General features: G+C 66.8%; 60 protein-coding genes (2 of these 60 running past the window's edge). 22 read left to right on the forward strand and 38 right to left on the reverse strand.

Going from position 1 to position 56067, the window contains the following annotated elements; translation table 11 throughout:
* From FHR72_RS16390 to FHR72_RS16440, 11 genes are all read right to left on the reverse strand, one after another.
* A protein-coding gene (locus FHR72_RS16390) for an MCE family protein (RefSeq protein WP_183469875.1) crosses the window boundary here: on the reverse strand, positions 1-259 show its beginning. It extends 1091 nt beyond the left edge of the window; 259 of the gene's 1350 nt are visible here — the first part of the coding sequence; its start codon is at positions 257-259; its stop codon lies off the left edge, out of view.
* A complete protein-coding gene (locus FHR72_RS16395) occupies positions 256-1755 on the reverse strand; it encodes an MCE family protein (protein ID WP_183469877.1) in 1500 nt (499 codons plus the stop codon). Before FHR72_RS16395 ends, FHR72_RS16390 begins: the two co-directional genes overlap by 4 nt.
* Positions 1739-2842, reverse strand: coding sequence for an MCE family protein (locus FHR72_RS16400; protein WP_183469879.1), 1104 nt, complete (start codon positions 2840-2842; stop codon positions 1739-1741). The genes FHR72_RS16395 and FHR72_RS16400 overlap by 17 nt, the downstream gene beginning before the upstream one ends.
* A complete protein-coding gene (locus tag FHR72_RS16405) occupies positions 2842-3867 on the reverse strand; it encodes an MCE family protein (RefSeq protein ID WP_183469881.1) in 1026 nt (341 codons plus the stop codon). The genes FHR72_RS16400 and FHR72_RS16405 overlap by 1 nt, the downstream gene beginning before the upstream one ends.
* Entirely contained in the window at positions 3864-5045 is a 1182-nt protein-coding gene (locus FHR72_RS16410; protein ID WP_260156076.1) for an MCE family protein, read from the reverse strand. Before FHR72_RS16410 ends, FHR72_RS16405 begins: the two co-directional genes overlap by 4 nt.
* A gap of 111 nt (positions 5046-5156) precedes the next feature.
* Positions 5157-6014: an MlaE family ABC transporter permease gene (locus FHR72_RS16415; protein ID WP_183469883.1), complete on the reverse strand. Its 858-nt coding sequence runs from the start codon at positions 6012-6014 to the stop codon at positions 5157-5159.
* A gap of 7 nt (positions 6015-6021) precedes the next feature.
* Positions 6022-6831: an MlaE family ABC transporter permease gene (locus FHR72_RS16420; protein WP_183469885.1), complete on the reverse strand. Its 810-nt coding sequence runs from the start codon at positions 6829-6831 to the stop codon at positions 6022-6024.
* Complete coding sequence (locus tag FHR72_RS16425) at positions 6821-7984, reverse strand: thiolase C-terminal domain-containing protein (RefSeq protein ID WP_183469887.1); 1164 nt, start codon at positions 7982-7984, stop codon at positions 6821-6823. Before FHR72_RS16425 ends, FHR72_RS16420 begins: the two co-directional genes overlap by 11 nt.
* Positions 7981-9156, reverse strand: coding sequence for a Zn-ribbon domain-containing OB-fold protein (locus FHR72_RS16430; RefSeq protein WP_183469889.1), 1176 nt, complete (start codon positions 9154-9156; stop codon positions 7981-7983). Before FHR72_RS16430 ends, FHR72_RS16425 begins: the two co-directional genes overlap by 4 nt.
* A 30-nt stretch (positions 9157-9186) precedes the next feature.
* On the reverse strand, positions 9187-10395 hold the full coding sequence (locus FHR72_RS16435) for a CaiB/BaiF CoA transferase family protein (protein WP_183469891.1): 1209 nt from the start codon (positions 10393-10395) through the stop codon (positions 9187-9189).
* Positions 10396-10429: 34 nt separating this feature from the next.
* Positions 10430-11944, reverse strand: a complete 1515-nt coding sequence (locus FHR72_RS16440) for an aldehyde dehydrogenase family protein (RefSeq protein ID WP_183469894.1) — start codon at positions 11942-11944, stop codon at positions 10430-10432.
* Positions 11945-12237: 293 nt separating this feature from the next.
* Between FHR72_RS16440 and FHR72_RS16445 the strand changes: the two genes are divergently transcribed.
* From FHR72_RS16445 to FHR72_RS16465, 5 genes are all read left to right on the forward strand, one after another.
* On the forward strand, positions 12238-12939 hold the full coding sequence (locus tag FHR72_RS16445; protein WP_183469896.1) for an SDR family NAD(P)-dependent oxidoreductase: 702 nt from the start codon (positions 12238-12240) through the stop codon (positions 12937-12939).
* Between the two features lie 35 nt (positions 12940-12974).
* Entirely contained in the window at positions 12975-13835 is an 861-nt protein-coding gene (locus FHR72_RS16450; RefSeq protein ID WP_183469898.1) for a mycofactocin-coupled SDR family oxidoreductase, read from the forward strand.
* A 10-nt stretch (positions 13836-13845) separates the two neighbouring features.
* A complete protein-coding gene (locus tag FHR72_RS16455) occupies positions 13846-14040 on the forward strand; it encodes a ferredoxin (protein ID WP_183469899.1) in 195 nt (64 codons plus the stop codon).
* Positions 14041-14079: 39 nt separating this feature from the next.
* Complete coding sequence (locus FHR72_RS16460) at positions 14080-15450, forward strand: cytochrome P450 (protein WP_183469901.1); 1371 nt, start codon at positions 14080-14082, stop codon at positions 15448-15450.
* A 71-nt stretch (positions 15451-15521) separates the two neighbouring features.
* The gene (locus tag FHR72_RS16465; protein WP_183469903.1) at positions 15522-15974 is read left to right on the forward strand and encodes a hypothetical protein; all 453 of its coding nucleotides are present in this window, start codon (positions 15522-15524) and stop codon (positions 15972-15974) included.
* A gap of 96 nt (positions 15975-16070) precedes the next feature.
* Here the strand turns inward: FHR72_RS16465 and FHR72_RS16470 are convergent, their stop codons facing one another.
* Genes FHR72_RS16470 through FHR72_RS16495 form a run of 6 tightly spaced genes read right to left on the reverse strand, consistent with a single transcriptional unit; the run spans position 16071 to position 22587 of the window.
* Positions 16071-17285, reverse strand: coding sequence for a DUF1214 domain-containing protein (locus tag FHR72_RS16470; RefSeq protein WP_183469905.1), 1215 nt, complete (start codon positions 17283-17285; stop codon positions 16071-16073).
* A 2-nt stretch (positions 17286-17287) separates the two neighbouring features.
* Positions 17288-18067 (reverse strand): sugar phosphate isomerase/epimerase family protein, encoded by a 780-nt coding sequence (locus FHR72_RS16475; RefSeq protein WP_183469907.1) that lies wholly within the window; start codon positions 18065-18067, stop codon positions 17288-17290.
* 1 nt (position 18068) lies between these two features.
* Entirely contained in the window at positions 18069-19238 is a 1170-nt protein-coding gene (locus FHR72_RS16480; RefSeq protein WP_183470243.1) for a sulfotransferase family protein, read from the reverse strand.
* The gene (locus FHR72_RS16485; RefSeq protein WP_183469909.1) at positions 19235-20362 is read right to left on the reverse strand and encodes an LLM class flavin-dependent oxidoreductase; all 1128 of its coding nucleotides are present in this window, start codon (positions 20360-20362) and stop codon (positions 19235-19237) included. Before FHR72_RS16485 ends, FHR72_RS16480 begins: the two co-directional genes overlap by 4 nt.
* A gap of 29 nt (positions 20363-20391) precedes the next feature.
* On the reverse strand, positions 20392-21579 hold the full coding sequence (locus FHR72_RS16490) for an acyl-CoA dehydrogenase family protein (RefSeq protein WP_183469911.1): 1188 nt from the start codon (positions 21577-21579) through the stop codon (positions 20392-20394).
* On the reverse strand, positions 21580-22587 hold the full coding sequence (locus FHR72_RS16495; protein WP_183469913.1) for an acyl-CoA dehydrogenase family protein: 1008 nt from the start codon (positions 22585-22587) through the stop codon (positions 21580-21582).
* A 259-nt stretch (positions 22588-22846) separates the two neighbouring features.
* Between FHR72_RS16495 and FHR72_RS16500 the strand changes: the two genes are divergently transcribed.
* The 4 genes from FHR72_RS16500 to FHR72_RS16515 are packed head-to-tail and all read left to right on the forward strand — an operon-like array spanning position 22847 to position 26420.
* A complete protein-coding gene (locus tag FHR72_RS16500; RefSeq protein ID WP_183469915.1) occupies positions 22847-23959 on the forward strand; it encodes an amidohydrolase family protein in 1113 nt (370 codons plus the stop codon).
* A 19-nt stretch (positions 23960-23978) separates the two neighbouring features.
* Positions 23979-25121: an amidohydrolase family protein gene (locus FHR72_RS16505; protein WP_183469917.1), complete on the forward strand. Its 1143-nt coding sequence runs from the start codon at positions 23979-23981 to the stop codon at positions 25119-25121.
* A gap of 3 nt (positions 25122-25124) precedes the next feature.
* Complete coding sequence (locus FHR72_RS16510) at positions 25125-25514, forward strand: Rieske (2Fe-2S) protein (protein WP_183469919.1); 390 nt, start codon at positions 25125-25127, stop codon at positions 25512-25514.
* A gap of 24 nt (positions 25515-25538) precedes the next feature.
* Positions 25539-26420, forward strand: coding sequence for an alpha/beta fold hydrolase (locus tag FHR72_RS16515; RefSeq protein ID WP_183469921.1), 882 nt, complete (start codon positions 25539-25541; stop codon positions 26418-26420).
* An 8-nt stretch (positions 26421-26428) separates the two neighbouring features.
* Here the strand turns inward: FHR72_RS16515 and FHR72_RS16520 are convergent, their stop codons facing one another.
* Positions 26429-26905 (reverse strand): hypothetical protein, encoded by a 477-nt coding sequence (locus FHR72_RS16520; RefSeq protein ID WP_183469923.1) that lies wholly within the window; start codon positions 26903-26905, stop codon positions 26429-26431.
* Positions 26906-26925: 20 nt separating this feature from the next.
* Here FHR72_RS16520 and FHR72_RS16525 point away from each other — a divergent pair, with 20 nt between their 5' ends.
* From FHR72_RS16525 to FHR72_RS16570, 10 genes are all read left to right on the forward strand, one after another.
* Positions 26926-28218 carry an NADH-ubiquinone oxidoreductase-F iron-sulfur binding region domain-containing protein gene (locus tag FHR72_RS16525; protein WP_183469925.1) on the forward strand — a complete coding sequence of 431 codons (1293 nt, stop codon included), beginning with the start codon at positions 26926-26928 and terminating at the stop codon, positions 28216-28218.
* Positions 28219-28226: 8 nt separating this feature from the next.
* Positions 28227-28520, forward strand: a complete 294-nt coding sequence (locus FHR72_RS16530; protein ID WP_183470245.1) for a ferredoxin — start codon at positions 28227-28229, stop codon at positions 28518-28520.
* Positions 28521-28580: 60 nt separating this feature from the next.
* Positions 28581-30227, forward strand: a complete 1647-nt coding sequence (locus FHR72_RS16535; protein ID WP_183469927.1) for a thiolase C-terminal domain-containing protein — start codon at positions 28581-28583, stop codon at positions 30225-30227.
* A gap of 4 nt (positions 30228-30231) precedes the next feature.
* Positions 30232-31107: an alpha/beta hydrolase gene (locus tag FHR72_RS16540; protein ID WP_183469929.1), complete on the forward strand. Its 876-nt coding sequence runs from the start codon at positions 30232-30234 to the stop codon at positions 31105-31107.
* Positions 31107-31925, forward strand: a complete 819-nt coding sequence (locus FHR72_RS16545; protein ID WP_183469931.1) for an NAD(P)-dependent oxidoreductase — start codon at positions 31107-31109, stop codon at positions 31923-31925. The genes FHR72_RS16540 and FHR72_RS16545 overlap by 1 nt, the downstream gene beginning before the upstream one ends.
* Positions 31926-31965: 40 nt before the next feature.
* Positions 31966-32754 carry an NAD(P)-dependent oxidoreductase gene (locus FHR72_RS16550; protein WP_183470247.1) on the forward strand — a complete coding sequence of 263 codons (789 nt, stop codon included), beginning with the start codon at positions 31966-31968 and terminating at the stop codon, positions 32752-32754.
* A gap of 124 nt (positions 32755-32878) precedes the next feature.
* The gene (locus FHR72_RS16555) at positions 32879-34081 is read left to right on the forward strand and encodes a cytochrome P450 (protein WP_183469944.1); all 1203 of its coding nucleotides are present in this window, start codon (positions 32879-32881) and stop codon (positions 34079-34081) included.
* A 63-nt stretch (positions 34082-34144) separates the two neighbouring features.
* Positions 34145-34345, forward strand: coding sequence for a ferredoxin (locus tag FHR72_RS16560; RefSeq protein WP_183469946.1), 201 nt, complete (start codon positions 34145-34147; stop codon positions 34343-34345).
* Positions 34342-35547, forward strand: coding sequence for a cytochrome P450 (locus tag FHR72_RS16565; protein WP_183469947.1), 1206 nt, complete (start codon positions 34342-34344; stop codon positions 35545-35547). Before FHR72_RS16560 ends, FHR72_RS16565 begins: the two co-directional genes overlap by 4 nt.
* Positions 35548-36324 (forward strand): alpha/beta fold hydrolase, encoded by a 777-nt coding sequence (locus FHR72_RS16570; RefSeq protein ID WP_183469950.1) that lies wholly within the window; start codon positions 35548-35550, stop codon positions 36322-36324.
* Positions 36325-36495: 171 nt separating this feature from the next.
* On the opposite strand, the gene FHR72_RS16575 is transcribed toward FHR72_RS16570, so the two are convergent.
* From FHR72_RS16575 to FHR72_RS16635, 13 genes are all read right to left on the reverse strand, one after another.
* Positions 36496-36780, reverse strand: a complete 285-nt coding sequence (locus tag FHR72_RS16575; RefSeq protein WP_183469952.1) for a DUF1330 domain-containing protein — start codon at positions 36778-36780, stop codon at positions 36496-36498.
* Between the two features lie 19 nt (positions 36781-36799).
* Entirely contained in the window at positions 36800-36991 is a 192-nt protein-coding gene (locus tag FHR72_RS16580) for a ferredoxin (protein ID WP_183469954.1), read from the reverse strand.
* On the reverse strand, positions 36988-38265 hold the full coding sequence (locus FHR72_RS16585) for a cytochrome P450 (protein WP_183469956.1): 1278 nt from the start codon (positions 38263-38265) through the stop codon (positions 36988-36990). The genes FHR72_RS16580 and FHR72_RS16585 overlap by 4 nt, the downstream gene beginning before the upstream one ends.
* A 98-nt stretch (positions 38266-38363) precedes the next feature.
* A complete protein-coding gene (locus FHR72_RS16590; RefSeq protein ID WP_183469958.1) occupies positions 38364-38909 on the reverse strand; it encodes a carboxymuconolactone decarboxylase family protein in 546 nt (181 codons plus the stop codon).
* Between the two features lie 3 nt (positions 38910-38912).
* Entirely contained in the window at positions 38913-39758 is an 846-nt protein-coding gene (locus FHR72_RS16595; RefSeq protein ID WP_183469960.1) for a TauD/TfdA dioxygenase family protein, read from the reverse strand.
* Between the two features lie 13 nt (positions 39759-39771).
* Positions 39772-40107, reverse strand: a complete 336-nt coding sequence (locus tag FHR72_RS16600; RefSeq protein ID WP_183469962.1) for a hypothetical protein — start codon at positions 40105-40107, stop codon at positions 39772-39774.
* Between the two features lie 5 nt (positions 40108-40112).
* Positions 40113-41384, reverse strand: a complete 1272-nt coding sequence (locus FHR72_RS16605; RefSeq protein ID WP_183469964.1) for an aromatic ring-hydroxylating oxygenase subunit alpha — start codon at positions 41382-41384, stop codon at positions 40113-40115.
* 60 nt (positions 41385-41444) lie between these two features.
* A complete protein-coding gene (locus FHR72_RS16610) occupies positions 41445-42188 on the reverse strand; it encodes an SDR family NAD(P)-dependent oxidoreductase (protein ID WP_183469966.1) in 744 nt (247 codons plus the stop codon).
* Positions 42189-42227: 39 nt separating this feature from the next.
* On the reverse strand, positions 42228-43262 hold the full coding sequence (locus tag FHR72_RS16615; RefSeq protein ID WP_183469968.1) for a ferredoxin--NADP reductase: 1035 nt from the start codon (positions 43260-43262) through the stop codon (positions 42228-42230).
* 146 nt (positions 43263-43408) lie between these two features.
* Positions 43409-43861 (reverse strand): MarR family winged helix-turn-helix transcriptional regulator, encoded by a 453-nt coding sequence (locus tag FHR72_RS16620; RefSeq protein WP_183470249.1) that lies wholly within the window; start codon positions 43859-43861, stop codon positions 43409-43411.
* 33 nt (positions 43862-43894) lie between these two features.
* Positions 43895-45157 (reverse strand): metal-dependent hydrolase family protein, encoded by a 1263-nt coding sequence (locus tag FHR72_RS16625; protein ID WP_183469970.1) that lies wholly within the window; start codon positions 45155-45157, stop codon positions 43895-43897.
* On the reverse strand, positions 45154-45510 hold the full coding sequence (locus tag FHR72_RS16630; RefSeq protein WP_183469972.1) for a hypothetical protein: 357 nt from the start codon (positions 45508-45510) through the stop codon (positions 45154-45156). Before FHR72_RS16630 ends, FHR72_RS16625 begins: the two co-directional genes overlap by 4 nt.
* Before the next feature lie 2 nt (positions 45511-45512).
* Complete coding sequence (locus tag FHR72_RS16635; RefSeq protein WP_183469973.1) at positions 45513-46787, reverse strand: aromatic ring-hydroxylating oxygenase subunit alpha; 1275 nt, start codon at positions 46785-46787, stop codon at positions 45513-45515.
* Positions 46788-46981: 194 nt separating this feature from the next.
* On the opposite strand from FHR72_RS16635, the gene FHR72_RS16640 reads away from it, so the two are divergent.
* Positions 46982-48424: an aldehyde dehydrogenase gene (locus FHR72_RS16640; RefSeq protein WP_183469976.1), complete on the forward strand. Its 1443-nt coding sequence runs from the start codon at positions 46982-46984 to the stop codon at positions 48422-48424.
* On the opposite strand, the gene FHR72_RS16645 is transcribed toward FHR72_RS16640, so the two are convergent.
* Genes FHR72_RS16645 through FHR72_RS16660 form a run of 4 tightly spaced genes read right to left on the reverse strand, consistent with a single transcriptional unit; the run spans position 48421 to position 51576 of the window.
* Positions 48421-48942 carry a carboxymuconolactone decarboxylase family protein gene (locus FHR72_RS16645; protein WP_183469978.1) on the reverse strand — a complete coding sequence of 174 codons (522 nt, stop codon included), beginning with the start codon at positions 48940-48942 and terminating at the stop codon, positions 48421-48423. The two genes, FHR72_RS16640 and FHR72_RS16645, sit on opposite strands and share 4 nt — an antisense overlap.
* Positions 48939-49775: a mycofactocin-coupled SDR family oxidoreductase gene (locus FHR72_RS16650; RefSeq protein ID WP_183469980.1), complete on the reverse strand. Its 837-nt coding sequence runs from the start codon at positions 49773-49775 to the stop codon at positions 48939-48941. The genes FHR72_RS16645 and FHR72_RS16650 overlap by 4 nt, the downstream gene beginning before the upstream one ends.
* Before the next feature lie 34 nt (positions 49776-49809).
* Positions 49810-51012, reverse strand: a complete 1203-nt coding sequence (locus FHR72_RS16655) for a cytochrome P450 (RefSeq protein ID WP_183469982.1) — start codon at positions 51010-51012, stop codon at positions 49810-49812.
* A 39-nt stretch (positions 51013-51051) separates the two neighbouring features.
* Positions 51052-51576 (reverse strand): hypothetical protein, encoded by a 525-nt coding sequence (locus FHR72_RS16660; protein ID WP_183469983.1) that lies wholly within the window; start codon positions 51574-51576, stop codon positions 51052-51054.
* A 161-nt stretch (positions 51577-51737) separates the two neighbouring features.
* On the opposite strand from FHR72_RS16660, the gene FHR72_RS16665 reads away from it, so the two are divergent.
* The gene (locus tag FHR72_RS16665) at positions 51738-52340 is read left to right on the forward strand and encodes a TetR/AcrR family transcriptional regulator (RefSeq protein ID WP_183469985.1); all 603 of its coding nucleotides are present in this window, start codon (positions 51738-51740) and stop codon (positions 52338-52340) included.
* A gap of 14 nt (positions 52341-52354) precedes the next feature.
* Here FHR72_RS16665 and FHR72_RS16670 read toward each other — a convergent pair whose 3' ends face one another.
* From FHR72_RS16670 to FHR72_RS16680, 3 genes are all read right to left on the reverse strand, one after another.
* A complete protein-coding gene (locus tag FHR72_RS16670) occupies positions 52355-52816 on the reverse strand; it encodes a hypothetical protein (protein WP_183469987.1) in 462 nt (153 codons plus the stop codon).
* On the reverse strand, positions 52813-54192 hold the full coding sequence (locus tag FHR72_RS16675; protein ID WP_183469989.1) for an aromatic ring-hydroxylating oxygenase subunit alpha: 1380 nt from the start codon (positions 54190-54192) through the stop codon (positions 52813-52815). Before FHR72_RS16675 ends, FHR72_RS16670 begins: the two co-directional genes overlap by 4 nt.
* Positions 54193-54439: 247 nt before the next feature.
* The gene (locus FHR72_RS16680) at positions 54440-55045 is read right to left on the reverse strand and encodes a TetR/AcrR family transcriptional regulator (protein ID WP_183469991.1); all 606 of its coding nucleotides are present in this window, start codon (positions 55043-55045) and stop codon (positions 54440-54442) included.
* A gap of 125 nt (positions 55046-55170) precedes the next feature.
* Between FHR72_RS16680 and FHR72_RS16685 the strand changes: the two genes are divergently transcribed.
* Positions 55171-56067 carry the 5' portion of a spirocyclase AveC family protein gene (locus FHR72_RS16685; protein ID WP_183469993.1) on the forward strand. It continues 282 nt past the right edge of the window, so only the first 897 of its 1179 coding nucleotides appear in the window; it begins with the start codon at positions 55171-55173; the stop codon falls past the right edge of the window.

Below are 56067 nucleotides of genomic sequence, written 5' to 3' on the forward strand. Positions count from 1 at the left end.
CGGAAATCTCGACGTCGGCGTGCCAGTTCTGCACCGTCATCTTGCCGACACTGCCGACGACGACGTCGTCGATCATGACCGGCGAGTTCGATTCCAGCGTCGCCACGTTGGGGACCTGGACGTGATAGGTCACGGCGTCGGACCCTCTGCCCTCGGCGCCGGGCAGGGGCAGGGAGTTGACACCCTGGAACGCACAGCCCGACAGCGACACCGCCAGGCTGGCGCCGAGGACGGTCAACGACTTCGCACCGCGGATCATGATGGCGGCATCCCTTCTGCCGGGAGCAGAGGCCCACTGGGAGCCGCGGGCGGCGCCGGTGCGGCCGACGGCGGGAGCAGCAGGCCGTCCACGGTCTGCGGCTGTGGCTGAGCCGGAATGTTGGACAGGATGTTCGGCGGGCCGGGAATCGGCGCACCGGGGTACAGCGCCGGTGACGGCGTGGCCGGCGCATCCGAGTCGGGCTGATAGATCCCCGGAGGGCCGGGAGGGGCACCCCACCCGGGCGGCGGCGGGATGTCGCCGGCGCCGGTGTACGCCGACACCGTCGGAGGGATCTCGGCCGGATCTCCCGGGCCGGCGCCGCCGGGCGCGAGCTTCGGATCGGTGTAGATGATCCTGCTCGGGTTCACCGCCGGACGCAGGTAGGCGTTGATCGGGAACGGCAGGTTGCCGAAGTTGACCAGACGCAGTGCGGGCCCGAGGTATTGCGCACACAGCTTCGCGGTCTCGGGGGCGGTGGTGTTCGCGACACCTCCGATGAGGCCGCAGACGAACCACACCGGGTTGGAGAAGTTCGACACCGAGAACGCACCCGTCACGGATCCGCCGTTGGGGTAGTAGATGTTCTCGAAGTTGGCGATCGCGTTCGGCGTGATGTGCAGAACGTTCTCCAGTGCGGTCCGGTTGTCCACCAGGACCTGCATGACCTGGCCCAGGCTGCGGACCTGCTCGGTGGTCTGGTCCCGGCTGCCCACCACGAACCGCTGCACCTCGCCGATCGCGAACGACAGATCCGACAGCGCCGCATCCAGATCGGACCGGTTGTCGTTGATGACACTCGTCAGGCTGGCCAGACGGTTCTGGAACAGCACGATCTGGTCTTTGCTGTCGCGCAGCGCGCTGACGAACACCTGCAGGTTCTTGATGATGTCGACGATGTTGCCGCTGCCCTCGGCGAAAATCCTTGCGGCGCCCGACAATTGGCGGAGCGTTTCACGCAGCTTGTCTCCGTTGCCCTCCATGGCGTTCGCCGCACTGTCGACGAAGCGCGAGATCGAGGTCCCCGAGACCCCGGCCTGCGGCCCGAGCTCCTCGGAGAGCCGCGTCAGCTGCTCCTTGACCTCGTCCCATTCGACGGGCACCGCGGTCCGGTCGTCGGGGATCACGCCGCCGTCGTCCATCGTCGCGCCGCCGCCGTCGCGGTAGGCCGGCGTCAGCTGGACGTACCGGGCGGCGACCAGGTTCTGGGCCACGATCACGGCTTTCGCGTCGGCCGGGACCGGGACCCCCCGATCCACCTTGAGCGTCATCTTGGCCAAGGTGCCCTCGGGCTCGATCTTGTCGATCGTCCCGACCTTGACCCCGGACACCCGCACCTCGTCGCCGGGATAGATGGCGGTCGCGGTCGGGAAGTACGCCGTAATCGTCTTGGGTCCGAAGAACACCTGCCGGACGAGGAACGCCGCGCCGGCGATGAGCAGGATGGCCAGCAGGATCGCGGTGCCGGCCACCAATCGCTTACGGGTTGCCATCATTGGGGAGGTCTCCAGGCTGCGGAATGCTGTTGACGGGGAACGGAAGCTCCGCCCGCGGGCCGGCGTTGTCGGGCGGCTGGCCCTGCTCGACGCCGCGGCGGAACCCGAAGGCGTATTCGAGGAACGGCTGCAACAGCTGGGCGGGTTGGATGTTCGGGATCAGGGCGTTGTAATACGCGCCGTTGGAGACGATCTCGCCCTGGGTCAGGTAGTACTTCGCCGCGCCGGGCAACATCTTGGCGAGGTTGTCGCGGTTGCGCTCCAGCATGCGGGTCACGTTGTTCAGCCGCTCCAGCGCCGGCGCCAGCTCAGCCTCGTTGTCGGCGACGACGGCGGAGAGCTGCTTGGAGACGGCGGAGATGTTGGCCAGCAGGCTGGTGATCGTGTACCGGCGGTCGTTGAGCACGGCCAGCAGGTCGTTGGCGTTGAGGATCAGCGCGTTCACCTGGCTGCTGCGCTCGGAGAAGATGCCGGTGACGTCGCCGGCCGTGCGCAGCAGCTCCGAGAGGCTCTCGTTGCGGCTGTTGAGCGACTGCGAAAGCCGCGACAGGCCATCGAAAGTCGGGCCGAGCTGCGGTGCGATCTGGTCGAGGGTCTGCGAGAGCGTGTCCAGTGACTGGTTCAGCTGGTCGGTGTCGGTGTCGCGGGTGTTCGCGGTCAGCTCACTGACGGCATCGGTCAGCGAGTACGGCGACGAGGTGCGCGTGACCGGGATCGGACGACTGCGGTCCAGGGCCCCGTCCCCGTTGGACTCCAGAGCCAGCACGCGTTCGCCGAGCAGGGTCCCGGTGCGGATGTGGGCCGCGGTGTCCGAACCCAGCCCGTACTTGCCGTCGATGGTGAACCCGACGAGCGCGTCGCCGTTGTCGAGCTTGATCGACGACACCGAACCGACCTTGATGCCCGACACGGTCACGTCGTTGCCGACGGTCAGTCCCCCGGCCTCGGTGAACAACGCCTGGTAGCGCACTGACGTCGCCCAGGACAGCAGCCGCTCAGGCTGGAGTCCGACGGCGATCACCAAGATGATCAGGACCACGCCGAGGAAGCCGGCCCTGGCGAGTTGAGCTCCGCGGTATTTGAGCATTACTCGTCCACGCACCTTCCCGTTTCTTGCTTGATCCAGGGGAAGACGACCGTGCGTCCTTCGAGATCGCTCGCACGGAACGTGATTCCGCAGATGTAGTACGGGAACCAGGCGCCGTAGGAACCGACCCGGGCGAGCTTGCGGTAGATCTCGGGCAGCCGCTGGATCGTCGCGTCGAGTCGGTCGAGGTCGTTGTCCACCAGGGGCGCGAGCCGGTTCAGCTCGTCGACCGTGTTGGCCAGCGGTGCCCGGCCGCGGCTGAGCAGATCGGCGATGGACGCGGTGCCGTTGTCGAGCGCTTCGATCGCGGTCCCGATCGGATCACGGTCGGAAGCGAGCCCTTCGACGAGCTGATCCAATTTGTCGATGGCGCCGGAGAATTCGTCCCCGTCCTTGGACAGGGTGTCGAGCACGACCCGCAGGTCCTCGATCAGCTGCTCGATAACCTGGTTGTTGTCGGCCAACGAGTTCGCGAACGACGACGTCTTCGAGAACAGGGAGTCCAGGGTGCCGCCCTGCCCCTGCAGGATCTGAATCAGAGACGACGTCAACGCGTTGACGTCCTCGGGATTGAGGCCCTGGATCACCGGCCGCAGTCCGCCGAGGAGGACGTCGAGGTCCAGCGCCGGCTGCGTCCGGGTCTCGGGGATCTGACCACCCGCCGGGACGATCTGTGTGGAGTCCGGGGTATCGACCAGCTCGAGGTAGCGGTCGCCGACCAGGTTCAGGTAGCGCACGGCTGCCTGGGTTCCCGTGGTGAGCACGGTCTTGCGGTCGGCGTCGAACGTGACCAGCACGCTTCTGTCGTCCTGCAGCGTCACGTCTTTGACGGTGCCCACCCGGATGCCGGCGACGCGGACGGTGTCCCCGGACTTCAGGCGCGAGGCGTCCTTGAACACCGCCGAATACTCGTTCGCGGCACCGGTTCTGGTGTCGCTGAAGACCAGGAAGAGGAACGCGGTCAGCAGCGACATCACCAGACCGAAGATGAGGAACTTGATCAGTGTTCCGGTCGAGCGCGTCATCCGGGCATTCCAATCTGCGCGGTGTTGCGGGGCGGCCCGTCGAGCGGACCGAACAGCCAGTTCTTCAGGCCCTCGGAGTTCAGCAGGATGCCGGAGTTCCCGTACTGGGCCGGGTTCGACCCGACGTCACCGACGATCAACGGCGGCACGAACTCCGCCGGCATCTCGGGCAGACCGAGCTCCTGGCAGTAGTCCCGACCACCGCTGGAGGCGGCCACCTTGGGCAGGTCCCTCGGGTAGCGGTACCGCTCGACGCCCAGCGTCAGACCGGCCGACACGAAGATGCCTGAGAACTGAGGCGGTGACTTCGCGAACGGCACGAGTCCGCCGATGCCGCACCACAGCGACTTGCGGTACTGGTAGAGCAGGTCGGTCGTCGGGACGAGCACGTCGACGGCACTGGTCAGCGCCTGCCGGTTACCGCCGACCACCTCGTTGCCCAGATCGGCGAGACCGATGGAGCTGATCAGGAACTGATCCAGGTTGTCCTGCTCATCGACGATCGAGTTGCTCAACGTCGTCATGTTCTGGAACGTCCCCATCAGGTCGGGGCTGGCGTCGGCGTACGCGTTCAGCGTGGGCACCGCCGTCTCGATGTCCCGGGCCAGGTTCGGCAGGCTGGGCTCCAGCTTGGCCAGCAGCGCATTGAAGTCTGACAGCGTCTGACCGAACTTCTCCCCGCGGCCACTGAAGGCCTGCGCGAGCGCGCCGAGCGTCTCGTTCAGCTTGGTGGGGTCGACCTTGTCGAGCACCTGCACCAGCTGCTGGAAGACGGTGTTGACCTCGGTCGTGACGTGCTCACCGGCCAGTACCTGCCCCCGCTGCAGTTCGCCCTGCGGGGTCTTCGGGGCTTCCAGATTCACGAACTTCGCGCCGAACACCGTCGACGAGGCGATGTCGACGTTCACGTTCTGCGGGATCAGGTGCATCTGGGAGGGATCCATGTCCAGCAGCAGAGCTGCCGTGCCGTCGGAGCGGTAGTCGATCGACTTCACGGTGCCCACCTGCACGCCGCGCATCTTGACCTTGGCGTCGGGGTTCATGACCAGACCGGCACGGTCCGAGATGACCGTCACGGGAACCGTTTCGGTGAACTTGCCGGCGAACAGGCCGAGGGAGACGGCGAGTATCAGGACCAGCGCGATGACCAGGCCGAGCCCGGCCAGGGGACGCGCCATGTTCGCGACGCCGAAGTGCCGCCCCGAGGACGCCGCCAGGGGCGCCGCCTTGCTGGTGGTCTCGGACCGGTGCATCGGTCCTGGACCGAGGTTCTTGCTCAACTCGTCCCCCTAGCCCGACAGGTTGAAGTTGCCGTTGGAACCGTAGATCGACAGCGACACAAGCAGTGTCACCGACACCACGACGACCAGCGAGGTGCGCACGGCGTTGCCCACCGCCGCACCGACACCGGAGGGTCCGCCGGAGGCGAAATAGCCGAAATACGTGTGGACGAGCAGGATCGCGATCGCCATCAGCACCGCCTGCAGGAAAGACCACAACAGGTCGATCGGGTTGAGGAAGGTGTCGAAGTAGTGGTCGTAGAGGCCACCGGACTGCCCGAATATCACCACCGTGGTGAACTGCGAGGCCAGGAACGACAGGATCACCGCGATCGAGTACAGCGGTGCGATGGCGACCATACCGGCCACGATGCGTGTGGAGACCAGATATTCGACGGGCCGGATACCCATCGATTCCAACGCGTCGATCTCCTCGTTGATACGCATCGCGCCCAGCTGTGCGGTCACCCCGGCGCCGAACGTGGCGGCCAGGCCGATGCCGGCCACCACCGGCGCGGCGATGCGCACGTTGATGAACGCCGCGAGGAAGCCGGTCAGCGCCTCGATACCGATGTCGCCCAGCGAGCTGTAACCCTGGATGGCCAGGGTCCCGCCGGCGGCCAGCGTGAGGAACCCGACGATCACCACGGTGCCGCCGATCATCGCCAACGTCCCGGCACCCATGGAGATCTCGGCGATGAGCCGGATGATCTCCTTGCGGAAGTGCACCGCGGCATGCGGGACGCCGCCGAGGGCGCGGCCGTAGAACAGGACGTGGTCGCCGAGCCGGCTCAGAAGTGAGACCGGGCGGCCCAGGTGGTCGACCAGCCGCGGGAACCGCGACCGAATTACCGCTGAAGTACCCATGATCCGCCTAGCCCGTCGTCATCCGGATACCGATGGCGGTGACCACGACGTTGATGACGAACAGCGCCATGAACGCGTAGACCACCGTCTCGTTGACCGCGTTGCCGACGGCTTTGGCGCCTCCGCCGGTGATCGTCAGGCCCCGGTAGCAGGCGACCAGGCCGGCGATCAAGCCGAACAGCGCGGCCTTGATGCAGGAGATGATCACCTCGGGAACCCCGGTGAGCAGCGTGATCCCCGCGGCGAACGCGCCGGGGTTCACGTCTTGGACGAAGATCGAGAAGAAGTAACCGCCCAGGATGCCGATGATCACCACCAGGCTGTTGAGCAGCAGGGCCACCAGCCCGGCCGCCAGCATGCGCGGCGTGACCAGGCGCTGGATCGGGTTGATACCCAGCACCTCCATGGCGTCGATCTCTTCGCGGATGGTCCGCGACCCGAGGTCGGCGCACATCGCCGTGGCCCCGGCCCCGGCCACGATGAGCACCGTCACCAGCGGCCCGACCTGGGTCACCGCACCGAAGGCCGCACCGGCCCCCGACAGGTCCGCCGCGCCGAGTTCGCGCAGCAGGATGTTCAGCGTGAACGACACCAACACCGTGAACGGGATGGCCACCAGCAGCGTCGGCGCCATCGACACCTTGGCCACGAACCAGCACTGCTCCAGGAACTCCCGCCACTGGAACGGCCTGCGGAAGACGTAGCGCACCGCGTCCATCGACATCGAGAAGAAGCCTCCGACGGCCTGCATGGCCCCGGACACACCGTTGGGCAACGCAATTCCCGTCGTCCACCGCTCAGGTCCCTTAACTGCCATCGGGTGCCTCCAGGATGGTCACGGCTGACACGGCGGTCGGCCCTCCGATGTTGTGCGCCAACCCTATTCGCGCACCGTCGACTTGGTTGACAGCCTCGCCGCGCAGCTGCGCGAAAAGCTCGACACACTGGGCGACACCGGTCGCACCGGGTGGGTGGCCCTTGGCCTTGAGACCGCCGCTGGGGTTGACCGGCAGTGCTCCACCGACACTCGTCACCTCGGCCTCCAGAAGCTTGTAGCCGCCCATCCTCTCGGCGAAGCCCAGGTCTTCATAGCTCATCAGCTCGATGCCGGTGAGGAAATCGTGGACCTCGGCGACATCCACGTCTTCGGGCCCCATGCCCGCCATCGCGAAGGCCTGTTTGGCAGCCCTGGTCGTCGCGGGGAACGTGGTCAGGTCCTCCTTGTGCTGATGCATCACCGAGTCGAGACCCAGCCCCACACCGCGGATCCACACCGGCCGGTCGGTGAACCGGTCGACGACGTCCTCGGCGGCGATGACGAGCGCTGCGGCACCGTCACTCTGCGGCGCGCAGTCGTACAACCGGAACGGGGTCACCACCGTTGGTGCGTTCAGGGCCTGCTCCATCGTGATCTCAAAACGCAGCCGCGCTTTCGGGTTGTTCACTCCGTGGCGGTGGTTCTTGACCGCCACCATGGCTAAGTGTTCTTCAGTTGCCGGAGATTCGTGGAGATATCGACGAACATGTAAAGCAAATCCTGCCGGGGCGACCAGACCGAGCGGGTAATCCCAGGCCATGTCGCGTGCCATGGCCTCCCATTCCCACAGCATGTCGGCCGATGTGGTGTCCCGGAGCTTGTCGGCACCCATCACCAGAGCGACGTCGACGGCACCTGAGGCAATACCGAACAGCGCGTTGCGAATTGCGTCATGTCCGGTCGCGCACGAGTTCTCGACGCGTGTCACGGGAACCTGCGGCAGGCCCAGCGAGTCCGCCAGGATGCCCGACGGGAAGCCGTCGGCGGTCCCCATGGCGCCGATCCACGCAGCCTGCAGGTCGCTCTTGGACAGCCCCTTGTCGACGCTGTCCGCACAGGCCGAGAACGCCATGGGCAGCAGGTCTTTGATGCCGAGCGCGAAATGTTCGGCAAAGGGCGTCATTCCGGCGCCGACGATGGCGACGCGTCTCACGCCGCCACCTGGTCGGGCTCGAACGCATAGCCGTAATCGGGCACCCCGGAACGGACCGCGACCCGGCGCAGCGCCAGCCGGCCGCGATGACCGATGTCGACCGTTCCCGGCGTCGCGCCGGTGACCTTGACCAGCGCGCGAACCCCCACTCCGTCGAGCTCCACGATCACCAGCGAGTACGGCGTCCGCAGGCCCGGGACCGGGATGTGTACGGTCGTCTCGGTGTAGACCGTGCCGGTGCGGGGCAACGGAACCAGCTCGTAGTCGGTGGCGAGCGCACCGTCGTCTCCGACGCGGTAGCGGGGCGGGAAGTCGAGCTCGCCCGAATCGGTGAACTGTCCGGCCTCCCAGCGAACCTTGGCCTCGAAGGCCCGCTCGTAGGCCGCCAGCGAGATCGGAATCGCCGCATCCGAGGCAGGGGCGCCCTCGGGCATCGGGCGCGGTCGCGGCTCGCGGCGATGGGTGTGGGCGGTGCCGCCGCTGATGCTGATCCCGGACAGGATCGCCTGTTCGACGGCCACCAACGGGCCGGTCTTGCCCTGCTCTGCCAAGCCTGCCAGCGCGAACAGGCTTGCGCTGGCCCCGGTGGTCGGCAACGGCGGAGGATCCCCCAGACACAGGTCGGACGCTCGCGGATGGTCCACACCGGCGACGGCGACCGGGGTGTCCAGCCACGCCGCGGCCAGTGAGGCGATCAGCCCGCGTTCGTGCAGCAGCCGGGGGTCGCCGTAGTCGTGGACGTCGCCGGTCGCATTGCGGGTGCGCACCGGCAGACTGCGGGCCACCCGGGCGGCGGTGCGCACCTGCAGACCCCGTTCGGCGGTCAGGATGGCGGCCGCGCCTGCCGGGGCCAGGTCGGCGCCGATGATCAGCGTGCGCGGTCGCGCGGAACTGACGGCGTCGACCGTGGCGGGGGCGCCACCGAGACGCTCGTCGACCTCCAGTTCGGGATCCAGACCCAGCCCGGCGAGGAGGACGGCGGCGTTGCTGGTCTCGACCAGCGGCAGGTCGCGGCTGACCAGCACCACGCGTTCGACCGCCCCTCCGCGCGTCAGCGCCGCCCGTCCGGCTTCGACGGCCATCGTGACGACGTCCTCGTCGTCACCGACCGACCGGTGCAGGGCGGTACCCCAGCACGGCAGGTAGGTACCGACGGACGCGACGTAGGGCATTGAGGTGTCTCCAGATCTTCGACGACGCCGTCAGGTGACGGCGCCCGCGGTTTTGAGCTCGATGATCCGGTCCCAGTCCAGACCGAGTTCGACCAGGATGTCGTCGGTCTGCTCGGCGAAACCGGGTGCGGGACCCGATGTCGGGGCCGCCACGTCGAACTGGACCGGGTTCGCGACGAGCTCGAGGTCGCCTGCCTGCACGAGGTATTCGTTCGCGCGGACCTGCGCGTCCTCGGCGGCCTGCAGGGTGTCCTGCACGGGCGCCCAGGGTCCGGCGAGGGTCGCGAAGCGCTCGCTCCACTCGACCAGGGTGCGCTTCTTCATCGCCTCGGACAGCAGCTCGACACCGGCTGCGGTGTTCTCGGCGATCGACTCCGCCGTGGCGAACCTCGGGTCGCCGGCGGCCTCGTCGAGCTCCATGTGCGTGCACACGTCGGCCCAGAACTTGGTCGGCTGCATCATCACGAACGAGATGTAGCGGTCGTCGGCGGTCGCGTAGAGACCGACGAGCGGATTGATCGGCGATCCGTGCACCCCTGGCGGGAACGCTTCCATGCGCTGCCCGAGATGCTTCGTCAGTGCCACGGTGTGACCCATCGACCACAGCCCGCTGCCCAGCAGCGACACGTCGACCACCGACGGCTCGCCGGTGCGCTCACGCTTGAGCAGGGCGGCGGCGATGCCGCCGGCGAGGTTCGTCCCGGAGATGGTGTCGCCGTAGGCGGGTCCCGGCGGGCCGACCATTCCCGGCGTCCCGGGCGGCGTGATCGTCGCCGCCGTGCCCGCCCGGCACCAGAACGCCGTCATGTCGTAGCCGCCTTTCACCGACTCCGTCCCTCGCGGGCCCAGTGCGCTGCCCCGGGCGTAGACGATGGACGGATTCACGGCGCGGATGTCGTCGACGTCGATCCCGAACTTCTGCCGGTGTCCGGGCAGGAAGCTGGTGAGGAAGACATCGGCGCGCCGCGCCAGCTCCAGGAGCACCTCCTTGCCCTCGGGGACGGACATGTCCAGCCCGATGCTGCGCTTGAGGCGGTTGGCGTGTTCGATGTTCGGGTTCGGGTCGCCCTCGACGCGCAGCAGCCCGGTCTGCCGCAGCCCGCGCTGCGGGTCGCCGGTCACGGCGTGTTCGACCTTGATGACGTCGGCGCCCCATTCGGCGAGCACCGCGCCCGCGGACGGCACGAAGCCGTACATCGCGACCTCGAGGACCCGGATCCCGTCCAGTGGCTTGCTCATCGCTTCCCTCTCCTCTTCGCGCGAGCGCTCATCGCTACCCCGCCTCCGTGACGACCGTTGCGAAGGTCTTGGACTCCAGGAACTCTTCGAGCCCGGCCTTGCCCATCTCGCGCCCGATGCCGGACTGTTTGAATCCGCCGAACGGGGTGTCGGGGCTGAAGTAGTTGCCGCCGTTGATCGAGAAGGTGCCGGTGCGGATGCGGCGGGCCACCGACAGGGCGCGCTCCTGGCTGCCGAACACCGCCCCCGACAGGCCGTAGATCGAGTTGTTGGCGATGCGCACGGCGTCGTCGTCGTCCTTGTAGGCGATGACGGCCAGCACGGGACCGAACACCTCCTCCTGTGCGATCTCGCTGTCGGGGTCGACGTCGCTCAGCAGGGTCGGGGTGTAGAAGAAGCCGGGGTCGACCTTCTCGCCGCCGGTGACCAGCGTGGCGCCGGCGTCGACGGCGCGCTGGACCATCGCGTCGACCTTGTCGCGCTGCTTCTCGCTGATCAGCGGCCCCATGTAGGTGCCCTCGGCGCTGGGGTCGCCGTAGCGGACCAGGCCGAAGTTGTTCTTGATCATCTCGACGATCTCGTCCTTGTGCTGTTCGGGCACCAGCAGCCGCGAGGTCAGCGCGCAGCCCTGACCGGCATGGGTGACCATGCTGAACGCCGAAAACAGTGCCGCCGTGCCGAAGTCGGCATCGTCGAGCACGATCGCCGCGGACTTGCCGCCCAGCTCGAGGAAGACCTTCTTGAGGGTCTCGCTCGCCGCGGCCATGATGGCGCGTCCGGTGGGGGTGGACCCGGTGAAGGTGACCATGTCCACGTCGGGGCTCGTCGTCAGCGCCGCGCCCACCGCCGGGTCCGCGCCGGAGAGCACGTTGACCACGCCGGCCGGGATGTCGGTGTGCTGGGCGATCAATTCGCCGAGGGCCAGTGTGACCAACGGGGTGTCGGGCGCCGACTTGAGCACCACCGTGCATCCCGCGGCCAGCGCCGGGGCGAGCTTGGCCAGGGCCAGCTGGTTCGGATAGTTGTACGCGATGATCGCCGCGACCACGCCGGCCGCTTCCTTCTCCACCCAGCGGTGGTGCTGCATGCCGCGGCTCTCGATGTTGCCGAGGTCCTCGGTCATCGGGTAGCTCTTCAACAGATCGGCGTAGTAGCGCACGATCTCGATCGGCTGGTCGAGCTGGGCGCCCTGGCACAGTGCGGGCGTGGCGCCGACCTCGGCGATCGTGAGCGCCGCGAGGTCGTCGCGGTGTTCGATCAGCGCGGTGTGCAGTTGCTCCAGGCACCGCACGCGCAGTTCGAGGTCGGTCGACCAGTCGGTGGTGTCGAACGCGCGGCGCGCCGACGCCACCGCCGCCTCCGCGTCGGCGACACCGGCGTCGGGCGCGTAGCCGAGCACCTCGCCGTTGGCAGGATTCAGTGACGGGAAGGTCCGCTCCGCCTCGCGGAGTTCCCCGCCGATCAGCAGGCGGCGGGTCGCACCCCGGTCGGCCGCCCCGGCCCCGTCGACGTCGGTGCTGTCACCCGAGATCGTGGCTGTTTCCTGCATCATCCTCCTCGGAGACGGCTGTGGGTGTGTGATCGGTGCGGCCTGATGTGGGCTTATGTGATGGAAACTGCATTCTCATCTTCGGCGAATCATACATTCGTGAGATGAGAACTCAAGAAATTGACGAGAACCGCGACTGCCTGCGGGAAACGGTGCGACAATCCACCGTCGAACGTCTCACCAGTGCGAATGCCCGGGGGCACTTGTCTTGCGATGCCGCATGATGCGAGAGTACGGTTCTCATAATCGGAAGGACGATTCTTGATGGGTGACGTGATGACCGGAGCGCACGCGTGAAGAACGCTGTCGTGACAGGTGGCGCCTCGGGTATCGGGGCCGCGGTGGCCGAACGTCTGCGTGCCGACGGGCTGCAGGTGGCGACGATCGATCTCAATCCCGGGGACCAGAAGTTCTCCTACGGCGCGGACGTCACGGACCGCTCGGCCGTCGATGCCGCCCTCGACGAGATCCGCGCCGAGCTGGGTCCGGTCACCGTGCTCGTCAACGCCGCGGGACTCGACCGCTTCAAGAAGTTCCTCGACCTGACGTTTCAGGAGTGGCAGAAGGTCGTCGACGTCAACCTCAACGGCGTCTTCCACTGCACCCAGGCCGTACTTCCGGACATGATCGAGGTGGGCTGGGGCCGCATCGTCAACATCTCGTCGTCGAGCACCCACTCGGGTCAGCCGTTCATGTCGCCGTACGTCGCCGCCAAGTCCGCGGTCAACGGACTCACCAAATCCCTGGCCCTGGAGTACGGCGAGTACGGGATCACCGTGAACGCCGTCCCGCCGGGGTTCATCGACACCCCGATGCTGCGCAAAGCCGAGCAGCGCGGGTTCCTCGGAGACACCGAGAAGCAGATTCAGCAGACCCCCGTGCGCCGCATGGGCCGCCCCGAGGACATCGCTGCCGCCTGCGCCTTCTTCATCTCCGACGAAGCCAGTTACATCACCGGCCAGATCCTGGGCGTCAACGGCGGCCGGAACACCTGACGAGCCAACAGATCTCAGCGAAAGGACCAAAGCTCATGGGACGTGTTCAAGGCAAGGTCGCCTTCATCACGGGGGCGGCGCGCGGGCAGGGCCGCAGCCACGCGGTGCGGCTGGCCGAAGAGGGCGCCGACATCATCGCCGTGGACCTGTGCGAGGACGTCGACACCATCGGCTATCCGATGGCGACTCCCGAGGACCTCGAAGAGACGGCGGCCTTCGTCGAGAAGACCGGACAGCGCATCGTCACGGCCAAGGCCGACGTGCGGGACGCCGCGCAGCTGAAGAAGGCCCTCGAAGACGGCATCGCGGCCCTCGGCGGCGTGGACATCGTCGTCGCCCAGGCCGGAATCGCCGGCATGAAGGGCAATCCGCCGCTGCAGGCGTGGATCGACGTGGTCAACACCAATCTCATCGGCACCATCAACGCCATCCAGGTGGCGCTGCCGCATCTGAAGGAGGGCGCGTCGATCGTCGCGACCGGCTCGACCGCGGCACTGATGGACGCCCACAACAAGCCGAACCCGGGTGGCGATCCCGGCGGCATGGCGTACATGACCTCCAAACGCCTGCTCTCCCAGTACGTCCACGACCTGGCGACCGAACTGGCCGTGCGCGGCATCCGTGCCAACGTGGTGCATCCGACGAACTGCAACACCGACATGCTGCAGAGCCCGCCGATGTACAAGTCCTTCCGGCCGGATCTCGAAAACCCCACGCGCGCAGACGCCGAACCGGTGTTCGGCGTGCAGCAGGCGATGAAGGTCAACTTCATCGAACCCGAGGACATCAGCAACGCCATCCTGTGGCTGGTCTCCGACGAGGCCAGGTACGTCACCGGCATGCAGCTGCGCGTCGACGCCGGCGGCTACCTCAAGTGGTACGACTACCACATCTAGGAGGATCCCTGTGAAGGTTTGGGTTGATTCAGGACGGTGCCAGGGGCACACGCTGTGCGCCATGATCGCGCCGGATTCCTTCGAGCTCAGCGACATCGACGGCACGGCCTCCCCGGTCAACGAGATCGTTCCGGCAGACCAGGAGGCCGCGGTCCGCGAAGCGGTGCAGTCATGCCCGGAGCAGGCCATCTCGATCGACGAATGACCACAGTCCGTAGCCGGAAAGTACAGGAAGAGTAGAACCTTGAGTGTCGACGACGTCGTGAACGGCACCGCCGACGACATCCGCAAGAAGAACACATACCACTTCGACCGGCACACCCCGGAGTACCGGCTGCAGTTCGAGAAGATCACCGAAGAGATGCAGTCCAAGTGCCCGATGGCGTGGACGGACGCCTATAACGGGCACTGGGTCGCCGCGGACAGCAAGCACGTGTTCGAGCTGGCCCGGTGCCCCGTGGTGTCCAACCACCACGACATCTCGGGCGAGACGCCCTTCCAGGGCATCACCATCCCGAAAGCCAGTCGCGCCACCGTGGTTCGCGGCGGCATCCTGGAGATGGACGAGCCTGAACACAGCCAGTATCGCGGCGCGCTGAATCCGTATCTGTCCCCCGCCGCGATCAAGCGGTGGGAGCCGTTCGTCGACGAGATCACCCGTGCAGCGCTCGACGAACACATCGAATCGGGCCGCATCGACTTCGTCGAGCACCTCGCCAACGTGGTGCCGGCGGTGTTCACGCTCGCGATGATGGGCATCGAGCTCAAGAAGTGGAACGTCTACAGCGAACCCACGCACGCGTCGGTGTACACCCCCGAGCATGCCCCTGAGCGCGAGAAGATCAACGAGCAGCATCGCGAGATGGGCATCGATCTCATCAACAACATGATGGAGATCCGCGAGAAGCCGCGCCCCGGGCTGGTGAATGCGTTGCTGCAGTTGCGCATCGACGGTGAGCCCGCCCCGGACATGGAGATCCTGGGCAACCTGGGCCTCATCATCGGTGGTGGCTTCGACACCACGACCGCGCTGACCGCCCATGCGCTGGAATGGCTGGGCGAACACCCCGACGAACGCGAACGGCTCAGCCGGGACCGCGCCACGCTGCTCCACCCGGCGACCGAGGAGTTCCTCCGCTTCTTCACCCCCGCGCCCGGCGACGGCAGGACGTTCGCCGAGGACGTCGAGGTCGAGGGCCACCAGTTCAAGCAGTTCGAGCGGCTCTGGCTGTCCTGGGCGATGGCCAACCGCGACCCGGCGGTGTTCGACCGTCCGAACGAGGTCGTCCTGGACCGGAAGGGCAACCGGCACTTCAGTTTCGGCATCGGCGTGCATCGGTGCGTCGGATCCAACGTCGCGCGCACGGTGTTCAAGTCGATGCTGACCGCCGTGCTCGACCGGATGCCGGATTACGTGTGCGACCCCGAGGGCACCGTCCACTACGACTCCATCGGCGTGATCCAGGGGATGCGCAATCTGCCCGCCACCTTCACCCCGAGCGCACCGCTGGGCCCCGGTCTCGACGAGACCATCGAGAAGCTGCAGCGCATCTGCAACGAACAGGAACTCGCCCGGCCCATCACCGAACGCAAGGAAGCGGCCGTCATCGATTAGTGCGCTGATCCCGCCCACTTTTCGCGGCGAGATGGTTCCATGAGTAGCGGCGTGCAGACAGGGAGGCCGGCATGAAACTTACAGGCAGGACCGGAGCAGTGGCCACCACGCTGCTGGCCGCCCTGATGTCCCTGGCGACGCTGCTCGCGCCCCCGTCGAACGCCCGGATGCAGCTCGGCAACTACGACCTGTGGACCAACCGGTACGACCGGGCGTCCTGGTTCTGGTACATCTCGGCGTGCATCCCCGAGAAGAGCCCGGACTGCATCAACGTCGGAGCCCGTCCGCGGCTGAAGTTCTACGCCTACTACGAGAGCAAGGCGTATCTGGTCGACGGCCGCTACACGTTCACCGTCGACGTTCCCGACGGGTTACGGTGCTTCGGCTACAACCTGCCGACCCGCGAGACCTACTCGTGGGATGCGGTCACGCTCGTCGGCACCATCGACTCGAAGTACAACGTGGGCTGTTTCAACGGCCCACCCGGCACCCAGTTCTGGACCTTCAAGCTCCAGCGCCTCTGACCCGGCCCCCCGGCCCCCACCCCCTGCACCGCGAGCGTGCGTGTCTGCACGCGACACGCCGCCTAAAAACGGCACAACGCGCACGCTCGTCGCGTCTCAGAGCGCCGAATAGCGGTCCCGGATCGCCGTGAACCGTTCCCACAACTGCCGGCGGCGGTCCTCGGCGGTGACGGTCCGACTGTCGGGCGGCAGCACGTCCCCCAGGTCGCAGTGCTTCACCAGCCGCGTCTGCAGGACCGCGGGCTCGCCCTCCAGCATGTGCCGGTAGGTGACGTTGCCGCGCTCGAAACCCTGGGTGTCGAGCCAGTTGTGGACACCCGGGTCGGTGTGCGCGACCACGATGCGCACCCTGCCGTCGCCGTCGACACTGGTCCGACTGGGTGTGTAGCTGACCGGCCGGTACAGGAAGTCCATGCTGTTGAAGAAGACCCCCATGTTGGTCAGGCTCCAGAACCCCGGGTGGTCGTCGAATTCGATGACGAGCGCCTCGTCGGCAGCCAGCGCCCAGTGCATGTTCACCGCGGCACGCCCGCGGCGGGTGTCACCGGCATCGGCAGCGCTCGGGGCCGGGAAGCTGTTGAGCCGCTCGCCATCCACTCCCCCGTAGGTGAACGGGTACTCGGGCCAGTCGCTCATCACACCGGTCAGGAAATCCCCCGCCCAGTCGATCGCAGCGACCATCTCGTCGGGCGCCGGCACCGGCCTGGGTTCGGCCATGTCCACCCGCTCGATCCGAAGCGACGCGGGCCGTTCGTCCCAGGAGTCGAAACCCTGACGCAGGAACAGCTTTCGCGATCCTGCCGTCGTCGGCAACCAATTGCCCCGGCGCCGGGGGCCACCGACATGGATTTCCAGCATGCCGTCGGCGGAGATGTCGAGCTCGGCGCCGGTCAGGTTCGCCTCGGGCACGTCGCCGAACGGCTCGTGCAGGACTCCCGGCCCGTCGGGTCGCGGACCCTGCACGGTGAGGTTGAAGAAGCGTGCCGTCCCTCTGTCCCCGACGATGCGGTATGTCGACTCGCCGTCGATCCATGCCTGCTGGTAGGTGAAATCCGCGCAGTCGCCGCCCAGTTTGCGGTGTGGGCCGCAGAATGCGTGCAGGCTCGGATACCGGGTGTCCCGGGTCTCCAGTGCCAGATCGAAGGCCTGCCCCAGGTTCTGGGTGAGGAATCTCAGCGCGTCGACGCGGTGAGCATCGGAGGTGGCGTTGAGGTCTTTGAAAGCTTGTTCGCCTGCGGTCTTGAGCCGGTAGCAGAACGTCTCCCACGCCCGGCGCAGCGCGGCGTCGGCCTCGCCGTCTCCGTACGCCATGACTATCCCTCCCCCGCGATCCGGGACAGCATCGCGGTCACGGCCGCACAGCTGCGCTCGGCCGCCTGCCGCGGCCCCTCCGCCGTGATCCGCGGACCGATCAGCTCCAGGTCGAAGCCGTACCGGTAACCACCCAGAAGGGCCTGCTCGACAACGCTTTCCAGCGGTATCGCCCCGTCGCCGGGGACTGCGCGGGCCGGCAGTGCGCGGTCTCCCAGCACGTGATCGCTGAGCTGGATCAACTCCATGCGCGGCAGCGCCCGGTCCAGCAGGCTTTCCAGGTGCGCCTCGGTCCAGCAGTGGAACAGATCCACGCAGACGCCCAGCCCCGCCGTTTCGGCGAGCTCGATCGTGTCGCGCAGCGTGTGGGCGATGTGCAGGTCGGCGTAGAGGCCTGAGGCATTCTCGATTGCCAGTGCCACCCCGGCCTGCCGGGCATCCTCGAGGCACGGCTGCACGGCGGCGCAGAAGTCTTCGGCAGCCTGCTCCCACGTCCGCTCACCCCGGCCCCCGGTCAGCATGTACACGACGCGGGCACCCAGACCTGCCGCGTCGTCGATCACTGCGCGCAGCTCGTCGGCCGAGCGGAACAGGTGGTAGACGGACTCCACCGAATACCCCTGCGCGCGAACCATGTCCGCGATGGCCGGCTCGGTCAGCTGGGTGTCGAGCAGACTGAGGCGACGGGTCCCCAGCGCTTCGGTGTGGGCACGGAGTTCCTGCGCGGTCGCACCGTAGAACGTGACGGCGTGGACAGAGACGCGTTCGTCGGGGCCGGCCACCTCAGCCCCGGTTCTCGATCGCGACGCCGAAACGTTCCCGGAACGGTTGGAACTCGCTGTGCAGCGCCTCGAGGTCCTCGCCGATGTCGGTCAGGATGGCCGTCGAGTAGCGGAACTTGCCGTGGCGGTCGCCCTTGTTGTGGACCAGGTAGTGCCTCATGCGCGCTTCGGCGTCCTCGGTGAGCGTCCGCCCGGCGAAGGCGTGGTATCGCCGCACCGTCCCCACCGGGTCGGCGAGGAAGTCCGTGTATCGCACATGCAGGATCCGCGGGTCGTCCACCAGCGGGTTCGTCATGGTGTTGGCAATGCTGGCCCGGGTGAGATCCAGATGCATCCGGGCCGCGGCATGCAGATCCACGGGGCCCACGATCCCTTCGAGGATGTCGGCCATCATCATCGTGCGCGACGCCGCGACCTGAACCGGATCGCGGTGCAGCCACAGCAGGGTGGCGTCGGGGTACGCCTCGAAGAACTCGGCGAGCCGGAAACCGTGAAACCCCTTCAGCACCCAGTGTTTCCGCGGCCGCTGGAACTGGAACTGCTGCAGCATCGCCTTGTGGAGGCGGTACTGGGCGGCCGGATCGGTCGGCAGGCCGCCGACCACGGTCTGCATCGGCACCCGCCACCACGCCGTCGGTGTCATGACCCGGAAGTCGAACGCCCACGTGCGCTCGTCCTCGGGCAATCCGTCCCCGAGCATGTCGTTGTAGGGGTGACTGTGCAGCCATTTCGGCAACGTGGCGTTGATCTCCCGCCAGTCGGCGTCGGCGCGCGCCCGGCGGGGGTCGTCCGGTCCCGTGGTACCCGGGGGCGGGGACGGATACATGACCTCCCAGAACCGCAGCGCACGCGCGGCCGGGTCGACGGACATCAGCGCGTGCATCAGCGTCGTCCCCGACCGCGGCTCCCCGGTGACGAACATCGGTCTGTCGATGACTTCCTCGGCCACCGGGAACCTTTCGCGGTCGGCGATGAACTCGAGCCGGGTGGTCAACAGCCAGTGGCAGACCTCGGCGGCGCGGCCGCATCCGTCGGCGTCCATGCCGAGCCCGTTGAGAAGCGCTACCGCCACAGCGAAGCGGTCCTCCAGGGTGGGATCGCCGAAGTCCCGCAGTCCCGTCTCGGCCTGCGCCCGGGCCAGGAGAGCGCCGGCATCGAGTTCCACCATCAGTCGACGCTCCGGCACAGCGCCATGAGCTCGTCCTCGGCCTCCCGCACGTTGCGTGCTGACTCGGCCGCGTGGTCGACTCCGGCCATCGCGCCGTAGTCCAAGATCTTGGGCACCCGCAGCCCGGCGTCGACATAGTCCTTGACGATGCGCGCGACCCGTCCCGGGGTTCCGTGCGGGACCATCGCCAGGATCATTTCCGGCTCGACACGGTCGAGGAAGTCGAGGATCCGCTCGCGGGTCAGCACGGCGGGGTCGATGTCGTGGAACCCACGCCACCCGTCCCCCATCGGATGGTCGAACCCGAACGTGGACAACACCTCTGCGGGCACCTGCAGGAGGAACGACTTCACCAGGGGCGCTTCGAGGATCTCGGCGAGGGCGGCGTCGTCGCGCCCCATCAGGCAGATCTGGATGAAGCACGGTGTGATCCGCGCCGGATCGCGGCCTGCACGTTCGGCCGAGGCCCGTACGGCCGTGAGTTTGTCGGCGTAGTCCTCGGGTGTCCACGCCCCGGCGGGCCACCACCCGTCTGCGTACCGGCCCGCGATGTCCAGTGAGCGCGGCCCACTGGCCCCGATCCAGATGGGCGGGAAACGCCCGTCGTACGGCTCGGTGTCGAGCCGGGCATGCTGCAGACGGAAGAACCGGCCCTCGAAATCCACGGGGCCTTCTGCCTCCCACAGCAGACGGATGACCGACAGGGCCTCTTCGAAACGGCTGACCGGCCGGTCGAAGTCGAAGCCGTACGGCTCGATGTTCTCGCTCTCGCCGCTGCCCAGCCCCAGGATGAAGCGGCCTTTGGACAGATGGTCGATGGTCAGTGCGCTCTGGGCCAGCGAGGCCGGGTGACGCCGGACGGTGTCGACCACGCTGGTCACCAACGGCACGTTCTCGGTGAGAACGGCGGCGGCCGCGGCGACGGCCATGCCGTCGAGGTGCCGGTGCGGCGACGGGGACGCGACGGCGAGATCGGTGAACTCCGGTGTCCAGATCGAGTCCGGCCAGAAGCTCACCATGTGGTCCGGCAGCCAGATCGAGTGGTACCGACCGCTGTCGAGCTCGTCCAGGTGCCCGAGGTCGAGCGGCAGCGTGGTGCGCAGGAACGCCGCGGGCTGAACGTTCACTGATGGCTCCTCGGGTCCCGGCGTCGCGGCTATCGGCGCGGCAGACCCAGGACCTGCTGGGCGATGATGTTGCGCTGGATCTCCGAGGTGCCTCCGGCGATGGTGCCACCGAAACTCCGGCAGTACCGCTCGAACCAACTGGCGAAGTAATGGTCGAGGTTCATGTGCGCGTACGGCCCGGACGTGGCGGGGTGGACGAGCCCGTCGGGGCCGGCCGCCTCCAGCGCCAGGCTCTCGACGCGCTGTTCAGCCTCTGCCCCAAGCAGTTTCGGGATCGAGACCGAGGCCACGTCGACCTCGCCACGCGCCGCCTTAGCGATGCCGACGGAGCCCAGCAACCGCAGGGCCTCGTAGTCCATGATGCTGGTGGCCAATGCGTCGCGCTCCAGGGCGTTCTTCGCCTCGAAGTCCGCGATGCAGTTGGCGATGCGGTCGGCGAAACCGAGCCACATCATCGTGCGCTCGTGGCCCAGGGAACCGTTGGCCACACCCCAGCCGCCGTTGAGGGGTCCGACGAGGTTCTCCGCGGGCACCCGTACGTCGGTGAAGAACACTTCGTTGAAGTCGAGGTTCTCGAGCCCGCACATGTCGGCGAAGGGACGGCATACCACGCCCTCGAGGTCGGTCGGGATCAGCAGCACACTGATTCCCTTGTGCTTCGGCGCCTCCGGGTCGGTCCGGACGAACGTCAGCAGGAAGTCGGCGTCGTGCGCGCCGGAGGTCCATACCTTCTGCCCGTTGACGACGAAGTAGGGCTCCGTCGCGTCCGAAACCAGCACGGCCTTGGTGCGCAACGAGGCCAGGTCCGAACCGGCGCTCGGCTCACTCATTCCCAGCGACGCGGTGCGTTCGCCCCGCAGGACGGGAACGGCCCACCGGTGCTTCTGCTCGTCGGTGCCGAACGTCAGCAGCGACGCCGCGATGATGTTGACGCCCTGCGGGTTGAAGCTGTGGTAGATCCGGCGCCGGCAGAGCTCTTCGGCGTGCACGAAAGTCTGCAGTACCGACGCGTTGCGCCCGCCGAACTCCGGCGGCTGCGCCGGCAGAAGCCACCCGTTGTCGAACAGCAGCCGCTGCCACTCGCGGGCCCACTGGGGCATGTGCGACACCGACCGCGGACGTTCCAGGGTCTGGTCCGCGGTCGGCGTGTGCTCGTCGAGGAACGCGGAGAACTCGGCGCGGAAATCCTCGACATCGGAGTCGAATGCCAGCTGCATCTACAGATCCTTCCCATATTCCGCCGCGATCATCGCCCGATGCTCGGCGGCGCCACCGAGCAGCAACTCGCCCGCCTTGGCCCGTTTCAGCGCGAACTGCAGATCGTTCTCCCAGGTGAAGCCCATCGCACCGTGGAGTTGGATGCCGTGCTTGAACACCAGTGCCTGGCACTCGCCCGCCGAGGCCTTCGCCATCGCCGCGGCCAGCCGCCTGCGCGGGTCGTCCGCGGCGATCGTGAGCGCCGAGAAGTACGACAGGGCGCGGGCACGCTCGATCGCGACATACATGTCGGTGGCCTTGTGCTGGACGGCCTGGAACGTGCCGATGGCGACACCGAACTGCTGGCGGCTCTTGGCGTGTTCGAGAACGAGGTCCAGGATGCGCTGGCAGGCACCGACCATCGTGATGGCCATGCCCATGAGTGCGACGTGGTGGGCACGCTCGGTGTCTGCCGGCAGCCGCTCGGCGTCGGAGACATGCGCGCCGAGGAATGACACCTCCGACACGTGCATCACCGGGTCGAACACCTCGACGCGCCGCGACGTCACCGCAGCGGTGTCGGCTTTCGGATCGACGAGGAACACCCCGGCCGGAGTGACCACGGCGAGCCGGTCGGCGCGGTCGCCGTCCAGCACGAACCGGTCGGTCCCGGTCAGCACCCAGCCGTCGGCATCCCGGATCGCCGACACGCCCGAGTACACGGCCGCCCCTGCGCCGGCGGTGTCGAACCTGTCACCGACGAGCGGTGCGAACTGCGTCAGCGTGGCCAGGAAGGGTGTGGGATCGGTGGCCCGGCCCAGCTCTTCGAGCACGATCGCGAGTTCGACGGCGTTCTCGGGATCGGTGAGCTCGGTCCACCCGGCGTCGAGATAGCTGTTCCACAACGGCGCCGGATCGACCCCGTTCTCGGCGATGTCACGGATCAGAGACGGCGGGCACTGTTTGGACACCGCGTCGCGAACGGTCTCCTGCCACAGCCGCTGATCAGCATCGAACTCAAGTAGCATCCAGCGCCTCCGGGCTCGTCGGTTCCCGCGAGAATATCATTCTCTTCTGCGATCTCACCGTTCTCACCAGATGCGCACGCATTCTCGCCGACAAAACGCTGAGCGACTGTACAGCAGCATCGCTTACCTGCACCGATGTTAAGCACTGTGCTGGAGAACAGAATTCTTGCTAATGAAGAACAAGGATCTACACTGGGACGACGGTGGTCGAACCTTGACCGGCGCGCAACGGACGTCTGCGGAATGAGGAACAGAGGCTGTGAAGGATTTCAGTGACGGGACGGACGCCGCGGCCCGCGTCCCGGTCATCGACGCCAGCGTGCACATCTTCTGCCAGTCGAACAAGGATCTGCGCAAGAACTTCCTGCGGGAACCCTTCCGCAGCCGTGGTTTTCCGGACTACGAGATGGACTGGTACGGCGCACCGGGCGGCGAATACGCCGACCGGACGGAGGGGCCCGACGGCCAGTACCCCGGTTCGGATCCCGAGGTGGTGGCCAAGCACCTGTTCGACGACCGCGGCGTCGACATCGCGATCCTGCATCCCATGACGCGCGGCATCATGCCCGACCGGCACCTCGGAACAGCGATCGCGTCGGCGCACAACGAGATGATGGTGACGCGCTGGCTCGACCATCCCGACCTGGGCGAGAAGTTCCGCGGCACCCTTCGGGTCGACCCGGACGACATCGCAGGGGCCCTGCGCGAGATCGCCAAGTACAAGGACCACCCGCGGATCGTGCAGCTGGGCATTCCGCTGCAGTCCCGCGAACTGTACGGAAAGCCGCAGTACTGGCCGCTGTGGGACGCCGCCGTCGATGCCGGCTGGCCGGTGGCGGTGCACTTCGAGGTCGGGTCGGGGATCGCCCTGCCGCCGACCCCGAACGGACTGACCCGTACCTACGAGCAGTACGTCGGCTTCACGGCACTGAACTTCCTCTACCACCTGATGAACATGATCGCCGAGGGCGTTTTCGAACGCTCCCCGGAGTTGAAGTTCGTGTGGGCCGACGGCGCCGCCGACCTACTCACCCCGTTCATGTGGCGGATGGACTGCTTCGGGCGGCCGCACCTCGAGCAGACGCCGTGGGCGCCGAAGATGCCCAGCGACTATCTGCCCGGCCACGTGCACTTCGTGCAGGGCGCACTCGACGGGCCCGGTGACGTCGACTTCGCCGGCGAATGGGCCGGCTTCACCGGCAAGGACGACATGGTCATGTACGGCTCGAGCTATCCGCACTGGCAGCTCAACGAGCTGTCGGTGCCGGCGGCCTACACCGCCGAGCAGCGCGACAAGCTGTGCTGGCGCAATGCCGCCGAGCTTTACGGCATCCAAAGCCCGGTATTCCCGACCGCGGCTGCGGCACAGTAGAGGGAGCGAGGAGGCCACCATGACTGTGACGACCAACCCACGTGTACCTGCCGCCGAACGCATCGCCGTCCGGTGCGTCGACTCCGACGTACACCCGGCGCCGCGGCGCGGGGACCTGACGCAGTACATCCCGGAGCCGTGGCGCAGCAAGTACTTCCTCACCCGCAAGATCGGTGAGCAGATCTACTACGACGCGCCCGACTACGCGCACTCCTACGCGATGCGCCTCGACGCCTTCCCGTCCGACGGTGAGTTCGCCTGCAGCGATCCGGATCTCGCGTTCAAGCAGCTGATCATGGAGGCCGGCGCCGACATCGCCATCCTGGAGCCCGCCGCCTACCCGGCGCGGATCCCCGAGGCCAACCATGCGATGAACTGCGCCCTCAACGACTGGCAGGCCAACCACTGGCTCGACAGCCACAACAACTGGCACGAGCGCTGGCGTGGGTCGATCTGCCTGGCCATCGAAGAGCCGGAGGCGAGCGTCGCCGAGATCGAACGCTGGGCCGGCCACCCCTACATGGCGCAGATCCTGATCAAGGCCGAACCGCGCCCTTCCTGGGGCAACCCGAAATACGACCCGATCTGGGCGGCGGCGACCAAGCACGACATCACCGTGAGCTGCCACCTGTCGCGCAGCCATTACGACGAGCTGCCCATGCCGCCCGTCGGGCTGCCCAGCTACAACCACGATTTCATGGTGACGTACTCGCTGCTGGCGGCGAATCAGGTGATGAGCCTGATCTTCGACGGGACGTTCGACCGCCATCCCAATCTGCGCATCGTGTTCGTCGAGCACGCTTTCACCTGGATCCTGCCGCTCATGTGGCGTATGGACGCGCTCTACGAAGCCCGGAAGTCCTGGCTCGACATCAAGCGCAAGCCCAGCGAGTACGTCAAGGACCACATCAAGTTCACCACCCAGCCCCTCGACTACCCCGAGGACAAGACCGAGCTGACCCGCGCGTTCGAGTGGATGGAGTGCGAGAAGATCCTGCTGTTCTCCAGCGACTATCCGCACTGGACGTTCGACGATCCGCGCTGGCTGGTCAAGCACCTGCCCGAGCATGCGCGGGAAGCCGTGATGTTCAAGAACGGCATCGAGACCTACAAGCTGCCGGACACCGTTCCCGCGCTCGAGGGCCAGGTACGGGTCTTCTGACACATGGACAAGGACACGACGCCCCGACTCGCTCAGGGGCGTGAACACATCGTCGCCACCGTCGACGAGATCCCGCCCGGGACACACAAACTCGTGCCGATCGGCCGCCACGGGGTGGGGGTGTACAACGTCAACGGCACGTTCTATGCGATCGCCAATTACTGCCCGCACGAGGGCGGTCCGCTGTGCTCCGGCCGGGCCCGGGGTCGCAACATCGTCGACGAGACGGTTCCGGGGGACGCCGTGATGGTCCGCGACATGGAGTACATCTTCTGCCCGTGGCATCAGTGGGGTTTCGAGTTGGCCACCGGCACGACAGCGGTGAAGCCCGAGTGGAGTATCCGCACCTATCCCGTCCGGGTCGTCGGCAACGACGTCCTGGTACAGGCCTAGCGCCCGGGCACCGAAAGAGGAACCTTGCCCAACAAGAAGATCGAGATCAACGGCGGGAACGTCGTCTATGAAATCCTCGGCGCCAGGAACACCGACGCCGAATTGATCGTGCTCACCCCCGGTGGGCGGTTCAGCAAGGACATCCCGGGCCTGCGGCCGCTGGCCAAGAAGCTCGTCGACGGTGGCTACCGCGTTCTGCTGTGGGACCGGCCGAATTGCGGCAAGTCCGACGTGCAGTTCTACGGACAGAGCGAATCTCATATGCGCGCCGAGACGCTCCAGCAGCTGATCACCACGCTGGACATCGGACCGGTGATCCTGCTGGGCGGCTCCGGAGGCGCGCGGGACTCGATGCTCACCACCATGCTGTACCCGGAGCTGGTGCGAAAGCTGGTGGTGTGGAACATCGTCGGCGGGGTGTACGGCTCGTTCGTCCTGGGCTCCTACTACATCGTCCCGAGCATCCTGGCCGTGCGCGGGGCGGGCATGAAGGCGGTGTCCAAGATCGGCGAATGGCAGGAGCGCATCGCCGAGAACCCGGACAACGAGGCTCGCATCCTCGATCAGGATCCCGACGCGTTCCTGAAGCTGATGCTGCGCTGGCTCAACGCGTTCGTACCGAAACCCGGGCAGACCATCCCCGGTGTCGAGGACGAGATGTTCGACAGGATCACCGTGCCGACGCTGATCATCCGCGGCGGTGAGAACGACCTGGACCACCCGAAGCGCACGTCGCTGGAGATCAGCTGCCTGATCAAGGGCTCGAAAATGATCGACCCGCCGTGGCCCGAGGACGCGTGGGAGCGTGCCGGCGAGGCGCGGGCGTCGGGAAAGGTCAAGCGGTTCAACATGTTCGACACATGGGTGCAGGCCGCGCCGCCCATTCTGGATTTCCTGGGACGCTGATGGACGGACTACTCCGCCGCGACGATGCGGACCTCGCAGTTGGTCGAGGCCTCCAGTGCGGTGTGAATGCGGCTCTCCGGGATACGCGCGAGGTCGGCCTTGCGCAGCGTCACGGTGATGATGTCCCAGCCCTGCCCGCCCGGCGTCCGGTCGATCACCCCGGTGACGCCGAAACCGGCGAGCACGCCTGCGGCGTCGTCGTCGGTGCCGTGGCTGACGAAGGTCAGCACACCCAGCACCGGTTCCGCCGGAAAAGTCCTCGCGCACAGCGCAACTGCGGCTGCTTGCAGAGCCTGCGGATCGTCCCCCCGCATCAGGATCTCGACCTCTCGCCGCTTCGGTGGCAGCGCAGCCAGGTTGTTGTCGATCAGTTCGGCGCCCGCCTCGGTGGCCAGTCGCGCGAGTTCGGCCATACCGGCCGTCAGTTGATCGGCGGAGAGCTCCCCGGCCTGGTCGACGCCGACACGGACCACCGCAGTTCGCATGCAGGGAAGGGTAGCCGGAGATGAGCACGGCCATGAACACCGAACTGACCGTAACCATCTGGCCCGGCCTGACCCCGAGGCTGCTGCGTACCGGGGACGGTGTCGAGTCCGTCGCCGACTACCTCGCCGCCGGCGGGTACCGACCGCAGAGCGACGACGAAAGCTTCCTGGCCGAGATCGGACGTGCCGGGTTGGTGGGGCGCGGCGGCGCCGCGTTCCCGATGGCGGTGAAGCTGACCACGGTGCGCACGGCGTCGCTGCGGGGCCAGGACACCGTTCTGGTGGCCAACGGCGAAGAGGGTGAGCCCGCCTCGGTGAAAGACCGCTGGCTGCTGCGTCATCGGCCGCATCTGGTCCTGGACGGTGTACGCCTGGCGGCCCGGATCATCGGGGCTCGCCATGCGCACATCTACGTCTCGGACGTCACCTCGGCGCAGGTCGTGCAGTCCGCTCTCGACGACGTCGCGCCCGAATCGCTGGACGGCATCACCGTCGGTGTGTTCACCGTGGCCCCGGGTTATGTCGCCGGCGAGGAGTCCGCCGCGGTGCGCGCGATCAACGGCGGGCCGGCCAAGCCCACCGACAAACCGCCGCGCCCTTTCGAGGAGGGCGTGGGTGGGCTGCCCACCGTCGTCAGCAATGTCGAGACGTTGGCGAACCTGCCCTTCATCCACCTCCACGGCGCCGCGACGTACCGCGAGGTGGGCACCGACGCCTCCCCCGGCACCTTCCTGGCCACCATCACCGGCGGGGGCAGGCCGCCGGGGCTCTACGAGGTGCCGCTGGGCGCCTCGGCGGCGGAGTTGATCGAGTTGCACGGGATTTCGACCGACCAGGTGCACGGGGCCCTGATGGGCGGCTACTTCGCGGGCCTGCTGGACCGGCGCATCGTGGACGGCACCATGGACCACGAATCGCTGCGCGCGCTGGGTAGCGGCCTGGGTTGCGGCGCCGTCTCGGTGATCACCGACGAATGCCCGATCGCGGTGGCCGCGTCGGTATTGGACTACTACGATCGCGAGAACGCCGATCAGTGCGGCAGCTGCTTCAACGGCACGGCGGCGATGGCGGCCGCGGCCGGCGCTCTGCGTGACGGCGTCGCCGACGCCGACGACGTCGCACGGCTGCAACGGTGGTCGATGGTGCTGCGTGGTCGCGGTGCGTGCGCCACATTGGACGCGGCGTGCAACATCGCCGCCAGCATGCTCGCGATGTTCCCGGATCACGTGGCCCGGCACCTGGATGATCAATGTCCGTCGTGCAGGAGAGGCGCATTCACGGCGCAGCGGCCGTTCGAGGTGGAGGCATTGTGAGCGACGAGATGCGGGTCAAGCTGGACAGGACGCTGTGCGACGGGTTCGGCATCTGCGCCAAGCACGCCCCCGAGTACTTCTCGCTCGACGACTGGGGTTACGCAGTGCTGGTCGGTGACGGCAACATCCCGGAGCAGGACCGCGACGCGGTTCAGCGCGCGCTCCTCGACTGCCCCGTGCACGCGATCATCAGGATCGGTGAGCGCCGCCCCGACCCGACGCCGATCGCGCCGTTGAGGGAGCCCGACCTGGAGAAGCTGAAGACGGAGGACAACGAGGCTGAGTGGGGCTTCACCCGATGAGCGCTTGCGCGAAGAGCAGAGAGAACAGATGAGCGCTTGCGCGAAGAGCAGAGGGAACAGATGAGTCGGCTTCCACTGCCGCAGTTGACCTTCGACAACGAATTCTTCTGGACAGCCGGCGCCGACGGGGTTCTGCGCATCCAGGAATGCGGCGACTGCGCGTCGCTGATCCACCCGCCGCAGCCGGTGTGCCGCTACTGCAAGAGCCACAACATGGGCGTGCGCGACGTGTCGGGGCGGGCGGTGCTCTCTGCGTTCACCGTCAATCAGCGGTTCGCCATCCCGGGTCTGCAGCCGCCGTATGTCGTCGCGCAGGTGGCGATCGAGGAAGATCCGCGAGTCCGGTTGACCACCAACATCATCGACTGCGACCCCGAAGAGCTGGAACTGGGGCGCGTTGTCGAGGTGGTCTTCGAGCAGAACGACGACGTATGGCTGCCGCTGTTCCGCCCGACGTCCGAACCCGAGACCGCGCCGCTTCCCCAGGACGAGATCGCCCCGCAGGACTTCGCGACCTTCGTCCGGCCCATGCTGACCACAGCCAAGTTCGAGGACGCCGCCGCCATCACCGGGATCGGCGCGTCGAAAATGGGCCGGCGTCTGATGGTGTCTCCGCTGTCGCTGACGCTGGAGGCCAGCGAGGCGGCGATCGCCGACGCCGGGCTGACCCTGGCCGACATCGACGGCCTGTCGACGTATCCCGCGATGGACGCGATGGGTATGGGCGAAGGCGGGGTGACCGCGCTGGAGGGCGCCCTGGGCATCCGGCCGACGTGGATCAACGGCGGCATGGACACCTTCGGACCGGGCGGGTCGGTGATCGCCGCGGTGATGGCGGTGGCGACCGGTATGGCCCGCCACGTGCTGTGCTTCCGCACGCTGTGGGAGGCGACGTTCAACCAGCTGATGAAAGAGGGCAAGGTGTCGCCGCCCGGCGGCACGAGGGTCAACAGCTGGCAGGCGCCGTTCGGTGCCACGTCGGCCGCGCACACTCTGGCGCTGAACGCGCAGCGGCACTTTCACCGCTACGGCACGACCAGGGAGACCCTCGGATGGATCGCGCTGAACCAGCGTGCGAACGCGGCGCTGAACCCGACGGCGATCTACCGCGATCCGATGTCGATGGACGACTACCTCAACGCCCGGCCGATCACCACACCGTTCGGCCTGTACGACTGTGACGTGCCCTGCGACGGTGCCGTCGCCGTGGTGGTCTCGGCTGTGGACGCCGCTGCGGACTGCCCGAAGCCGCCGGTGTACTTCGAGGCGGTGGGCACCCAGATCATCGAGCGCACGGACTGGGACCAGACCACGCTGACCCACGAGCCGCAGGTGCTCGGGCAGGCCGCGCACCTGTGGACGCGCACCTCGCTGCGCCCCGACGATGTCGACGTCGCGCAGCTCTACGACGGCTTCACGTTCAACTGTCTGTCGTGGCTGGAAGCGTTGGGCTTCTGCGGGATCGGCGAGGCGAAGGACTTCCTGGACGGTGGCGGCGCCATCGCCCGCGATGGCGTGATCCCGCTCAACACCCATGGCGGCCAGCTCTCCCACGGCCGCACCCACGGGATGGGCCTCGTGCACGAGGCGGTGTCGCAGCTGCGGGGGGAGGCCGGCGAGCGTCAGGTCGCCGATGCCAGGGTCGCCGTCGTCAGCAGCGGCGGCCTGACTCCGAGCGGCGTGCTGTTGCTGCGCAGCGGGGCCTGAGGTCATGACGGTCCGTCCCCGTGTCGTCCTGGTCGACGGTGTGCCGATGTCGGCGCTCGTCGCGCAGGTCCCCGACCCGCGCGCGGTGCTGGTGGCGGTGCACGGCGGCGCGACGTCGGCGGCGTATTTCGACTGCCCGGGCCACCCGGAGCTTTCGCTGTTGCGTACCGCCGCAGCAGAGGGTTTCACCGCGATCGCGCTCGACCGACCCGGTTATGGAACGTCGGCGGTCTATGCCGGCGATTTCACCGACCCTGCCCGCCGCGTGTCCTCGGCGCTCGGGGCCGTCGACAAGATTCTCGGCGACGGCCCGCGCGGGGCCGGCCTGGCTCTCGTCGGGCACTCGGCGGGCTGTGAGTTGGCCGTTCGGATGACGACGGAGCGCGGTGACGTGATCGGCGTCGAACTGGCGGGCACCGGTCTGCGGTACAGCGATTCGGCGAGGGACATCATCGGGCAGGCGACGGTCACATCTCGACCGGCCGGGTTGCGCGACCTGTTGTGGGAGCCCGCCCGGCTCTATCCGGACGAGGTCCTCACCGGCGCCTTATCGGCACCGGGTGTGGCCTACGAGGGCGAGGTGACCGCGAACTGGGCGCGGCGGGACTTCCCCGCTCTGGCCTCGAAAGTGTCTGTCCCGGTGCAGTTCAGCATCGCCGACCACGAGAAGGTGTGGGAATCCGGGCCGGACGCCGCCGCGGCGGTCGTGGAGTTGTTCGGCTCCTCGCCCGGCGTGCGGGTGAACAGGATGGCGGACAGCGGCCACAACCTCAGCGTCGGCCTGAGCGCGGGTGGCTACCACCGCAGGGTGTTGTCGTTCTTCGAAGAATGCATCGCGGGCGAACACGGTCGCGAGCCAGAGCAAGTGGAGGCGGGTTGATGCGCGTCGGTTTCATCGGACTGGGCAGCCAGGGCGGACCCATGGCGCGAAAGATCGCCGAGGGCGGCTTCGAGACCACGCTGTGGGCGCGGCGCGAAGCCAGCCTGGAGCCCTACGCCGACACACCCGCCAAGTCGGCGGCGACACCCGCCGAGCTCGGCGCCGCCAGCGACCTGGTCTGCCTGTGTGTCGTGGGCGACGACGACGTCCGCGAGGTCCTCTACGGGGACACAGGCGTGCTGGCGGGGCTGGCCGACGGAGCGATCATCGCCATCCACAGCACGGTTCATCCCGACACCTGCCGCGAGATCGCCGAAAAGGCTGCAGCGCAGGGCGTCTCGGTGATCGATGCACCGGTCAGCGGTGGTGGACCCGCGGTCGAGCAGGGCACCCTGCTGGTGATGGTCGGCGGGGACGAGGAGGTGGCCGAGCGCTGCCGGCCGGTCTTTGCGACCTATGCCGACCCGATCATTCACCTCGGTCCGCTGGGCAGCGGACAGAACACGAAGATCCTCAACAACCTGCTGTTCAGCGCCAACCTCGGTAGTGCCGTGAGCACGCTGGAACTCGGCGAATCGCTGGGCATCCCACGCGACAAGCTCGTCGAGGTGCTGCACCGCGGCTCGGCCACCAGCAAGGCGGTGGGCAGCATCTCGATGTTCGGCGGAACGCTCGACGGTCTCGCGCCGATCGCGGGAGCGTTGCTGCAGAAGGACGTTCGGCACGCGGCGAGCCTCGCCGCGGCAGCCAAGGTGGCCGAGGGCGCGGTGTTCACCGCTGCGGATGCGGCACTGGAGTCGATGGACCATCGGCGGTGATCTCGCGGAATCGCCCGGCCTCGACGGGAGCCCGGCCCTGATGCGGGTCGGGTTCGTGGGGGCGGGCCGGATGGGTGCGCCCATGGTGGCCCGCCTGGCGGATGCCGGCCACCAGGTCCGGGCGCTGGGGCGGTCGGTCGAAAAACGCTCCGCGGTCGAGGCGTTGGGCGCCGAGGCAGTGTCAGATCCGGCGGCGGTAGCCGACGGCGCCGAGGCGGTGGTCGTGTGCGTGTTCACCGACGACCAGGTCGAGGGGCTCTGCCTCGGCGGCGACCTGATCGAACGGATGTCGCCGGGTTCGGCCCTGATTCTGCACACCACTGGAAGCCCTGCCACCGCGCGTGCGATCGCGGCCCGGTTTGTCCACGTCGACGTCCTCGACGCACCGGTCAGCGGCGGACCGCACGACATCGAGGCGGGCCACGTCACGCTGTTCGTCGGCGGTGAGCCCGCCGCCCTCGAACATGCGCGTCCGGTACTGGCCGCCTACGGGGACCCGATCCTGCACACCGGGCCGACCGGCACCGGACAGCTCGTCAAGCTGATCAACAACACCCTGTTCGCGGCCCAGATCGGTCTGGTGGCCGAGGGCGTCCGACTGGGGGCGGAGCTCGGGGTCGAGGAGGCTCCCCTGCTCGCCGCCCTCACCCACGGCAGTGCGCAGAGCCGGGTGCTGTCGATGGTGGCGGCCGCGGGGTCGGCGCAGGCCTTCCTCGACAGGGTCGGGGAATTCATCGGCAAGGATGTCGCGGTCGTCCGCGCGACTGCCGGCGAGCTCGGCGCAGACCTCGGCGCCCTCGATCGCCTGGTGAATGCGGCGGCGCCGTGACACGGCTGCGCACCATTGCCTATTCGGCTGACTTCCGAGACTATATGTCCCATACTGGATTCGTTACAGGGAAACAGCCTTCCGTAACGTTTGTGGCTCTTCGAACGGGCCCGAGGAGGACGTAGTGACCAAGCCCAAACTGGTTTTCAGCCCGGTCGCCCAGGAGTACTTCGACAATCCGTATGAGATCTACCGCCGCATGCGCGACGAGGCACCGATCTATCACGACGAAGAACTCGACTTCTATGCGCTGACCCGGCATGCCGACGTCGCCGCGGCGTTCAAGGACCACGAGTCCTTCTCGTCTGCCCGGGGGTGCCATCTGGCCCAGATCCGTTCCGGCGAGGTGCCGCAGAAATCCATCATCTTCATGGATCCCCCGGACCACCGGCACATGCGCAGCCTGCTCAACAAGGCCTTCACCCCCCGGGCCATCCAGAAGCAGCGGGAGACCGTGGTCGAACTCGTCGAGCACTACCTGAGCCGAGTCGATCCGGACCATTTCGACGTCGTGCAGGACTTCTCCGGGCCTTTCCCCGTCGAGGTCATCACGCGGATGGCCGGCGTGCCGGAGGAATTCCGCCAGCAGGTGCGGCACTGGATCGACAAGGGCCTGGAATGCAAGCCGGGCGAGAACGAGCTCACCGCCGAGGCCATGGAGTCCAACATCGAGTCCGGCATCTACTACTACGGACTCGTCCAGGAACGCCGCAAGAATCCGCAGGACGACATGATCAGCCGCCTGATCGCCGCGGAGATCCCCGGCCCCGACGGCGCCATGCGCAAACTCGACGACATCGAAATCACCGGCTTCACCGCGCTTCTGGGTGGCGCCGGCGCCGAAACCGTGACCAAGCTGATGGGCAGCGCCGTGGTCGAGTTCGCCCGGCATCCCGAGCAGTGGCAGAAGCTGCTCGACGATCGCAGCAAGATCCCCGCCGCGGTCGAGGAGCTGCTCCGCTACGTCGGTCCGGTGCAGTACAACGTCCGGTACAGCCTTCGTGAGGTTGAGCTGCCCAACGGAACGGTGCCGGCCCACAAGCCGGTCTTCCTGATGGGCGCCTCCGCCAATCGCGATCCGCGAGCGTTCGACGACGCCGAGACCTTCGACATCGACCGCGACCGCACCCAGTCGCAGAATCTGGGCCTGGGCTACGGCATTCACAGCTGCCTGGGCGCGGCGCTGGCACGCATGGAGAGCGCGATCGCCCTCGAGTACCTTCTCGATTTCATGCCGCGCTACGAGGTCGACTTCGACGGCCTCAAGCGCACGAACATGCAGAACGTGGCCGGGTATCACCATGTCCCGGTGAAGGTGCTGCGCTGATGACACAGCGAGGAGCGGAGCGGGTTCGCGCATGACACAGCGGGGAGCGGAGCGGGATCGCGCATGACACAAAAGATCGAGGTCGACTTCGGCCTGTGTGAGAGCAACGGGGTGTGCATGGGCATCATCCCCGAGGTGTTCGACTTAGACGACGAGGATTATCTACACGTGCTGCAGGACGAAGTGACGCCCGAGAACGAACAGCAGGTCAAGGAGTCCGTGCGGCAGTGCCCGCGGCAGGCGATCTCGCTGCGGGACGAATGACCACCGCAGAGCTCGTCTTCGACCCGTTCTCCGAGGAGTTCTTCAACGGACCGTGGGATCTGTACCGGCGCATGCGCACCGAGGCGCCGGTCTACTACAACGCCGAGCACGACTTCTACGCCCTGTCGCGGCACGAGGACGTCGCCGCCGCGTTCAAGGATCACCAGACCTTCTCCTCGGCGTACGGTCTCGATCTGGCGATGGTCAAGTCCGGCGAACCGCTGCCGCTGAAGATGATCATCCTGATGGACCCGCCGGAGCACCGGCAGATGCGCAGCCTGGTCAACAAGGTCTTCACCCCGCGTCAGATCGCCAACCTCAAACCGATGGTCGTCGAAACCATCGACCGGTGCTTCGCCGCGGCGAATCCGCAACGTTTCGACGTCGTGCAGGAATTCGCCGCGTTCTTCCCGGTCGAGGTCATCACCCAGATGCTCGGGGTGCCGGAGGACCGCAGGCAGCAGGTGCGCCAGTGGGTCGACACGTCGCTGCACCGGGAGCCCGGGCAGATCGAGATGTCACAAGAGGGCCAGCAGGCCATCGCCGAGGCCATGGGTCTGTACTTCGAGATCATCCAGCAGCGGCGGGCCGAGCCGCAGGACGACATGTTCACCCGGCTGGTGCAGGCCGAGATCGAGCGTGAGGATGGCCAGAAGGAACGTCTCGACGACCTGGAGATCGCCGGCTTCGCCACGCTTCTCGGCGGTGCGGGTGCCGAAACGGTGACCAAGCTGATCGGCAATGCCGCCGTCACCTTCGCGCAGAACCCCGATCAGTGGCAGAAGTTGCTCGACGACCGCAGCAAGATCCCGGCCGCGGTCGAGGAGCTGCTGCGCTACGAGGCGCCGGCGCAGTACAACGTGCGGCGCTCGATGCGTGAGGTCACTCTGCACGGCGTGACGATCCCCGAGGGCAAACCTGTTTTCCTGCTGGGCGGTTCGGCCAACCGGGATCCCGACGCGTTCACCGACGCCGACAAGTTCGACATCGACCGGGACCGTACGGAGGCCCAGAACCTCGGCTTCGGTTACGGGGTGCACAGCTGCCTGGGTGCCGCGCTGGCCCGGATGGAGAGCGCCATCGCCCTGGAAAGACTGCTCGACTTCATGCCGCGGTATGAGGTCCTCTGGGATGACTGCCGCCGGGTCGCGATGCAGAACGTGGCCGGCTGGTCCCACGTGCCGGTGCGGGTCCTCGACTAGATGCGCTTCGTCCTGGTGCACGGCGGTTTCCATGCCGCCTGGTGCTGGGAGCGGACCGTCGACGAGTTGCGCAGCCTGGGGCACACCGCGGTCGCGGTCGACCTTCCGGGCCACGGGGCGCTGGTCGATCAGGATTCGACGCTGGCCAACCGCCGGGATGCGGTCGTGGCGGCGATGCGGTCCGGTGACGAGAAGTCGGTTCTGGTAGGGCATTCCGGCGGCGGCTTCGACGCCACGCTGGCCGCCGATGCCCGGCCGGATCTGGTCGGCCACATCATCTATCTCGCCGCAGCGCTGCCCCGCGAGGGCCGCACCTACCCCGAGGCCATGGCGATGCGCGACGACGACCAGGAGTTGGGTGAGGAGTTCGACGGCGACGTCGGAGAGATGTTGGGCTACCTACATTTCGACGAATCGGGCGCGATGACCTTCGCCGACTATGACGGGGCCAGGAAATACTTCTACCACGATTGCGACGACGACACGGCGCGCTGGGCATTCGAGCGGCTCGGTCCCGAGCGGTTCGGCGACACCACGGTGACCCCGGTGTCGGTCCCGGCATTCTGGGCTGCTGACCTGCCCCGCAGTTTCATTGTCTGCGAACAGGATCGGTCGATGCCGCGCTGGCTGGCCGACACCGTCGCCCGCAGGCTCGGCGTCGAGCAGCTGAGCATCGACGCGTCCCACTCGCCGTTCCTGTCACGCCCACGAGAACTCGCCGAGCTTCTCGTGCACGCGACCACGACGACTCCCATCGCCCCGCTCAGCCCGTACTGACCCCCAGCTCCCCGCCGCTCCCCCGGCACCGGTCGACCCGCCGACCCGCCGACCCGCCGGCACCGCGAGCGCGCGTGTCTGCACACGGACGCGCCGCGGTAGCCGGCGCGACACGCGCGCTCGCGGCGGGCCCGCGACGTGCCCGCCACGCGGAGGGCGCTCAGCGCCGGATCAGAAACCCGCGATGATCGCGCCGTGGCAGTCCGCCGCGGCCTGCCGCAGCTTGAGCGCCTCCTGGTAGGCGTCCGAGTAGTACCACTCCTTGGCCGCGTCCACGGACTCGAACTCCAGCAGCACCGTCTGCGTTCCGTGCCACTGCCCTTCGAGCGTCTCGGTGGGCGGGCCGAACGCCAGCACCTTCGCGGTGCCCATGGTCTGGCTGGCGAGCTTGCCGTACTCGGCCATCCCTGCGGGGTCCTTGATGTCTTCGGTGATGATCACATAGGCCTTGGCCACTGGTGAACCTTTCTTCTGCTCAGTCGATTTCGCTGATTGCTCGTTCAGGACAGTTGTCGATCGCCTCGCGCGCGGCGCTCTCGAGTTCGGAGGGCACATCCCCGGGATCGGCGACGGCCCAGCCGTCGTCGGTCATCTCGAACACCTCGGGGCACAACGTGAGGCACATACCGTGGCCGGCGCAACGATCCTCGTCGACCGCAACCTTCATCGGACGTCGAACTCCAGATGCAGCTCGGTCAGCCCCCGCAGGATGTAGGTGGGGATGTAGGAGTAGCGGCGCTCGCCCCGGGGGCCGTGCACCTTCTCCGAGATGCGGATGTCGGTCGTGCGATCGAGCAGACGTTCCAGCCCCACCCGCGTTTCGGCGCGCGCCAACGGAGCGCCGGGGCAGCTGTGGATCCCGCGACCGAACGCGAGATGCTGCCGGGCGTTCTTGCGCTCCGGATCGAACGTGTCCGGGTCCTCGAAACGCCGCGGGTCGCGGTTGGCCGCACCGTTGATCACCATCACCGTGCAGCCGGCTCCGAGCGCCTGGTCGCCCACCTGCGTAGGCACCCGCGACAGCCGGAAGTCGCCCTTCACGGGGCTTTCGATGCGCAGGCACTCTTCGATGAAATTGCCGAGCAGATCGCGGTTCTCGCGCAGTTTGGCCTGAATGTCGGGATTGTCGCCGATCACCTTCAGCGCGGTGCTGAGCAGCCGCACCGTGGTCTCCTGGCCGGCGGAGAACACATTGGTCGCCACGCGCACGACGTCGGCCACCTCCGGCATGGTGCCGTCGGGGAACGTTGCGGTCGCCAGTCCGGTCAGCACGTCGCCGCGCGGCTGGGAGCGCCGGTCCTCGATGTACTCGGCGAACACCTCGTAGAGGTACTCCAGCGGCGTCTTCGTGAGGGTCTTCTCGGCGTTGCCCAGACCGCTGCCGTGGGTGCCGCGTGCGAGCCTCTCCAGCAGTTCGGGGCGATCCTCCTCGGGCACGCCGAGCAGGTCGGCGATCACCCGCAGGGTGAACGGGCCCGCGAAGCCCTTGATGAATTCACCCTGCCCCGGGGCCAGGTAGTCGTCCAGGATGTCGTCGGCCAACTGCCACATCGCGTCCTCGTTCTCCTTGAGGCGCTTGGGCGTGATCAGCCGCATCAGCAGGGCACGGTGATTGGTGTGCGTCGGGGGGTCGAGCGTCGGCAGCTGATCGCTGAACGGGATCTCGTCCCGGTGCTCGACGATCAGGTCGGTGATGTCGTCCAGACCGTCCAGGGGCACCGGGAACCCGGGGAACGGTCCGGTGACGGAGATGCAGGACGAGAACGTCTCGGAGTCGTTGTAGACGTCGACGGCTTCCTGCCAGCCGGTGACCATCGTGACCCCGTAGTGGTCCTCACGGCTCACGGGGCACTTGTTCCGCAGCGCCTCGTAGAACGTGTAGGGGTCGTCCGTCAGCCGGCTGTCCCGGAAGAAGTCGACTGTGGTGAGGTCTTCCGCCATGCTTGCTCCGTTCGACGGTCTCTCGCTGCGAGAACGCGATTCTCAATATTGCGTATCAGGTTTTCATACCCGCCGCGCGGCGTCAACGAGGGCACCCGTCAGTGGTCTTCGGGCTGGATGCCCAGGACGTTCACCGCAGTACCCAGCAGCTGGTAGCACCCGACGGTGAAGACGAGGTCCATGACCTGGCGCTCATCGAAAACTTCCCTGAGGGCAGACCAGGTTTCGTCGCCGAGAGCGTTGGACGCCTCGAGCTCGTCGACCACCCGCACGAGCAGCGCGTCGACGGGGTCCTGCGGGTCGCCGGACCGGATCGATTCGATCTCGGCCGCCGTGATGCCCGCGCGCTGGGCGATCGGGACGTGGTGGTCCCACAGGTAGTCCGACCGGCGAACGTGCACCGCGCGCAGCAGTGCCACTTCGCGCGCGCGGGCCGAGAGCGTCGATCCCAGCAGCAGGTGGGCGTTGAAGGTGAGGTACGCCCGGGTCAGGGCCGGGTGGTGGACGAGAGTGCCGAGGATGTTGCCCGCGTCGCGCAGGTTGGCCCGCTCGACGGGCAGCAACGGGCTCACCGCGTCTCGGCTCTCGTCGGTCCAACGGTCATCCGGGAGAGGGGCGACCCTCGGCTGCTCGGGAATCGGCATCGACTACTGGATGGGCTCGTCGCCGAGCACCGTGGTCCGCAACATCTCCCGCGGCGAATCGGGGTCGTACGGCGCCGCCCGGTGTAACACCCCGTTGTTGTCCCAGATCACCGTGTCCCCCACCGACCAGCGGTGGCTGTACACGAGCTCGGGCTGGGTGGCGCGGTCGAGCAGCTCGGCCAGCAGTGCCTGCCCTTCGTCCCGGTCCATACCGACGACATAGTGCGCCGAGGCACCCAGCACCAGCGACTTGCGGCCGCTGCGGTGGGTCCAGACGAGCGGATGCTCGTGGGTGGGCCGCGAGCGCCAGCGGGCGAGCTCCTCGGGCGACGGGTCCGGGTTGACTCTGCTCTGCGAGGCCTCCAGGGAGTGCACCACCCGTAGCTTCGAGAAACGCTCCTTCTCGTCGTCGCTGAACGCCTCGTAGGCGGCATAGGAGTTGGCGAATTCCGTTTCGCCGCCCCGCTCGGCGACCTGCAGTGCCGACAGCACGGTGGCCTTCTGCGGGCACTCGTCACCCGTCGGCGTGCAGCCGTCGATGTGCCAGTCGAACGTAGCGCGCAGATAGGCGGCGGACTTGTTCTTCGACTTGTCCAGCGTGATCGGGTAGATGCCGGCGACCGGGTGGTGTCCGTCCGAGGAGTGGTCGACGGCACCGAGCCGGGCACTGAAGGCCACCTGCGCCTGCGGGTCCAGCCCGAGGTTGGGGAAGACCAGCACCCCGTTGTCCTCGAGCGCCTCCAGAACGGCTGCGCCCAGAGAGTCGTCCGACGCGAGGCGCTCGGGATCGACACCGACGACCTCGGCGCCGACCGAGGGGGTCAGCTTGTTGATGGTCAGCAGAGTCATGTGCGTCCTTCTGTCACGGCACCGGCGCGCTGACGCGGTCGATGATCGCGTCGGCCGAGTCGGCGGGTTTCTGGGTACCGAAGACCTCGACGGCCATCGAGACCATGATCATGGAGTAGACGAGGTGCAGCAGGTTCAGCACGTCGTCGGGGAGCTCGTCGAGGGGGAACTTGTCGCAGTAGTCGATGGCCTCTTCGAACCGCGGCGAGAACGCATCGTAGAACGCATGGATCTCCGGCATCGGGGTGTTCAGCCGGGCTTCCCACCGTTCGGGTTCGGTTGCCAGACACCACCTTTCTGCGAACGGCTCGAACTCGGCGAAGGCGCTGGGCAGACGGGGGCCACTCATGGCGCTCAGACCCCCACCGGCTTGCGCTCGTTCTTGTAGTCCTCGACCCAGTCCACCGCCACCTTGTGCAGATGGCGGACCAGGATCTCCTGGTCGTTGAGCGGATAGTCGTCGACGACCGGTTCGCCCAGGCCGTACTCCAGTGCCGCCTGCGTGCCGCCCAGCATGCCCGCATCCTGCAGCGCGAATTCCTTGAGGACGACGGAGGCGACCTCGTGTTCGACGCGTTCCCGCACGGTACGCGCAGGGTGGAATGCGTTGTACGCCTCGAACTTGTGGGTGTTGTGCGAGGTGGGCCAGTAGCGGTAGAGCAGATACCACCCGTGGTAGATCAGGATCTCCAGGTTGGGGAAGATCTGGAAGTTGGTGATACCCCACGGCTCGATCCCACCCGGGTTCAGTCCGGCCGACTGATGCGTCTCAGGGGTCCGCCACGGCCCGACGAGCCCACTGCGCGTTGCCCTTTCGACCGGATACATGTATTCCGGGGCCAGCAGCCATCGCCGGGTGCCCGCCGTCGAGACCAGGCGGTGAGGGCCGTCGATCTGGAAATGGCCGCACTCGAACGCCGCGTCGGGCTGACGCACCTCGGTCGGGACCTGCTGGCTGTGCAGCGACGGCACGTGGTAGTACTCCTGGAAGGCGTCGGCGAAGATCTTCCAGTTGCTGTTGTTGTGCGCGACGAATTCGTAGCGCTCGGTCATCAATTCGAACGGGTAGTCGTCCAGCGCCGTGATCATCGGCCCCAGGAACTCACGCAGCGTCTGGCGCGGTTCGGGGTCGAAGTTGATGAAGATGAAGCCGTTCCAGATGTCGCACTGGACCGGTTTGAGCCCGTACTTCGCGGTGTCGAGGTCGAAGAACTCCCCCGGCTGCTGCACGAACTTCAGCTCGCCGTCGAGGCCGTAGCGCCACCCGTGGTACTTGCACGTGAACTGCCGGCAGGCGCCCTTGACCTCCTCGTTGGGAAAGTCGTTCCACACCAACTTGTTCCCGCGGTGCCGGCACAGGTTGTAGAACGCCCGGATCTGCTCGTCGCGCCCCTTCACCACGATCACCGATGTCTTGACCGCGTCGATGTCCTTGGTCAGGTAGCTGCCGACACGGGGCAGTTCCTCGACCCGTCCCACGTTCAGCCAGGCTCGTTTGAACACCGCTTCGCGCTCGAGTTCGTAGAACTCCGGCGAGATCGAATCCCGGAACGACACCGGGCCGGTCCCGAGCTCCGGATAGTGCGCTGTCCAGCTGCCCTCGGCGGGCTTGGGCCACTTAGCCATGCGATCCTCCCGATCGTGTCGTCGTCCGTTTCGCCGTGCCGGTCGCGTGCGTCTGCGTCATCACATCACCGCGCCGCCGTTGACGCCCAGCGTTTGGCCGGTGATGAATCCCGCCTCGTCCGAGCAGAGGAACCCGACCGCGGCGGCGATGTCGTCTCCGGTGCCGAGGTGCCCGACGGGGATGCTCGCCGCCATCTGCTCGTTGGGCGGCAGGAACCCGGCGGCCTGGGACTGACGCTGCATGGGCGTCTCGATGCCCGAGGGCGGAATGTTGTTGACCGTGATGCCCAGGGCGCCGTACTCGCGGGCCAGCGACCGCGTCAGGGAGATCAGCGCCCCCTTGGATGCGGCGTAGTGAGCCATGCCGGGTGACCCCCGCTGGGCACTGGACGACGAGATCATCACGATGCGGCCCCATCCGGCATCGAGCATGTCCGGGATCGCGGCCTGTGCGCAGTGAAACGTCCCGTTCAGGTTCACATCGATCAGGCGCTGCCAGAGCTCCGGCGAGATCTGCAGGAACGGTGCGAAGTCCACGAGTCCCGCGCTGGTGACCAGGATGTGGACGGGCCCGAGTTCGGTGCGGACCTTGGCGAAGGCCTCCTCGACCCCCGCGCGGTCGGTGACGTCGGCTGCGATCCCGAGTGCGTCGACCCCATCGGCGCGCAACTCCTCGGCAACCCGTTGGGCCGCCTCGCCATTGAGGTCCAGCACCGCGACCTTGTGCCCGCGCCTGCCGAGCTCGTGACAGGTCGATTCACCCATCCCCGATGCTCCGCCGGTCACCACTGCCACCCGCGTCATGTGTTCGGCCCTTCTCGATGTTCTCTCGACGTCGCGTTCTCACTCATAGATCAGATGGACCTTTCGGCTCGTGGGCAGCGACTGGCAGGTGAGCACCCACCCCTCCTCCACCTCGTCCTCGTCGAGCGCGTCGTTGATCCGCATCCGCGCGCTGCCCTCCACGACCCGCGCCATGCAGGTTCCGCAGCTTCCGGTTTCACAGGACGCGGGCGCCTTGAGCCCCTGCTGCCGCGCGGTCTGCAGCAGGGTGTCCCCGTCGCGGTAGGTCGCGACGACCTTGTTGCGATCGAGTTCGATGACGATCTCTTCGCAGGCCTCGGCGGTGTCGTCGGTGACACCCGGTGGCACCTCGGCGACCGTGAAACGTTCGAGGTGCAGGCGTTGCCTGGGTACGCCGGCGGCGACCAGAGCCGCTTCCACCGTGTCCATGAACGGCGCGGGCCCGCAGATGTAGAAGTCGGCATCGCCGACCTCGGCGATGAACGTGCTCACGGCGGCCGCGGTGACCACACCCCGGTCCTCGTCGTAGTGATGCTCGACGACAAGGCGGGCGGCATGCTGTTCGGTGAGACGCTGCAGCGGTTCGGAGAAGATCACCGAATCCCGTGCGCGGTTGGCGTAAAAGAGCCGGACAGGCCGGTCCGAGTCGGCCAATGCGGTGCGGACCAGTGACATGATGGGCGTGATGCCGCTGCCCCCGGCGAAGGCGATCAACGGCTGCGCCGCCGAAACCTCCTCCGCCAGAACGAATCTTCCCTCAGGAGGAGCGGCATGCAGTTCGTCACCCTCGGCGGCGGTGTCGTTGATCCAGTTGGAGACCACACCGCCGGGATCGCGTTTGACGGTGATGCGCAGCTCGTCCTCCAGCGGCGCCGACGACATCGAGTAGCAGCGCCGCAGGTCGCGTCCGTCCACGCTGACCCGCACCGTCAGGAACTGGCCGGCCTTGTACCGGAAGTCGTGCGAGTGCCGCTCGGGTACATCGAGCACCAGGGACACGGCATCGGAGGTCTCGCGCACAACCCGCTTGATGCGTAGTGGCGCGAATCCGTCAACGGTCAGTTCCTCAGCCATCCCGGTAAGGTTATCAAGTACTTGTCATTCATCTCAAGTAGTTGTGACGTCGACCTTCGGTAGGGGTGCGTGCCCGGACGGAGGACCGCGAGAACGTCCAGGTCACAGCGCTTTCGGTGAGCAGAGTTCGTCGAATGCGACGCGAATCAGGTGTCGACGTGGTCGGCGTAGAGTTCGTGCCCGGTCCCCTGCTCGACGACCCGGCCCAGGAGTTCGCGCAAGGTCTTCTGCTCGGCTTTGGACAACACTCCGAAAACCTTGTCGTGGGCGGTCACTGCGTCGTGCACCACCGCCGCGGCCGTTTTTCTGCCCTGCTCGGTCAGGAACGCCTGAAGGATCCTGCCGTGCGCGGGATTCTGCTTGCGTTCTACCAACCCGCGTTTCTCGAGGGCGGTCAACGCCAGTTGCACGCCCTGGGGGCTGATCAGCAACCGCCGGGCCAGTTCGGCACCCGAGAGGCCGGGTTCGTTGGAGAGCTGCCGCAGGACACCGATCTGCGCGGTGCTCACCCCGTGTTCGCTCACCGCCTCGTTCACGCTGGTCAGCGAGAAGTAGAAGGCCTGTTTGAGCAGCCAGAGGATGTTGTCGGTGAGCTCGATACCCGCCACGTCACGTGCCTCCATGCCTCGACGTTAGCCGTCCCGGCCGCCATCCTGAATGCCCAGGTGGACCACCCCGTCCTTCATGACGAAACGCACGTCCAGCGTCGTGGCGATGTCCTCGGAGGGATCGCCGTTCACCGCGATGATGTCGGCGAGATAGCCCGGGGCGAGCCGGCCCAGCTCGTCGTCGGCTTGGATGAGTTCTGCGCTGGTGATCGTCGCCGCGCGCAGCGCCTGCATCGGCGTCATGCCGCGGGAGACCAGGGCACACAACTCTTTGGCGTTCTGACCGTGCGGGACTGCCGGAGCGTCCGTACCGCAGGCGATCCGCACCCCGGCCGCGATGGCCTTGGGCAGCATGGCCTGCGCTTGCGGGAAGACCACCTCGGCCTTCTTGCGCAACTCCGGGGCGATCCGGTCGACGGCCATGGCCTCGGTCAGATAGGTGGTCGACACGAGGAACGTCCCGTGGTCCACCATCATCTGGATGGTCTCGTCGGTGGCAAGGAACCCGTGCTCGATGCAGTCGATCCCCGCACGGATGCAGGCGCGGATGGCACTGTCTCCCACCGCATGCGCAGCGACCCGGACTCCGGCCCGGTGTGCCTCGTCGGCGATGGCGGCGAACTCGTCGTCCGAATACTGCTGGGCGCCCGGTGCCGTGCTGTGCGACATGACGCCGCCGGAGGCCGACACCTTGATCAGCTTGGCGCCGTGCCGAACCTGATAACGCACGCAGGCCCGCACCTCGTCGACGCCGTTGGCGATCCCCTCGGCGACCGAGAGCGGCATGATGCCGGGCGCGAGGCGCTGGAACACCGTGGGGTCCAGGTGACCGCCGTACGGCGTCACCGCGTGGCCCGCCGGATAGATCCGCGGGCCGGCGTGCCAGCCCTGGTCGATGGCGCGCTGCAGCGCCACGTCGAGCAGGTAGCCGCCCGTCTTGACCATGAGACCGAGGTTGCGCACCGTCGTGAACCCCGCGTCGAGCGTGGTGCGCGCGTTCACCGCCCCGCGCAGCGTGCGGTACGCGGGATCGTCCTGCACGCCGTGCATCGGGCTGGGCAACCCCTCCGGCCCGCCCGGCCCACCGATGAGCAGGTTGAGCTCCATGTCCATGAGCCCCGGCAGCAGGGTCACGTCACCGAGGTCGATGACGGTCGCGCCGTCCGGTTCCCGCTCGGGGTTGACCGCCTGGATCCGGTTGTCCCCAACCACCACGACCGCCGGTGTGCGCACCACCCCGGCCTCGACATCCGCCCAGCGGGCGGCTTTCAGAACGGTCGTCGTCACGGGACGGGTTCGACGTCGCAGTCCAGCGAGGTCGCGCCGGTGTCAGGGACTTTGGGCTGTTTCCAGCACTCCACCGGGAATGACGCCTGGATCATCGAGTACAGCAGATGCATCAGGTTGAGCACGTCCTCGGGCAGGTCGTCCAGCGGGAACTTGTCGCAATAGGAGATGGCCTCCTCGGCCCGCGCGGTGACGGCGTCGTAGAACGCCTGCAGCTCGGGCATCGAACTGCTCAGCCGCTTGGCGTAGCGCTCGGGCTCCGAGGCCAGACACCAGTCGGAGAATTCCTCCAGATCGGCGAACTCCGGTGGCAGCTTGGCGGCCGTGGTCTGCGCACCCGAATCGACACTCATGATCACACCCCCGCCGTCTTGCGGCGATAATCCTCGACCCACGCGGCGGTCTCGGTGTGCAGATGCCGGATGAGCACCTCCTGGTCGCACAGGACGAAGTCGTCGAGCACGCGTGACTCGACCATCGATTGCGTCGCCTCGAGCGTGTTGGCGTCCTGCAGGCCGTACTCCTTGAACGACACCGCGGCGAGCTCCTGGGCGATGCGCTCACGCGGTGTGCGCGGCTGCGGGAAATACACCGTGCCCTCGAAGAGGTGCGTGTTGTACGACGTGGGCCAGTAGTGGTACGTGAGGTACCAGCCCTGACCCCAGAACAGGATGACGAAGTTCGGGAAGAGCTGGAACGAGTCCAGGCCCCACGGTTCACATTTCGCCGGATTCAGACCCCGGGGCATCTCGCCGAGGTCCGGCTTGTCCCACGGTCCGAACAGACCGCTCTGACAGATGTCCTCGATCGGCTTGCGCATCTCGTCGGCCATCTCCCAGGCCCGGACACCCGACGTGCTGACCAGCCGGTGCGGCCCCTCGATCCGGTAGTGCGGCGCCTCGAACCCGGCTTCGGCGGCGGCCTTGGAATAGGCCGTCGGCGACTGGTTCGCATGCAGTACCGGTGCGTGATAGAACTCCTGGAAGGCGTCCATGTAGAGCTTCCAGTTCGCCTTCACCTCCGACCTGTAGTGGAACCGCGACGTCATACGGTCGAACGGGTAGCCCTCGAGATCGGTGATCATGGGGCCGAGGAATTCGCGCAGGGACTGTTCGGGTTCCTGCTTGTGGTCGGCGAAGTTGACGAAGATGAACCCCTCCCACACGTCGCAGTGCACCGGCACCAGCCCGTACCTGCTCTTGTCGAGGTCGAAGAACTCACCCTCCTGCTGCACGAACGTCAGGTTGCCCTCGAGGTCGTAGCGCCACGCGTGGTACTTGCAGGTGAACTGCCGGCAGACGCCGCTGGTCTCTTCGAGCGGCATGTCGTTCCACACCAGCTTGTTGCCCCGGTGGCGGCAGATGTTGTGGTAGGCCTTCACCTCGCCCTTGGTCGTGCGCACCACGATGATCGAGGTGTTGACGACCTTCATCTCCTTGGTGAAGTAGCTGCCCTTGCGCGGGATCTGTTCCACGCGGCCCACGTTCAGCCAGGCGCGTTTGAACACCGCTTTGCGCTCGACCTCGTAGAACTCCGGGTCGACCGAATCCTCATACGACACGGGACCGGTGCCGAGCTGCGGGTAGTGCTCAGTCCAGCTGCCTTCCGGCGGTTTGGGAAATCGGGCCATCGTCGTCTCCTCTTGACTGCAATCACTGCCACGCCGCCCGCTCGCGAGGCGACCAGACAAGTCTCGCAGGCAAACAACCAGGCGCAGATGCCTTTTCGCCATTTCGAAGGAGACGACAACGCCGACGTTATATGCTTCAGTGACCAATCGCAAGTAGTTGATATTCATGGGTGGGTCGGAACGGAGGACCACGGGTGCGTCACGACGAGTTGTTCATCGGCGGGAGCTGGCAGGCGCCGAGCACGTATCGGCGTATCGAGGTCATCTCGCCCCACACGGAGACACACGTGGCGTCGGTGGCCGCCGCGGCGCCCGCGGACGTGGATCGCGCCGTCGCAGCCGCGCGGGAGGCGTTCGACACCGGCACGTGGCCCGGGACGGACCCCGCCGAACGCATCGAGGTGGTGCGCGGGCTCGCCGAGAGCTACGGGCAGCGGCGTGCCGACATGGCCGATGTGATCACCTCCGAGATCGGCGCGCCGATCAGCTTCGCCCAGCGGGCACAGGTCGCACTGCCGTGGAGCATGATGACGGCGTTCTGCGACCTGGCCGAGACGTATCCCTGGCGGGAGGCCAGGCCGGGCCGGTACGGCTCGGACATCCAGATCCGGCGGGAGCCGGTCGGTGTCGTCGCGGCGATCGTGCCGTGGAACATGCCCCAGTTCCTGATCGTCACCAAGCTCATCCCCGCCCTGCTCGCCGGTTGCAGCGTCGTGCTCAAACCGGCCGCCGAATCCCCGCTCAACGCCGTTCTGCTGGCCGAGATCATCGCCGGATCCGGACTGCCGGAGGGCGTGGTCAGCGTGCTTCCCGGCGACAGCACGGTCGGCGAATATCTCGTCCGGCACCCCGGGGTGGACAAGGTGTCGTTCACCGGTTCCACCGCCGCGGGCAGAGCCGTGGCCGCGGCGTGCGCCGCCGACCTCAAGCGCGTGAGCCTGGAGCTGGGCGGCAAGTCCGCCGCGATCGTGCTCGACGATGCCGACCCGGTCGCCGTCGCCGCAGGGGTCAGATCGGCCAGCCTGTCCAACAGCGGACAGATCTGCAATGCGCTGACCCGCATCCTGGTCCCCCGGGCGCGCTCCGCGGAGTTCACCGACGCCCTTGCCGCCGAGATGGATTCGCTCATCGTCGGGGATCCGCGGGACGAGGCCACCCAGGTCGGCCCGCTGGTGGCCCAGCGTCAGCAGCAGCGTGTCACCGACTATCTGGAACAGGGCACGCGAGACGGGGCCCGGATCGTCGTCGGTGGCACGGGTATGCCCGAGGGGCTCGACCGCGGCTGGTTCGTCAAACCCACGCTCTTCGACCGTGCGGACAACGCGATGACCATCGCGCGAGAAGAGATCTTCGGTCCGGTGCTGACCGTCATCGCCTACTCCGACAGCGAGGAGGCCATCCGCATCGCCAACGACTCGGACTACGGGCTCGCGGGTTCGGTGTTCACCGCCGATCCCGAGCGGGGCCTGGCGGTCGCCGAGCGGATCCGGACGGGCACCTTCGGTGTCAACCAGGGTTACCCGATGGATCCGTTCGCCCCGTTCGGCGGCGTCAAGGGCAGCGGATACGGCCGCGAGCTCGGCCGTGAGGGTATCGACGGCTACACGGAGTCGAAATCCATTGCGGTCGCGAGCTAATCGTCCTCGATACCGAAGGACTCGATCGCCATCGCGAGCGCCGCGTAGCCGCCTGCGGTGAAGACCAGGTCCATCAGCTGCTGTTCGTCGAGGTGGGCGCTGAGGGTACTCCACGTGGAATCGCTGATCATGGTCTGACCGTGCAATTCGTCCACGGCGTTGACGACCACCGCGTCGACGGGGTCCGTCGGATCGCCCCGCCTGATCGCGGTGAGGTCGTCGTCGGAGAGCCCGGCGCGCGCGGCGAGGGGCACGTGGTGGTCCCACAGATAGTGCGACCCCCGGCAGACCGCCGTGCGCAACACCACCACCTCGGTGAGGCGTCGAGGCAATGTGGTGGTCACCAGCAGGTGCATGCTGAACGTCAGGTAGGCCTTGGTCAGCCGCGGATGCCGAGCGAAGGTGGCCAGCATGTTCCCGACCTGACCGGGCTGCGCGCGCTCCGGCGGCATCATCACCGACAGCGCGCGGACGACCTCGTCGTTCCACTCGTCGTCGGGCAGCGGCGACAGCCTCACTTCAGGCAGCTGCCCAGGTCGATCGGCATCGACACCCCGGTGACGTAACGCGAGTCGTCCGAGGCGAAGAACATGACGGCATTGGTGATGTCCTCGACCTCGACCCAGGGTCGGGGCATGCTGTGGAACATCTGGCAGATCGGCGCGATGTCGTCGGGACCCGGGTTCTCCAGATCCGGCCGGAAGAGCCGGAAGGTCTCGTCGTTCATCACCATCGGCGAGTTGACATGGGTCGGATGCACGCTGTTGACCCGGATCATGTGCTGGGCGAGTTCGACCGCGCACGACCGCATGAGACCGACCACACCGTGCTTGGCCGAAACGTATTGACTCATCTGCGGATAGGCCTTCATGCCCGCAACCGAACTCGTCAGGACGATGGAGCCCCCGCGTCCGCCGGCGATGATGTGCGGGATACCGGCCTTGACCGTCTTCCACACGCCGGTGAGGTTGATGTCCATCATGGTCTGCCACACGGCCTCGTCGAGGTTCTCGACGGTTTGTCCGCCGTTGCCGATCCCGGCGTTGGCCAGAATGATGTCCAGCCTGCCGAATTCCGCGACACCACGATCGACCACATTCTTCATCGCCTCGAAATCGCGCACGTCGACCTCGTCGACGACGATCCGCCTGCCGAGCGCTTCCACCCGGTCCTTGGTCTCCAGCAGGTCGCCGGGAGACGCGAGCTCCAGGGGGACGTTGTCGACGTTCTTGCAGACGTCGATGGCGATGATGTCGGCGCCCTCCTCGGCGAGTTTGAGGGCATGACTGCGCCCTTGCCCGCGTCCGGCCCCCGTGACGAAGGCGATCTTGCCCTCCACCCGTCCTGTCATGAATTCGTCCTCGATTCCTCTGTCACACAGACCGTCACACTGCCGCCGGCATGCTGTCCCAGCCACGGACGATGGACGACGACGAGAACACCGCACTGTCCATGTCGACGTGCCACTGCGGGAAGCGGTTCATGATCTCGTCGAGTGCCACACGCCCCTCGATGCGGGCCAGCGCATTGCCCAGGCAGTAGTGCGCACCCACCCCGAAGGTGAGGTGCTGCCGCGGTCGTCTCGCCACGTCGAAGGTGTCGGAGTCCTCACCGAAGCGCCGCTCGTCGCGGTTGGCCGCGCCGATGAGCAGGATGACGGCGCTGCCCTGCGGCACCGTGACACCGTGAAACTCCACGTCGCGGGTCACATACCTGGCAGCCTGCAACGCCGGCGGCTCGAACCGGAGGATCTCCTCGACCGCGCCGGGCAGCAGGGACCGGTCGTCGACCAACCGCCGGCGCTGCTCGGGATGCTCGGAGAGCAGCTTGCCCGCCCACCCGATGAGCCGGGTCGTGGTCTCGGACCCCGCCACCGCGACGACGTTCATGAACATCAGAAGCTCTTCGCGGTGAAGCTTTCTGGTGACACCCTTTTCGTCTTCGAACTCCGCATTGAGAAGCTCGGTTGTCAGGTCGTCGGCGGGATGCTGGATGCGCCAGTCGATGAAGTCGGCGAAGAGCTGGCCGTCGGTGATGGGGCCGTCCGGGTTGTCGGTCACCTGACCGCCACGCTCGGTGCGGACGAACTTCTCCCCGTCCTCGACGACACGGTGCTGGTAATCCTCCGGAATCCCGAAGAGTGCGCACACCACCCGCAACGGCATCACGGCGCCGAGATCTTCGACGAAGTCGAAGCTGCCGGTGCCCACCACCGGGTCCAGGCACGCCGCGGTGATCTCACGAACCCGTGCTTCCAGGGCGTTGATCTTGCGCGGGGTGAACGCCCGGGAGAGCAGGTTGCGATGGATGTCGTGGATCGGGGGGTCTTCGAAGATCAGCGAGCCGGGGGGTATCTCCATGCCCGACTTGATGATCTCCAGCACGGCGCCCCGCGCCGAACTGAACGACCGGTGGTCCACCAACGCCCGGTTGACGTCGTCGAACCGGCTGAGTGCGTAGAAGTCGTGGGTCTCGTTGTAGTACAGCGGGGCTTCGTTGCGGAACCTACGAAACATCGGGTAAGGGTCGGCGTTGAGGTCGGGACGCCAAGGGTCGTAATACAATTCGTCTGTCGTGCTGGCCGTCATCCTGCGATCCTTCCCGGCGGGCGGTGGCTGACCGAGGGGTCAGAAAGTGATGCTGTGCTTTTCGAAGTGCCGTGCCAGCGCCTGCATGTACCCGTCACCGTGGAAGGGCCCGCGGGCCCCGATCGCGGCTTCCAGGAACGGGCCGTACTCCTCGTCGTTGACATACGTCGACCAATGCACGATCTGGCATTCGTCGTTGGTCTCGACGAAGCTGATCGAGTAGAAGCCCTGAACCTGGCCGGTGTTGACGTTGGTGCCCTCCCAGCGGTAGCGCTGGACGAAGCCGTTCTCGGCCGGCCACACCTTGAAGTCGACCGGCTTCCAATCCGGGAACGTGATGCCGTAGGCCTTGGCTTCGATGGTCGCGGCCGTATCCCAGTGCGTGGCGACGTCCTTGAGGACGAGTTCCTGTTCGGCGACGAAGTAGGGCGAGGTGTACACGGCGTCGTCGGCGAACTCCCATTCGTCGTAACTCTCCCCTTCCTGCACCTTCTGCAGGACGTACTTGTCGCGGTAGCTTTCAGCCATCCGGCGGTGCTTGGCGATGCGCTCGACCAAATCCATTGTCTGTCAGTTCCTTTCACGGCACACGGCTGCGGTCCACGATGACGCCGCCGGTGTCGGCCTTCTTGAATATACAGTTATGTATTACAGATACAAGATTGAATGTCTCGTGGCGCGGGGCGGTGGCGTCGTGCACGGGCGGGTGTTGGGAGAATGGCGCGGTGGCGGAACGGTGGACGAGGCAGCGACGGGTGGAGCACACGCGTGCGCTGCTGCTCGACGCCGCCGAGGAGGTGGTCGCCCGGCAGGGTTTCGGCGCCGCGGCGCTGGAGGTCATCGCCGACGCCGCCGGATACACCAGAGGCGCCATCTACTCGCACTTCGGCACCAAGGAGGAGCTGTTCCTCGCCGTGATGGAGCGCCAGTTGCAGAGGTTCCTCGACGGTTTCACCGACATCGTCGAATCTTTCCAGTCGCTCGACGAGATGGATGTCGACAAGCTCGCCGAGCGGTGGCGAGACCTCACGATCGGAAACCCGGACCGGGCCGCGCTGGGATACGAGTTCACCCTGTTCCTGGTGCGCAATCCCGACGCCCGGGCGCGCGTGGCCGAGCAGCGCCGCCAGATCGCGGATTCCCTGGCCGAGTACATCACCAGGCATGTCGAGAAGATCGGCGGCCGGATGCGTGTTCCGGCCACCACCCTGGCCCGCGTCCTGATCGCGACCAATGAGGGTGTCACCCTGGGCAGCCATGTCGACGGCGACGACCTCTCGCGGCCGTTCCTCGAGATGATCCTGGCCAATGTGGAGCCGGCCGAGTAGAGCCGGCCCACCGGCTACTGCGAGATGTCCACACCCTCATAGCCTTTGAGCAGCTCCGGTGAGGGAAGTTCCATCTGGAGGTAGACGTCGATCCGGCTGACCTTGCCTTCCCGGGTGAACGCGTAGACCGACAGGGAGTTGACCACGCTGTGGAATTCTCCGACGGAACTGCGCTCTTCGAGTTCGAGGAACACGACCCCGTCCTTCTCGGTCACCCGCTTGAAGGTGCAGTCCCAGTCGGCGTTGGGCGCCCAGTTGGTGAGGAAGCCGACGTAGTCGTCCCAGTTCATCACCTCTTTGAAGTTGCCGACGCGCACGAAGTCGTCCACGGCGATCAGTTCCCGCAGCGGGTCCCAGCTGTGCACACCGAAGCCCGGCTCCTTGGCGGCGTCGACGATCTCTTTCGTCGTGATCGCGTACTGCAGTACCGTTGCCGCATTGCCGGTGTGGCGGTCGCGGATCTCGCGCAGGCTCACTGTGCCATCTCCCGGTCTCCTGCGAGGTAGCGGTCCACCACCGAGTGATAGTGCGCGATGACGACCTCCTCCTTGACCAGTGACATGTACTCCAGCGTCCTGTTGCGCAGTCCGAGCTGCTGGCGGGGCATCTGTTCGTAATCCTGTTGCAGCGCAGTGAAGTACTTGTACTCGCCTGGCTCACTGACATCGATTCGCGGGGCCCGCAACGCTTCTTTGTACTCGTCGGGCAACCACATGACGCTGATGATGTGCCAGTAGCACCTGTTGGGGTCGCCGCTCTCGTGCGGCTGGGCGAGGATCACCGTCGCCTCCCCGGCGCGCACGGTCATGAAGAAATTCGGGAACAGCACCCACCCGTGATTGTCGCTCATCTGCGCATCCGTGAGACCGCTGACGTCGAAACCCATTCCCGTGAGCGTCTCCCGGGTCGCCCGCTGCAACAACGTCCTGGGTGTGACCCCCTCCGGCAACACCAAGTCGCCCGCAGCGTCGCGGTACTCGGCCACCAGTTCCTGGAACCGGGGAAGAACGGCGGTCACGGACGGAAAGGTCTCCGGCAGGCTCATGATCCCTTCGAGCTGTTCTTCTAGGCCGAACTTCTTGCCGGCGACCTCGAAGGGAGCACACGAGACGCTGTGCTTGTCGAAGAACCGGTAACGCGTGGTGCTGGGGTCGATCATGATGACCTGCAGCAACTGTGGATGAATGCCCGAGATGTGGTAGCCCTCTTCGAAGGCGTCCATCACCACCTTCCAATTGCAGTCCAGCGCTTCGCGGACGTCGAGAACCGTGTCCATCTCGTCGAGGTGGTAGGGACTGAGAAGCTCGACGACGTCCGCGCCCAGGAACTCCGCGAGCGGTGCGGCATCGGGGTCGGGGTTGACGAAGATGAACCCGCCGAAGCACTCCACGGAGATCGGGAAGAGCCCGAGGCCCTCCTTGTCCAGCGCCGTCAGCACGTTCTCCTTCTCCCGGAGCACCCCTTTCAGACGTCCCTCGAGGTCATAGGACCACAGGTGGTACTGACACAGCAGGCCGCGCTTGGCGTTTCCCTTCCCGACACACAGTTTGTTGCCGCGGTGCCGGCAGGCGTTGACGAAACCGCGGATCTCGCCGTCCTTGCCGCGGACCAGGATGAAGGACTGGTCGAGCAGTCGGTACTCCATCCAGTCCCCGGCCTCGGGAAGCTCCGACGCCCGACCCGCGACCTGCCACACCCGCAGCCAGATGTTGCTGTGCTCGCGCTGCACATAGTCCGGGTCGGTGTAGCGGTCGGTGGTGATGTCCATGCGGTACTGGGCGAGGTCGATGTCGTCGAGCCCCATACCGGTGTCGAACCATTCCCCCGGGCGGGCCGGCTGTGTCGTTGTCATGCCTGATCACTCCTGTAGTCGACGACGGTGCGCAGCAACCGGCCGCCGTCAGTCCCCCGGGGCCGGTCAGTGGTGACGCTCGCCACAACTATACACAGCTGTATTTCACATACAAGTATGTATTTTCAGGCCACTGACTCGGTGTCGCGGATCAAATCCGCTGCAGCAGTTGACTTTGCGCGCATGTACCCGCACCGTCGGACCGGTGACGGCCGTCGGTTCCGGGTGCCGGTAGCGAGGTGACGACTCAGTCGGGCAACTTGATGACCGACGTGTACATCTCCACGACGGGCCGGTAGAGGTCGACATCGTCGAGCTGGCTGCCCAGGACGACGGAATCGCTGGTGGCGACCAGCGCCTGGGCGAACGTCGTCGGCGGGATCAGCAGCGTTGCGCCGAGCCGTTCCATGCCCTCGACGATGAACGCCGCGAGCTGGTCGACGACCTCGGCGCGTTTGGCGGCGACCCGGTCCCTGGCTTCGGGGTTGCGGAGCAGGTAGAGCGTGAACTCCAGGCCGAGCGCCGCATGGTCGGCGCCACGGTCGACGCTCAGCTGGCGCCAGCGGCCGGCGATCTCGTCGAGTTCGTGGGCGCCGACGCGGCTCGCTCTCGACATCACCTCGGCGAAATTGTCGAAATAGCGCCGCCAATAGCGGTCACTCACCGCGAGGAACAGATCCTCCTTGGTGGTGAAGTGCTTGTAGATCGCGCCCTTGGTGTAGCCGGCGGCCCGTGCGATGTCGTCGAGAGTCGCTGTGGTGAAACCTCTTTCGGCGAACACCTCTTCGGCTGCGTCCAGCAGCACCGAGCGCGTGTGCTCGAGCCTGCGCTCCCGGGTCCACCGCTCCGCCATGGCGGAATTCTGCCACAGGATCTGAGCATCCTATTGGAATCTGAGATACCGGTGAGTATATTCGCATCGTCGGGTCGCCGCGGCACCGCAGCGCGAGTGACTGCCTTCAGCGAGGGGAAAACCGGATGAGCGATCTGTCCAAGAGGCCTGCCGTCACCGAATCAGCCACCCGGACTGCAGAACTCGGGAATCAGAAGGCGACACCGTCGGGAGCCGTGAGGATTTGGGCGGCCGTCGGCGCCGTATTCCTGGCGTACACCTTGTATGTGTTCGTCCGGTGGGTCACCGGGCCCTATTTCGAGCCGGTCGCCGGAGGTCCGAGCGACCCACCGATGTACATGAAGATCCCGCTGATAGCCAACGCCGTCGTGCTCTGGATCGGGTTGCCTGCGGCGCTGTGGTTCTTCCTCATCCGGCCCTGGGTACGCGAGAGGCGCATCACGCTCGACGGGATGCTGCTCGTCTCGATGGGACTGATGATGTTCCAGGATCCGATGCTGAACTACTACAGCACCTGGTGCACCTACAACGCCTGGCTGTGGAACCGGGGTTCCTGGGCCCCACACATCCCCGGCTGGGTGGCTCACGAGGAACCCGGCCACACGGTGCCCGAACCGCTGCTGACCAACATTCCCGGCTATATGTACGGGGTCCTGCTGATCACCATCGTCGGCTGCTGGGTGATGCGCAAGATCAAGAACCGGTGGCCGGCGATCAGCAACCTGCGGCTGATCCTGGTCACCTATGCGATCACCTTCGTCTTCGACTTCGTGATGGAAGCCCTGGTGATGCTGCCGATCGGCTTCTACTCCTACCCCGGCGCCATCCAGTCGCTGTCGTTCAACGCAGGCACGTATTACCAGTGGCCCATCTACGAGGGTTTCATGTGGGGTGGCGTCCAGGCGGCGCTGTGCTGCCTGCGCTTCTTCACCGATGACCGGGGCCGGACCGTCGTCGAACGCGGACTGGACAACATCCGCGGCGGCCTCGTCAAGCAGCAGTTCGTCCGCTTCCTCGCGATC

Source organism: Mycolicibacterium iranicum (assembly GCF_014190915.1).
GTDB lineage: Bacteria > Actinomycetota > Actinomycetes > Mycobacteriales > Mycobacteriaceae > Mycobacterium > Mycobacterium iranicum_B.

What these genes read in the sequence shown, in the direction of transcription:
- FHR72_RS16395 (WP_183469877.1), bottom strand. Translation starts at nt 1,755, where the DNA reads ATGATGGCAACCCGTAAGCGATTGGTGGCCGGCACCGCGATCCTGCTG.
- FHR72_RS16400 (WP_183469879.1), bottom strand. Translation starts at nt 2,842, where the DNA reads ATGCTCAAATACCGCGGAGCTCAACTCGCCAGGGCCGGCTTCCTCGGC.
- FHR72_RS16405 (WP_183469881.1), bottom strand. Translation starts at nt 3,867, where the DNA reads ATGACGCGCTCGACCGGAACACTGATCAAGTTCCTCATCTTCGGTCTG.
- FHR72_RS16410 (WP_260156076.1), bottom strand. Translation starts at nt 5,045, where the DNA reads ATGGCGCGTCCCCTGGCCGGGCTCGGCCTGGTCATCGCGCTGGTCCTG.
- FHR72_RS16415 (WP_183469883.1), bottom strand. Translation starts at nt 6,014, where the DNA reads ATGGGTACTTCAGCGGTAATTCGGTCGCGGTTCCCGCGGCTGGTCGAC.
- FHR72_RS16420 (WP_183469885.1), bottom strand. Translation starts at nt 6,831, where the DNA reads ATGGCAGTTAAGGGACCTGAGCGGTGGACGACGGGAATTGCGTTGCCC.
- FHR72_RS16430 (WP_183469889.1), bottom strand. Translation starts at nt 9,156, where the DNA reads ATGCCCTACGTCGCGTCCGTCGGTACCTACCTGCCGTGCTGGGGTACC.
- FHR72_RS16435 (WP_183469891.1), bottom strand. Translation starts at nt 10,395, where the DNA reads ATGAGCAAGCCACTGGACGGGATCCGGGTCCTCGAGGTCGCGATGTAC.
- FHR72_RS16440 (WP_183469894.1), bottom strand. Translation starts at nt 11,944, where the DNA reads ATGCAGGAAACAGCCACGATCTCGGGTGACAGCACCGACGTCGACGGG.
- FHR72_RS16450 (WP_183469898.1), top strand. Translation starts at nt 12,975, where the DNA reads ATGGGACGTGTTCAAGGCAAGGTCGCCTTCATCACGGGGGCGGCGCGC.
- FHR72_RS16465 (WP_183469903.1), top strand. Translation starts at nt 15,522, where the DNA reads ATGAAACTTACAGGCAGGACCGGAGCAGTGGCCACCACGCTGCTGGCC.
- FHR72_RS16470 (WP_183469905.1), bottom strand. Translation starts at nt 17,285, where the DNA reads ATGGCGTACGGAGACGGCGAGGCCGACGCCGCGCTGCGCCGGGCGTGG.
- FHR72_RS16490 (WP_183469911.1), bottom strand. Translation starts at nt 21,579, where the DNA reads ATGCAGCTGGCATTCGACTCCGATGTCGAGGATTTCCGCGCCGAGTTC.
- FHR72_RS16495 (WP_183469913.1), bottom strand. Translation starts at nt 22,587, where the DNA reads ATGCTACTTGAGTTCGATGCTGATCAGCGGCTGTGGCAGGAGACCGTT.
- FHR72_RS16505 (WP_183469917.1), top strand. Translation starts at nt 23,979, where the DNA reads ATGACTGTGACGACCAACCCACGTGTACCTGCCGCCGAACGCATCGCC.
- FHR72_RS16510 (WP_183469919.1), top strand. Translation starts at nt 25,125, where the DNA reads ATGGACAAGGACACGACGCCCCGACTCGCTCAGGGGCGTGAACACATC.
- FHR72_RS16520 (WP_183469923.1), bottom strand. Translation starts at nt 26,905, where the DNA reads ATGCGAACTGCGGTGGTCCGTGTCGGCGTCGACCAGGCCGGGGAGCTC.
- FHR72_RS16525 (WP_183469925.1), top strand. Translation starts at nt 26,926, where the DNA reads ATGAGCACGGCCATGAACACCGAACTGACCGTAACCATCTGGCCCGGC.
- FHR72_RS16530 (WP_183470245.1), top strand. Translation starts at nt 28,227, where the DNA reads ATGCGGGTCAAGCTGGACAGGACGCTGTGCGACGGGTTCGGCATCTGC.
- FHR72_RS16535 (WP_183469927.1), top strand. Translation starts at nt 28,581, where the DNA reads ATGAGTCGGCTTCCACTGCCGCAGTTGACCTTCGACAACGAATTCTTC.
- FHR72_RS16540 (WP_183469929.1), top strand. Translation starts at nt 30,232, where the DNA reads ATGACGGTCCGTCCCCGTGTCGTCCTGGTCGACGGTGTGCCGATGTCG.
- FHR72_RS16545 (WP_183469931.1), top strand. Translation starts at nt 31,107, where the DNA reads ATGCGCGTCGGTTTCATCGGACTGGGCAGCCAGGGCGGACCCATGGCG.
- FHR72_RS16550 (WP_183470247.1), top strand. Translation starts at nt 31,966, where the DNA reads ATGCGGGTCGGGTTCGTGGGGGCGGGCCGGATGGGTGCGCCCATGGTG.
- FHR72_RS16560 (WP_183469946.1), top strand. Translation starts at nt 34,145, where the DNA reads ATGACACAAAAGATCGAGGTCGACTTCGGCCTGTGTGAGAGCAACGGG.
- FHR72_RS16565 (WP_183469947.1), top strand. Translation starts at nt 34,342, where the DNA reads ATGACCACCGCAGAGCTCGTCTTCGACCCGTTCTCCGAGGAGTTCTTC.
- FHR72_RS16570 (WP_183469950.1), top strand. Translation starts at nt 35,548, where the DNA reads ATGCGCTTCGTCCTGGTGCACGGCGGTTTCCATGCCGCCTGGTGCTGG.
- FHR72_RS16580 (WP_183469954.1), bottom strand. Translation starts at nt 36,991, where the DNA reads ATGAAGGTTGCGGTCGACGAGGATCGTTGCGCCGGCCACGGTATGTGC.
- FHR72_RS16585 (WP_183469956.1), bottom strand. Translation starts at nt 38,265, where the DNA reads ATGGCGGAAGACCTCACCACAGTCGACTTCTTCCGGGACAGCCGGCTG.
- FHR72_RS16590 (WP_183469958.1), bottom strand. Translation starts at nt 38,909, where the DNA reads ATGCCGATTCCCGAGCAGCCGAGGGTCGCCCCTCTCCCGGATGACCGT.
- FHR72_RS16595 (WP_183469960.1), bottom strand. Translation starts at nt 39,758, where the DNA reads ATGACTCTGCTGACCATCAACAAGCTGACCCCCTCGGTCGGCGCCGAG.
- FHR72_RS16600 (WP_183469962.1), bottom strand. Translation starts at nt 40,107, where the DNA reads ATGAGTGGCCCCCGTCTGCCCAGCGCCTTCGCCGAGTTCGAGCCGTTC.
- FHR72_RS16605 (WP_183469964.1), bottom strand. Translation starts at nt 41,384, where the DNA reads ATGGCTAAGTGGCCCAAGCCCGCCGAGGGCAGCTGGACAGCGCACTAT.
- FHR72_RS16610 (WP_183469966.1), bottom strand. Translation starts at nt 42,188, where the DNA reads ATGACGCGGGTGGCAGTGGTGACCGGCGGAGCATCGGGGATGGGTGAA.
- FHR72_RS16615 (WP_183469968.1), bottom strand. Translation starts at nt 43,262, where the DNA reads ATGGCTGAGGAACTGACCGTTGACGGATTCGCGCCACTACGCATCAAG.
- FHR72_RS16630 (WP_183469972.1), bottom strand. Translation starts at nt 45,510, where the DNA reads ATGAGTGTCGATTCGGGTGCGCAGACCACGGCCGCCAAGCTGCCACCG.
- FHR72_RS16635 (WP_183469973.1), bottom strand. Translation starts at nt 46,787, where the DNA reads ATGGCCCGATTTCCCAAACCGCCGGAAGGCAGCTGGACTGAGCACTAC.
- FHR72_RS16650 (WP_183469980.1), bottom strand. Translation starts at nt 49,775, where the DNA reads ATGACAGGACGGGTGGAGGGCAAGATCGCCTTCGTCACGGGGGCCGGA.
- FHR72_RS16655 (WP_183469982.1), bottom strand. Translation starts at nt 51,012, where the DNA reads ATGACGGCCAGCACGACAGACGAATTGTATTACGACCCTTGGCGTCCC.
- FHR72_RS16660 (WP_183469983.1), bottom strand. Translation starts at nt 51,576, where the DNA reads ATGGATTTGGTCGAGCGCATCGCCAAGCACCGCCGGATGGCTGAAAGC.
- FHR72_RS16675 (WP_183469989.1), bottom strand. Translation starts at nt 54,192, where the DNA reads ATGACAACGACACAGCCGGCCCGCCCGGGGGAATGGTTCGACACCGGT.
- FHR72_RS16680 (WP_183469991.1), bottom strand. Translation starts at nt 55,045, where the DNA reads ATGGCGGAGCGGTGGACCCGGGAGCGCAGGCTCGAGCACACGCGCTCG.